Source organism: Coprococcus sp. AF16-5 (assembly GCF_003479365.1).
Classification (GTDB): domain Bacteria; phylum Bacillota; class Clostridia; order Lachnospirales; family Lachnospiraceae; genus Coprococcus; species Coprococcus aceti.
In genome coordinates this window covers 115,343-173,013 of record NZ_QUGZ01000005.1, presented here as the reverse complement: position 1 = coordinate 173,013, position 57,671 = coordinate 115,343, and the positions used below count along the sequence as shown (strand labels likewise).

33 protein-coding genes, 7 tRNA genes and 1 other RNA gene (2 of these 41 running past the window's edge) are annotated in these 57,671 nt (G+C 45.5%); 30 read left to right on the top strand and 11 right to left on the bottom strand.

Features of this window, described 5'->3' with window-relative positions:
- The 10 genes from DWW70_RS12635 to DWW70_RS12590 form a co-directional block, all read left to right on the top strand.
- Window positions 1-796, top strand: the 3' portion of a protein-coding gene (locus DWW70_RS12635; RefSeq protein WP_118649968.1) for a glycoside hydrolase family 1 protein. 653 nt of this gene lie to the left of the window's left edge; only the last 796 of its 1,449 coding nucleotides appear in the window; its start codon lies off the left edge, out of view; its stop codon occupies window positions 794-796.
- Between the two features lie 207 nt (window positions 797-1,003).
- A complete protein-coding gene (locus DWW70_RS12630) occupies window positions 1,004-2,467 on the top strand; it encodes an LPXTG cell wall anchor domain-containing protein (protein ID WP_118649967.1) in 1,464 nt (487 codons plus the stop codon).
- Window positions 2,468-2,597: 130 nt separating this feature from the next.
- Entirely contained in the window at window positions 2,598-5,174 is a 2,577-nt protein-coding gene (gene clpB / locus DWW70_RS12625) for an ATP-dependent chaperone ClpB (RefSeq protein ID WP_055147037.1), read from the top strand.
- A 146-nt stretch (window positions 5,175-5,320) separates the two neighbouring features.
- Window positions 5,321-6,262, top strand: a complete 942-nt coding sequence (locus DWW70_RS12620) for a hypothetical protein (protein WP_055147034.1) — start codon at window positions 5,321-5,323, stop codon at window positions 6,260-6,262.
- Window positions 6,263-6,287: 25 nt separating this feature from the next.
- Window positions 6,288-7,250: a glycosyltransferase family 2 protein gene (locus DWW70_RS12615; RefSeq protein ID WP_055147031.1), complete on the top strand. Its 963-nt coding sequence runs from the start codon at window positions 6,288-6,290 to the stop codon at window positions 7,248-7,250.
- Window positions 7,251-7,296: 46 nt separating this feature from the next.
- Complete coding sequence (gene glyA, locus DWW70_RS12610; protein WP_015533968.1) at window positions 7,297-8,532, top strand: serine hydroxymethyltransferase; 1,236 nt, start codon at window positions 7,297-7,299, stop codon at window positions 8,530-8,532.
- 97 nt (window positions 8,533-8,629) lie between these two features.
- Window positions 8,630-9,604: an LCP family protein gene (locus tag DWW70_RS12605; RefSeq protein WP_158576563.1), complete on the top strand. Its 975-nt coding sequence runs from the start codon at window positions 8,630-8,632 to the stop codon at window positions 9,602-9,604.
- A gap of 7 nt (window positions 9,605-9,611) precedes the next feature.
- On the top strand, window positions 9,612-10,574 hold the full coding sequence (gene srtB, locus DWW70_RS12600) for a class B sortase (RefSeq protein ID WP_118649966.1): 963 nt from the start codon (window positions 9,612-9,614) through the stop codon (window positions 10,572-10,574).
- 104 nt (window positions 10,575-10,678) lie between these two features.
- Window positions 10,679-11,302, top strand: a complete 624-nt coding sequence (locus DWW70_RS12595) for a hypothetical protein (RefSeq protein ID WP_015533966.1) — start codon at window positions 10,679-10,681, stop codon at window positions 11,300-11,302.
- Window positions 11,303-11,503: 201 nt separating this feature from the next.
- Complete coding sequence (locus DWW70_RS12590) at window positions 11,504-30,361, top strand: fibronectin type III domain-containing protein (protein WP_118649964.1); 18,858 nt, start codon at window positions 11,504-11,506, stop codon at window positions 30,359-30,361.
- Between the two features lie 76 nt (window positions 30,362-30,437).
- On the opposite strand, the gene DWW70_RS12585 is transcribed toward DWW70_RS12590, so the two are convergent.
- A complete protein-coding gene (locus DWW70_RS12585; RefSeq protein ID WP_118649963.1) occupies window positions 30,438-31,151 on the bottom strand; it encodes a hypothetical protein in 714 nt (237 codons plus the stop codon).
- Window positions 31,152-31,413: 262 nt separating this feature from the next.
- Here DWW70_RS12585 and ftsH point away from each other — a divergent pair, with 262 nt between their 5' ends.
- Complete coding sequence (gene ftsH / locus DWW70_RS12580) at window positions 31,414-33,219, top strand: ATP-dependent zinc metalloprotease FtsH (protein WP_117549473.1); 1,806 nt, start codon at window positions 31,414-31,416, stop codon at window positions 33,217-33,219.
- 87 nt (window positions 33,220-33,306) lie between these two features.
- Here ftsH and yfbR read toward each other — a convergent pair whose 3' ends face one another.
- The gene (yfbR, locus tag DWW70_RS12575; RefSeq protein ID WP_118649962.1) at window positions 33,307-33,909 is read right to left on the bottom strand and encodes a 5'-deoxynucleotidase; all 603 of its coding nucleotides are present in this window, start codon (window positions 33,907-33,909) and stop codon (window positions 33,307-33,309) included.
- 13 nt (window positions 33,910-33,922) lie between these two features.
- Complete coding sequence (gene uvrC, locus DWW70_RS12570; RefSeq protein ID WP_117549471.1) at window positions 33,923-35,746, bottom strand: excinuclease ABC subunit UvrC; 1,824 nt, start codon at window positions 35,744-35,746, stop codon at window positions 33,923-33,925.
- Between the two features lie 160 nt (window positions 35,747-35,906).
- Here uvrC and DWW70_RS12565 point away from each other — a divergent pair, with 160 nt between their 5' ends.
- Genes DWW70_RS12565 through DWW70_RS12545 form a run of 5 tightly spaced genes read left to right on the top strand, consistent with a single transcriptional unit; the run spans window position 35,907 to window position 41,763 of the window.
- Entirely contained in the window at window positions 35,907-36,911 is a 1,005-nt protein-coding gene (locus DWW70_RS12565; RefSeq protein ID WP_022216126.1) for a deoxyguanosinetriphosphate triphosphohydrolase, read from the top strand.
- Between the two features lie 28 nt (window positions 36,912-36,939).
- Entirely contained in the window at window positions 36,940-38,754 is a 1,815-nt protein-coding gene (gene dnaG / locus DWW70_RS12560) for a DNA primase (protein ID WP_117549348.1), read from the top strand.
- 32 nt (window positions 38,755-38,786) lie between these two features.
- Window positions 38,787-39,974 carry an RNA polymerase sigma factor RpoD gene (rpoD, locus tag DWW70_RS12555; RefSeq protein ID WP_022216124.1) on the top strand — a complete coding sequence of 396 codons (1,188 nt, stop codon included), beginning with the start codon at window positions 38,787-38,789 and terminating at the stop codon, window positions 39,972-39,974.
- 47 nt (window positions 39,975-40,021) lie between these two features.
- A complete protein-coding gene (locus tag DWW70_RS12550) occupies window positions 40,022-40,747 on the top strand; it encodes a tRNA (adenine(22)-N(1))-methyltransferase (protein ID WP_117549346.1) in 726 nt (241 codons plus the stop codon).
- Between the two features lie 8 nt (window positions 40,748-40,755).
- Window positions 40,756-41,763: a uridine kinase family protein gene (locus DWW70_RS12545; protein WP_055273287.1), complete on the top strand. Its 1,008-nt coding sequence runs from the start codon at window positions 40,756-40,758 to the stop codon at window positions 41,761-41,763.
- Between the two features lie 130 nt (window positions 41,764-41,893).
- On the opposite strand, the gene rnpB is transcribed toward DWW70_RS12545, so the two are convergent.
- An RNA gene (gene rnpB / locus DWW70_RS12540) (RNase P RNA component class A) lies at window positions 41,894-42,253 on the bottom strand.
- Window positions 42,254-42,451: 198 nt separating this feature from the next.
- Here rnpB and DWW70_RS12535 point away from each other — a divergent pair.
- The 9 genes from DWW70_RS12535 to DWW70_RS12495 all read left to right on the top strand — a co-directional run bounded on the left by DWW70_RS12535 (window position 42,452) and on the right by DWW70_RS12495 (window position 52,799).
- Window positions 42,452-43,165: a hypothetical protein gene (locus DWW70_RS12535; RefSeq protein ID WP_055223258.1), complete on the top strand. Its 714-nt coding sequence runs from the start codon at window positions 42,452-42,454 to the stop codon at window positions 43,163-43,165.
- Window positions 43,166-43,189: 24 nt separating this feature from the next.
- On the top strand, window positions 43,190-43,732 hold the full coding sequence (locus tag DWW70_RS12530) for a nitroreductase family protein (protein ID WP_118018198.1): 543 nt from the start codon (window positions 43,190-43,192) through the stop codon (window positions 43,730-43,732).
- A 93-nt stretch (window positions 43,733-43,825) separates the two neighbouring features.
- A complete protein-coding gene (locus tag DWW70_RS12525; RefSeq protein ID WP_118018196.1) occupies window positions 43,826-46,216 on the top strand; it encodes a PEP-utilizing enzyme in 2,391 nt (796 codons plus the stop codon).
- Between the two features lie 5 nt (window positions 46,217-46,221).
- Complete coding sequence (locus DWW70_RS12520; protein WP_015533956.1) at window positions 46,222-46,905, top strand: gamma-glutamyl-gamma-aminobutyrate hydrolase family protein; 684 nt, start codon at window positions 46,222-46,224, stop codon at window positions 46,903-46,905.
- Between the two features lie 80 nt (window positions 46,906-46,985).
- A complete protein-coding gene (locus DWW70_RS12515) occupies window positions 46,986-47,945 on the top strand; it encodes a hypothetical protein (RefSeq protein ID WP_117549341.1) in 960 nt (319 codons plus the stop codon).
- A 237-nt stretch (window positions 47,946-48,182) separates the two neighbouring features.
- Entirely contained in the window at window positions 48,183-48,860 is a 678-nt protein-coding gene (locus tag DWW70_RS12510) for a PspA/IM30 family protein (protein ID WP_015533954.1), read from the top strand.
- Between the two features lie 39 nt (window positions 48,861-48,899).
- On the top strand, window positions 48,900-49,880 hold the full coding sequence (locus DWW70_RS12505) for an SPFH domain-containing protein (protein ID WP_015533953.1): 981 nt from the start codon (window positions 48,900-48,902) through the stop codon (window positions 49,878-49,880).
- A 131-nt stretch (window positions 49,881-50,011) separates the two neighbouring features.
- Window positions 50,012-52,360, top strand: a complete 2,349-nt coding sequence (pcrA, locus tag DWW70_RS12500; protein WP_118649961.1) for a DNA helicase PcrA — start codon at window positions 50,012-50,014, stop codon at window positions 52,358-52,360.
- A gap of 169 nt (window positions 52,361-52,529) precedes the next feature.
- Window positions 52,530-52,799: a hypothetical protein gene (locus tag DWW70_RS12495; RefSeq protein WP_015533951.1), complete on the top strand. Its 270-nt coding sequence runs from the start codon at window positions 52,530-52,532 to the stop codon at window positions 52,797-52,799.
- A 135-nt stretch (window positions 52,800-52,934) separates the two neighbouring features.
- Here the strand turns inward: DWW70_RS12495 and DWW70_RS12490 are convergent.
- The 7 genes from DWW70_RS12490 to DWW70_RS12460 all read right to left on the bottom strand — a co-directional run bounded on the left by DWW70_RS12490 (window position 52,935) and on the right by DWW70_RS12460 (window position 53,705).
- Window positions 52,935-53,014, bottom strand: a tRNA-Leu gene (locus tag DWW70_RS12490).
- 49 nt (window positions 53,015-53,063) lie between these two features.
- Window positions 53,064-53,136 (bottom strand) — tRNA-Lys (locus DWW70_RS12485).
- A gap of 20 nt (window positions 53,137-53,156) precedes the next feature.
- A tRNA-Gln gene (locus DWW70_RS12480) sits at window positions 53,157-53,228 on the bottom strand.
- Between the two features lie 33 nt (window positions 53,229-53,261).
- Window positions 53,262-53,335: transfer RNA gene (locus tag DWW70_RS12475), tRNA-His, on the bottom strand.
- A gap of 79 nt (window positions 53,336-53,414) precedes the next feature.
- Window positions 53,415-53,488: transfer RNA gene (locus DWW70_RS12470), tRNA-Arg, on the bottom strand.
- A 41-nt stretch (window positions 53,489-53,529) separates the two neighbouring features.
- Window positions 53,530-53,600 (bottom strand) — tRNA-Gly (locus DWW70_RS12465).
- A 30-nt stretch (window positions 53,601-53,630) separates the two neighbouring features.
- A tRNA-Pro gene (locus tag DWW70_RS12460) sits at window positions 53,631-53,705 on the bottom strand.
- A gap of 216 nt (window positions 53,706-53,921) precedes the next feature.
- Here DWW70_RS12460 and DWW70_RS12455 point away from each other — a divergent pair.
- The 5 genes from DWW70_RS12455 to DWW70_RS12435 all read left to right on the top strand — a co-directional run.
- Window positions 53,922-54,866, top strand: a complete 945-nt coding sequence (locus DWW70_RS12455) for an AEC family transporter (RefSeq protein ID WP_117549337.1) — start codon at window positions 53,922-53,924, stop codon at window positions 54,864-54,866.
- A gap of 24 nt (window positions 54,867-54,890) precedes the next feature.
- Window positions 54,891-55,349: an Lrp/AsnC family transcriptional regulator gene (locus DWW70_RS12450; protein WP_022215931.1), complete on the top strand. Its 459-nt coding sequence runs from the start codon at window positions 54,891-54,893 to the stop codon at window positions 55,347-55,349.
- Complete coding sequence (locus DWW70_RS12445; RefSeq protein WP_055146992.1) at window positions 55,346-55,855, top strand: shikimate kinase; 510 nt, start codon at window positions 55,346-55,348, stop codon at window positions 55,853-55,855. The genes DWW70_RS12450 and DWW70_RS12445 overlap by 4 nt, the downstream gene beginning before the upstream one ends.
- An 85-nt stretch (window positions 55,856-55,940) precedes the next feature.
- Complete coding sequence (locus DWW70_RS12440) at window positions 55,941-56,903, top strand: calcium/sodium antiporter (RefSeq protein WP_015533950.1); 963 nt, start codon at window positions 55,941-55,943, stop codon at window positions 56,901-56,903.
- Window positions 56,904-57,221: 318 nt separating this feature from the next.
- Window positions 57,222-57,671: the start of a sodium:solute symporter family protein gene (locus DWW70_RS12435; RefSeq protein WP_117549333.1), read on the top strand. It continues 1,092 nt past the right edge of the window; only the first 450 of its 1,542 coding nucleotides appear in the window; the start codon lies at window positions 57,222-57,224; its stop codon lies beyond the right edge, outside the window.

The window sequence follows — 57,671 nt, the reverse complement described above, 5'->3', positions numbered from 1 at the left end:
GGATGCTAAGGTCGGTTCATCCTTCGCATACACACCGTCATACGCATTTGACAGAAAGCCTGAAAATGCGATGGCGAAGATGGATTATGATGATCTGAACAACTTCTACTGGATGGATATGTATGCCTATGGCCGTTATCCAAGGGCTGCCGCTGCTTACCTCAAGAGCAAGGATCTAACTCCGGTTATGGAGGACGGTGACGAGGATATCCTCAGGAAGGCTGCAGGTCTCATAGATTTCATGGGTGTAAACTATTATCAGTCATGCGTTGTCGAGCATAACCCGATAGACGGAGTGGAAACGACTCACGAGATGAACACGACCGGCAAGAAGGGCACGGCAAAGGTTCAGGGTGTTCCGGGACTCTACAAGAATCCTGCAAATGAATTCCTCCCTACAACGGACTGGGATTGGACCATCGATCCGATGGGACTTCGTATGTGCTGCAGACAGATCACTTCAAGGTACGACCTTCCGATCGTAATATCTGAGAATGGTCTCGGTGCATTTGACAAGTTCGAGGATGGGGAGATCCATGATCCGTACAGGATAGATTACCTGAAACATCACATAGAGGAACTCAAGAAAGCGTGTGATGACGGCTGCCGTGTCCTGGCATACTGCACATGGTCTTACACAGATCTTCTCAGCTGGCTCAACGGATATCAGAAGAGATACGGATTTGTGTATGTGGACAGAGAAGAGGACGAGAACAGTGGAACTCTGAACAGATACAAGAAGGATTCTTATTATTGGTACAAACATGTTATAGAGACCAATGGTGAGGAGCTGTGATAATAGAATAATATCAGAACAGGGAGAACCGGCACATAAGTGCTGGTTCTTTTTCGTACTAAAGTTATGCATTTAGTCATTTAATTTTTAAAACTAGCCGTTTGGCTAGTTTACTAAAAGCCCCAGTGTATTATAATTATTTGTTATGTTGATGGCAATATCTGGCAGTAACTGCCAGGGATTAAAGACAGGAGGAAAGGGATAATTATGAAATCAAAGAAATTGGTAACTGGGTTGATTATGGCATGTATATTTGCTGTAGTGATTATTGCGGGAAAGAACTCTGTGAAGGTGCAGGCCGCGGATGGGGATGTGGCAATTGTGACGGATGGCAATGGCGATGAGATCGGATCATATGCTACACTGGCTGATGCATTTGTAGCCGCACAGAATGGCTATACAATATGTATAATTAGTGATATATATGATCCTTCGGCTTCTATAGGATACAATGATGGTGAACATAATAAACATATCATTATAGATCTCAACGGTAAAAGTGTCACTTTGCAGATGATGAATTTTGATTATTCGTTATACGTGAAAAACGGAACATTAAATTGCGGTATCACAAATGGAAGTGTTGGATTTACTAATGCTATGCTGACTTTGTCAAATGTCAAATTCATTACGGATAGTATCAACTGGATGACAAAAGATGGAATCTGTCTGAATAATGGCTCAAATGTGACGCTCAACGGTTCACAGTGTTGGTTTGAAAAACTTGAGATGGATACAGACTGTGTATTTACGGTACAGAACAGTGACGGACTTAGCAACTTTGGGCATATTGCAGATGGATTTGACGGTGTGAAGGAGTTTGTACCAGAGGGACTTTCTGTAGAAGGAACGACAATCATTGATGATGAGACAGGAGCCAAGGCTAAGGATTTTATTCTCCGTTACCGCAGCTTGTCGGATGGTGCAGATGTCGCTGTCAGCATTGCTCCAAAATCGTATGTGTACGATGGAAAAGAAAAGAAACCTGCGGTTACGGTTTCTTATGGCGGAAAGACTCTGACAGAGGGAAAAAGTTACTCATGTGTATATGCGGATAATATTGATGCGGGAACAGCTACAGTTACTATCAAGGGTGAGAATACCATGCACGGACAGATCGTGGAAGAGTTCACAATAGATAAGGCAAAGCAGAAGGCACCTACAGGTTTGGTCGCAACGGCAGAGACTGTGGATGGGAAAAATGATGGTCAGATATCTAATCTGAAGACGTCAATGGAATATAGTGTCGACAAGAAAAAATGGTTGGATTGTGAAAGCACGGTACTTAAGAAACTTGCAGATGGAAATTATTATGCGAGATATAAGGAGACCAAAAATTATTATGCATCTCCTGCTGCAAAGGTAGTGGTAAAGAAGGGGAATGTACCAGCAACAAATGAACCGACTACAAATGAACCGACTACAAATGAACCTTCAACTGAAAAACCAACGTCAAGTGAGCAGACGACAGAGAAGGTAACAACAGAGAGACAGACAACCGATGAGAAAACTAACGTGACCTCAACAGAGAATACAACTGTAGCAGACTCAAAAAAGGGGTCAGGTGTACCAAATACCGGAGATGACGGAAATGTGGCATTGATGCTCATAGTCATGATGGCATGTTTATTAGGGACTGCCGGGGTGGTAGTTTACCGTAGAGAGAAATAATTTAAAATAATAAAAAAATGTTAGCACTCAGTGTTGACGAGTGCTAACAAGTGTGTTATATTATCATCAGACAGGGAAGTGATATTAAGGTATCAGTTCCCTGAAAGTTTAGTTTAGGAGGTAAACAGCTATGGAGATGGATAAATACACACGTAAATCGTTGGAAGTTGTAGAGAAAGCAAAAGAAAAAGCTCTGGAGTACGACAATCAGGAACTTACGCAGATGCACCTTTTGGCTGGCTTGCTTGAGATAGATGACAGTTTGATAGCCAAGATATTTGAGAAGATGGGCGTGAATGTTACTGGTGCCGTGAATGCGGTGGAGGATAAGCTGGCAAGGTTGCCGAAGGTCAGCGGTGGCAATATGTATGCCGGAAATAACTTCTCAAAGGCTCTCATCCAGGCAGAGAAGGAAGCGAAGCAGATGGGCGACACATATGTGTCTGTTGAGCATTTGTTCCTCGGCATGGTGGATAAGGCTGATTCGGATATCAAGGAGCTTCTTAAAGGCTGGGGAGTTAGCAGGAATGCATTCCTCAAGGAGCTGGCAGAAATCAGAGGTAACCACAAGGTGGACAGCGATGATCCGGAGAGCTCATATGAGGCTATGGAGAAGTTCGGATATGATCTGGTCGAGAGGGCAAGACAGCAGAAACTTGACCCGGTAATAGGACGTGACGCTGAGATACGAAATGTGATCAGGATCCTGTCAAGGAAGACAAAGAACAATCCGGTGCTTATCGGTGAGCCTGGTGTAGGTAAGACTGCGGTTGTAGAGGGACTTGCACAGAGGATACTCAGAGGTGATGTGCCAGAGGGACTTAAGAACAAGAAGATATTTGCACTTGATATGGGAGCTCTTGTGGCCGGTGCCAAGTACAGAGGTGAATTTGAAGAGAGACTTAAGAATGTCCTTGATGAGGTTAAGAAGTCTGAGGGTGAAGTGATTATGTTCATCGATGAGCTTCACACTATCGTCGGAGCAGGCAAGACTGATGGTGCAATGGATGCGGGAAACATGCTTAAGCCTATGCTCGCCAGAGGTGAGCTGCACTGTATAGGTGCTACAACACTGAACGAGTACAGACAGTATATAGAGAAGGATGCGGCTCTTGAGAGACGTTTCCAGCCGGTTATGGTGGATGAGCCAACCGTTGAAGATACAATATCTATCCTTCGAGGAATCAAGGAGAGGTACGAGGTGTTCCATGGAGTTAAGATATCAGATGGTGCCCTTGTAAGTGCAGCGGTTCTTTCCAACAGATATATAACAGACAGATTCCTGCCGGATAAGGCAATAGATCTTGTTGACGAGGCGTGTGCCATGATCAAGACAGAGCTTGATTCAATGCCTGTTGAAGTGGATGAGATCACACGTAAGATAATGCAGCTGGAGATTGAGGAGACAGCCCTTAAGAAGGAGGAGGATAATCTGTCAAAGCAGAGACTGGCAGACCTTCAGGCTGAACTGGCAGAACTCAAGGATCAGGCAAATTCCCTGAAAGCAAAGTGGGAGAATGAAAAGGCTGCAGTTGAGAAGATAAGAACACTCAAGGAAGAGATGGAGCAGGTCAAGGCCGATATACAGGCTGCTCAGAGAAACTATGACCTGAACAAGGCAGCAGAGCTTCAGTATGGTAAGCTTCCTGCTATCCAGAAGGAACTTGCAGAGGCTGAGTCTACAGCTTCAGATAAGGAGAGGGAGCTCGTACATGAGGTGGTTTCAGAGGACGAGATATCCAAGATCGTATCCAAGTGGACGGGAATACCTGTTGCAAAACTTACGGAGAGTGAAAAGAGTAAAACTCTTAATCTTGCCAGTGAACTTAAGAAGAGAGTTGTAGGTCAGGATGAGGCTGTTGAGTATGTCAGCGATGCGATCATCAGATCAAAAGCAGGAATAAAGGATCCTAGCAAGCCAATCGGTTCATTTATATTCCTTGGACCAACCGGTGTAGGTAAGACAGAGCTTGCAAAGAGTCTTGCTGCGGCGCTGTTTGACAATGAGCAGAACATGGTCCGTATCGATATGAGTGAATACATGGAAAAGCACAGTGTGTCAAGACTTATAGGAGCGCCTCCGGGATATGTAGGTTATGATGAAGGCGGTCAGCTGACAGAGGCTGTTCGTAGAAAGCCATATTCGGTTGTCCTCTTTGATGAGATAGAGAAGGCACATCCGGATGTGTTCAATGTGCTCCTTCAGGTGCTTGATGATGGACGTATCACGGATTCTCAGGGCAGAACTGTGGACTTCAAGAATACGATCATTATCATGACATCAAATATCGGTGGTGCAGATATTGCAGCTGCCGGCGGAGAGATCACAGATGAACTGAAGAATGACGTAATGGCTCAGCTTAAGAGCAGATTCAGACCTGAGTTCCTGAACCGTATTGATGAGATCATTACATTCAGGGCACTGTCCAAGGACAACATCAGTGGTATCGTTGATCTTCTCATGGCAGATCTCAACAGCAGACTGGCAGACAGGGAGATCACTATCAAACTTACGGAGAGTGCAAAGCAGCACATCATCGATCAGGGATATGATCAGGTGTATGGTGCAAGACCGCTCAAGAGATATCTGCAGAAGAATGTGGAGACGCTTGTTGCCAGGATGATACTTGCGGGCAGCGTGAGCACACAGTCAGCCATAGTCATCGATTATGATGGAACGGCTCTTGTGGCAGGAAATGAGAGATAAAATAATACAGGTCATACAGAGAAGGGCACAGGGGTAATACTCCTGTGCCCTTCTCTGTATTCACAAAAAATGAAATTAATGGTATAATTGGCGCTGATGAAAAATGTTCGGTATATTATTTGAAATTTACATGAGGAGGGCAGGGAGTGAGTACAGAGAATGTCAGCTTAAAAAAGATAGATCTTGGCGATTATGTTTTTCTGGCGAGACCATGCGTGGCTGTTTCGGAGGAGGCTGTGAAGCATTTGGCAGAAAGGGCCGTGCAGGGAAAACTGGAATTTATCGGAGTGTTTGATGACAGAATGGATGACAGTGTCCAGCGGGAAGTGGTTATGAGCTTGGCATCGTCTCCTGAGATATCGATAGCGATACGGCATGTGTGCGCGGGGCTTTACAGCAGAAGCTTTCTGGACACATACTGCGACGGAGTGGAGGCACATCAGCAGGGGCTGTTTCCTGATCTGTATATATTGTGGATGGCATTTGTACATGCTGATAGGGCGATGTTTGCAGCCTGTGACATGTGTGACAGAGTTGAGATAGACACAGTGTGGATAGACGATGTGGATGCGGCGTACACGGTCAATATAACCTACGACCGCATAAAGGATCATCTCATGCAGGACTGGTCTGTGTGGGAGAAGTGGAAGGGATATTACACTCTTCAGAGATGGAGATGTTACTACGAGATGCTTCACTGGATGACAGAGGATGCGGGCTGGCAGTTTGCTGAGCGTATGGCTGTTGATTTCCACAGGAGCATGGAACTTGATGAGCTTGACCAGGAGCTGTTCAGCCAGGAGGAGAAGACAGGGCTTTATGTTCTTGCTAAGGATCCGGGATTTCTCAAGAGATATTATCTCGGCAAGGTAGTCTACAGCAAAAAGATATTTGACCTTAACAATGAACTGGGGCGACGCGCTGAAGAGCTGGATGCGAGTCACAGAGAAAATGATGAACTCAGAAGAGAGATGGAAGCTCAGCGGATCAATTATGAGACATCAACCACTTTCCGTGTGGGCAAGGCTGTGATGTTTGTTCCGGTGACACTGAAGAAGGCTGTAAAGAAGCTTTTGCATAGAAACTAACAGATGAGATGGAGGGGGTGTATCAGTGATTGATGTATCGATTGTGTTGACAGTATACAATGCGGAGAGTTACATAGAGGGATGTCTGGACATGATAACCGGACAGACCCTTAGAAATATACAGATAATATGCGTTGACGATGGATCCACCGATAATTCGTCGCAGATCATAGAACAGTATGCGCAGAAGGATGACAGGATCGTACTTATAAGAGAGAAGAATGCCGGAGCGGGTGCGGCAAGAAACCGTGGAATGCAGGAGGCAACAGGAAAATATATACTGTTTCTCGACTGCGACGATTTCTACGAGCCTGAGATGGTAGAGAAGGCTTTCCGCAGAGCCGAGGAGGAGCAGGCGGAGATAGTCATCTACAAATCAGACCAGTACAACATGGATACTGAGGAGTATGTATATGAGAAGTGGGCCATGATAGAGTGGGCACTTCCACCGTATGAGCCGTTTAACCGCAGACAGATATCCACAAATATATTCAGAGCATTTGTGGGATGGGCGTGGGATAAGCTGTATCTCAGGGAATTTGTGATGAAGAATGATCTGAAATTTCAGGAGCAGAGAACCACAAATGATGCGCTGTTCGTGTTCAGCGCGCTGGTGCTGGCTGAGCGCATATGTACAGTAAGTGAGATACTCATCCACAGAAGAGTGGATACCCGGGATTCGCTGTCCAAGACCAGAGAGAAGTCGTGGGATAACTTCTATCACATGCTGCTGGCACTCAGACAGATGCTGAAGGATCACGGTCTGTACACAGAGATAGAGAAGGACTATATAAATTACGCTCTTCACTTCAGCCTGTGGAACTACAACACGCTGGCGGAGCCGACAAAGACAAAGCTCAGAGAGAAGCTTCTCGGCGAATGGTATGACGAGCTTGGAATATCCGCAAGACCTGAGGAATATTTTTATAATGAGTACGAGTATGGCCAGTACAAGGACATGTTAAATTTTACTGTTGAAAAACAGTGATATATATGAGTATAATAGGAACAAATTTTTGATGGAGGTAAATTCGATGTTCAGTTTTGACGAGATAACAAAGGTAGATCCAGAAGTAGCGGCAGCAATGACAGACGAGTTCAACAGACAGAATAACAATCTGGAGCTCATAGCTTCCGAGAATATCGTATCAAAGGCGGTTATGGCAGCCATGGGCAGCCATCTCACCAACAAGTATGCAGAGGGATATCCTGGTAAGAGATATTACGGTGGATGTCAGTATGTGGATGTTGTTGAGGACCTTGCGAGAGAGAGAGCCAAGGAGCTGTTTGGCTGTGAGTATGTGAATGTACAGCCACACTCAGGAGCACAGGCAAACATGGCAGTATTCTTCGCAATACTTAATCCTGGCGATACATTTATGGGAATGAATCTTGATCACGGCGGACATCTCACCCACGGTTCACCGGTCAACATGTCTGGAAAGTATTTCCACTGCGTGCCATACGGTGTAAACGATGACGGATTTATAGATTATGACAGAGTTCTCGAGATCGCAAAGGAGTGCAAGCCAAAGCTTATCGTAGCAGGAGCTTCAGCATATGCCAGAGCTATTGATTTCAAGAGATTCAGAGAGATCGCTGATGAGGTTGGAGCATATCTCATGGTAGATATGGCACACATCGCCGGACTTGTGGCAGCAGGACTTCACATGAGCCCAATCCCATATGCCCATGTGACAACAACCACAACGCACAAGACTCTCCGCGGACCTCGTGGTGGTATGATCATGTGCAGCAACGAGATAAATGAGAAGTTTAATTTCAACAAGGCCGTATTCCCTGGAATCCAGGGCGGTCCTCTCATGCATGTGATAGCCGGTAAGGCAGTATGCTTCAAGGAGGCTCTTACACCTGAGTTCAAGGCATATCAGGAGCAGGTTGTCAAGAATGCGGCAGCACTTGCAAAGGCACTCATGGCAAGAGGCTTTGATATTGTATCAGGCGGAACAGACAATCATCTGATGCTCATGGATCTCAAAAGACTTGGACTTACAGGTAAGGAAGTTGAGAAGCTTCTTGACGAGGTTCATATCACAGCAAACAAGAACACTGTTCCAAACGACCCTAAGTCACCATTTGTAACAAGTGGAATAAGACTTGGTACACCAGCCGTTACCACAAGAGGTGCAAATGAGGCTGACATGGAGATCATAGCAGACGCCATAAAGGCAGCAGTCCTTGACAATGATAAGGCAAAGGCTGAGCAGCTTGTAAAGAGTATTGTAGAGAAGTATCCACTGTATGCATAATCGATAAGAAATATTGATGCATTGCAGTACGTCAGGCATATAAGATAAGAACAAGAGCGGCACGGAAGTTTCCGTGCCGCTTTTTGAGAACATGAACATGAAAAGTAACAGTAAAGTTAAGAAAAAATTACTCATAGCAGCCGTGGCTGTTCTGGCTATAGTTGTGGCGGTGATCCTGGTATGTGCGGCATATCTTCATGCGGGCAGAAGCTCCCTCAGAGGACAAAGATCCAGGGATGCTGAAATGCTGTATGAAGGTCACAGCTACATGTATGATGAAGACAACATTAATATACTGTGTATCGGTGTGGATGCCAGAGGAGAGGCTGACACCGTGGGACAGGGGGATGCCCTGATACTTGTCACACTCAATGTCAGGGACAAGACGATAAGATGCCTGAATATCAACAGGGATACTCTGGCACCTGTCAAGGTATTTGGTGTTGCGGGCAAATATATCACGACCCAGAATCTTCAGGCAGCACTGGCATTTTCATATGGCAGTGATGTGGCTGACGGTGCGGAACTCACGGAATATACGGTATCAGAACTGCTTGACGGACTTCCGATACATGCATATGTGACGCTTGACTTTGATGGGATCAGCAAGATGAACGAGCTTGTCGGAGGAGTGACGGTGAAAGCCATGGAGGATCTGGACAGAGCAGATATACGCCAGGGCGAGACAGTGACACTGTCGGGGGAGCAGGCGGTATATTATGTGACGGAGCGCAACAGTGCCTCGGAGGATATAGGAACAAATGCCGCCCGTATGGACAGGCAGAAGCAGTACATGTGTGCATGGTGCGGCCTGCTAAAGGAAAAGCTTAAGAGAAATCCCCTGAAGATATGGGATATGTATGAACAGATGTCGGGATATATATCAACAGACATATCCAGAACCGGGATGCTGTATCTGGCGTGGAAATTTGCCGGGGCGGAGTTTACTGATGACGGAATGTATGAGTTCCCGGGTTCATATGAGAGAGAGAATTATTATGATGAATATATTGTTGACGATGCGGCGTTAAAGGAGCAGCTTGTCGAAATGTTCTACAGAGAAGTGGAGTAATGCCTGTATGCAGAACGATGATAGACAGGAAGAATTAGAAAGAAAAATTGCAGAGGCGGTGGCGCTCGCGCAATCCGTTGTCGAGGACAATGAGCGGGAAAGTCACGCAGAAAATGGAAATACCGACAGCCCTGAGATAGAGGCAGTGATGACCGAACCGGGAGGAGAGCGTAAGAAGCTCTTATGGAAGGTGGTCTTGGGGGTATCATCGGTGGTTTTGCTGGTGTGCATCTGCCTGATCGTGAGATATGCGTTTGCACATAACCGGAGCAACCGTGCAAACCGGGCACTCAGGGAGTATGTGGATTATGGAACAGATGGAGCTACGGAGAGCGATGCCTCGTCCAAGCAGGATGCAGGAATTGATGATGTGATATTCCCGCATGTGAAGGTGGACTTTGATGAACTTCAGAAAAAGAATCAGGATATATGTGCGTGGATATACATACCTGGAACAGATGTCGATTATGCGGTATTGCAGGGCAGTGACAACAGCTATTATCTGAGCCATGATGCATATGGGGAGTACAGCCCTGATGGAGCAATCTTCATAGACTCTGCAAATTCCAGAGAATTTTCGGATTTTGATACGGTCATGTATGGACACAACATGTCCAGTGGAACTATGTTCAAGACTCTGCACAATTATGAGGATGAGGAATTCCTCAGAAACAACAGGAATGTGTATGTATACACACCAAACAGTACGCTGTGTTATACGGTGTTTGCTGCATACAGGACAAATGACAGACATATATTCACATACAATGATTTCTCTGACAAAAAAGGCAGACGGTCGTACATAGATGGAATATTTGACGAGAATTTTGATACTGGGGTTGTGCAAAATGACCAAAAAATAGATGTTGACAGCAGACTGCTGACTCTTTCTACATGTTGTGGAATGGATGGAAAAAGATGGATCGTGCAGTCGGTACTCACAGGGGAAATAGAAGCGGATGCCAGATAAAAAAGGGAGTTTTGCACAATTGACGCTCTCTTTTTATGATGGTATACTTTGGAACAAAATATGATGTCAGGAGAAGGACATCAGGGAGACAAGGAGTGAAAGATATGACAACAAGATTGGGGAAGGCAGCTTCATTTAAGAGAAAAGCGGCAGCCTGGCTTGCAGCGGTAGCGATAACATTAGGCTGCGGAACAACAGCATTTGCGAATAACAGCCCGGAGAATGATTATGAGACAGATTCGACACACATTCTCATATCCGAGGCGGATACAACTATAGCGGATATTGACAATCTCATGCTTGGAGATGCACCATCGGAGGTGCTTGGAGATAAATCACTGGATGGATATTCAACTCTTGCAGTGTTCTCAGTTACAGCGGTGAATGATTATGATTATTCTGAGATAGAGACGACAAAGATAAGAGGAGCAGCCATCACCAGTGATATGACAGTTCAGGTGAGATTTCTTCCGGATGACGGAGACTGGACCAAGATTCCATTCAGCGTAGAGAGCGGAGTTCTTCTGGCAGAATTCCCATCGGATGGACAGCTTGCAGTGTTTGTCAAGGATGACATAGATATACCGGATGATGATGATCCTCAGACTGCGGGTGTATCACAGGCAGGAAAGGCACCACAGACAGGAGACAGACTTCCAATATACATATTTACCGGAATCGTAGCGGCGGCACTTGTGGTTGTATCAGTGAGAAAGATAAGAAAATAATATATAGTGTATATAAAAAAAGAACTTTTGCATATATATGTGCAAAAGTTCTTTTTTATGTTTAGAAAGTCAAGTGATTATTTCATAAAGCACATTGAATAACATATTGATTTTTGGTAAAATTGTATATAAATGGGGTTTCCAGACACTTATACTGGTTATTCCGCAAATGTACATATCAAGAAAGGCAGGGAGTAATTTATGAGAAGAAGTTATGGCAGACGAATGATCGCATTTCTCATGGCATTCATTATGGCATTGTCCGTATTGTTCCAGAGTGATATTGCGATCGGAGGGATTGCGCAGGTGCTGGCGGCACAGTCACAGAATGTGGCGACGGCCAGTGATGCGGAGAAGCAGAGTGATGTGGGGGATTCTGTTGCCACGCTGGCGGCGGATGATGCCATAGATCTGAATGCGGACGGATATTATTGTTATACAACGGTGACATCCGGTAAGACGTATTCGGGAAAACCATGGACGCTCACTTCGTCAGAGCTGGTGGTAAAGAAGATTGGAGATACGACCAACGACACGAAGCTGTCGTCAGATTATTATACTGTAGAATACAGTAACAATGTTAATGTTGGTACGGCAACAGTTACAGTCAGAGGTAATGCAGACATGAACTGTAGCGGTACTCTTACATGTACCTTTACTATAAAGGCAAAGAGTATAACTTCGACTGCACTTTTCTATATAGATGGAAAAGAGAAAGCGAACCAGCATAAAAATTGCAAAAATAAAATTTACACATATCAGGCTGGTGGTGTATGGCCGCAGATATATGTAAAGACAGCGAATACATCATCAGGATATTTCCTTACAGAAGGAACTGACTATGTTGTCGATTATTATAACAACGACGAGGAGTCAGAGGTAGTGGAGGATCCTCTTGGGGACGGCCCTAGAGTTGTAGTGTCCGCTGCAAAGAACAGCAATTATAAGATCGGTAGCGACGGAGAGTATTACATATACTACGGAATCAGCGCTGCAAACCTCAGTGATCAGGAGATATCACTGGAGGGTGATACATTTGTATATACAGGAAAACCTATAAAGCCGGCTGTTAAGATACTGGACAAGACCAACAACAAGTATCTGCACAGCATAGACGAGTGGGGTACAAATGACTATGAGTACAAGGTTGAGTATACCAACAATACAGATGTTGGAACGGCGACTGTCACAATAACAGGAGCACCTACCAGATTCAAGGGAACTGTAACCAAGACTTTCCAGATCGTGGATCAGGGAACTGAGGTATACAGCATAGCAGACGCTGACGTTACGGTGGATGACGACCTTGTATATGACGGAACTGCCAAGACTCCAAGTCCGGTGGTTAAGTATAAGGGCACGACACTTGTCGAGGGCAAGGATTATAAGGTGTCATACTACACCAACAATACAAATGCATCCACATCCACATCTAAGCCATCACTGACTATATCAGGACTTGGTTCATATGTGGGTTCAAAGACGGTGAACTTCACCATCAAGCCTAGGAGCACGGAAAATCTCTCCGTAACATTTGATGATGCAGTGTTCAACACCGCAAACAACATAACGATACAGGTTTCTCCACAGAATATTTCTGTCAAGGATAAGGAACTTGGAACTACACTTAAGTTATCCCAGGATTTCTCATATGACTTCAGTGAGTATTGGAATGCCAAGGATTACAATGTAGGAACACATAAGTTTAATATAGTAGGTATTGGAAATTACACTGGAACTGTTCCATGTGGGTTCCAGATTGTTGCAGCGGATATATCCAAAGCTGTAATAACTGCCGATGACGCCGAGTACACAGGTTCTGAGGTGACCACAACCCTGTCAAAGGTCACATTCAGCAATACGGATCTTGTGGAGGGCGTTGACTACGAGATATCAGGTTATGAGAACAACGTGGAGATCGGAAATTCAGCCAGAGTCATGATCAAGGGTCTCGGCAATTTCCAGGGAACATGTGTAGGTACATTTGCGATAAAGACATCTAAGATCAGCATGAATGATGTGGAATTTTCCACGATATCATCGATGAAATATACCGGAGCACAGTTGAAGCCGGATGTGACATTGACATACGACGGCAAGACACTTGTGGAGGGAACCGATTACTCTGTTGCTTACGGCGAGAATATCGTGCCGGGAACCAACAATGGTAAGGTTACATTTACAGGTATGGGAGACTATGCGGGTACTGTGTACAAATCATTTAACATACTTGCAAAGTCATTCTCAGATGCCGATGTAAAGCTGACTGTGAATAAGTCCAGTTATGAATATACCGGAGAGAACATAAAGCCGGATATAACAATTACATACAACGGAATGACATTGGTTGAGGGAGTTAACTACACCTTCCCGTTCAGCTACAAGGAGACTGGAACATGGACAGTCATTGCCATGTCAGCATCGGTATATTATTCCGGTTCAAAGTCATTCCAGATCACTATAGTTGCTCCGTCAGGTGATATGGGCAAACTCACATATGAGGATATACCTGACCAGTATTATAACGGCGGCGAGGTGAAGCCGGAGCTTACCATTAAGAATGGCAGTTATGTTCTGAAGGAGGGAACAGACTTCACAGTCACCGACAGAAAGAACAATGACAAGGTAGGAACTTCTACTATTACTATAGAAGGAATGGGCTCATACAGCGGAACTAAGGTTCTTGAGTTCAACATTTTACCTAAGCCTCTTGAGGACTGCGATGTCAAAGATATATCCGACAGCCAGTACACAGGAGAGGCATTAGAGCCGGCAGTCACCATCAAGAATGGCAGTGTTGAGCTGGAGCAGGATGTAGACTATACGGTAGAGTACAGCAATAACACGGATGTGACAGATGAGGCCAAGGTCGTAATAAAGGCTGCAAATGATAATTATACAGGCGAGATCGTCAAGTATTTCAAGATAACACCTGTTTCAATCATTTCATCTTCAAGCGGAATGGGAATAACCCAGGCCGACCAGTCACAGATGTACACAGGTATGGCCATCGAACCGGTGATAAATGTAACCAGATACGTTAATGGTGAAATTATCAAGCTGGAGAGAGACAAGGACTATACTGTTGAGTATGCGAATAATATAGAGGTAACAGGTTCAGGAGAGAAGGCTTCGATCACTGTAACCGGTATAGGAAATTACACAGGACAGAAGGTTATACGTTTCGAGATAGAGAAGAGAGCTGTGTATAACTGTCAGATGGATGCTATAGCGGATCAGTTGTGGACAGGCTCAGCTATAACACCTGAGATCAATATATACAACGGTGAGATCAAGCTTGTTGAGAATGAGGATTACACAGTAGAGTATGCAGACAACACGGATGCCGGAAAAGCGTCAGTGACCATAACAGGCTGTGGTGATCATTACACAGGTCAGATCATCAAATACTTCAATATTACTAAGGAATTTATAGACATAAGCACAAGTGACAAGATCACTTTGACGGGACTTGAGGATCAGTCATACAACTTTGGCATGGCGGTCAGACCAATCTTTACTCTGAGCTATGACGGCGAGGAGATGACAGCCGGATCAAACGGTGATTATACATATACCTTCAAGGACAACTATGAGGTCGGTACCGCAACACTTGTCATAACAGGTGTGGGCAAGTACAAGGGAACAAAGGAATACACGTTCAAGATCGCCAAGTATGACATATCAGGTGATACACTGATTATATCAGGCGACACATTTGAATATAGCGGTACTGCTATCAAGCCATCACTTGTGGCTGTGAAGGTTGGAACCGTCAACAGAATAACATCATTTGATGATTTCAATGTCACATACGGTGAGAATACAAATGTTGGAAATGGAAGTGTGACCATCACTCCAAAGGCGGACAGCAGCTATACAGGAGAGCTCACACAGAAATTTGTAATATACAAGAAGAGTATTACAGGTGCAACAGTTTCAGCTTCAAGTGTGACATACACAGGTAAGGCACAGACTCCTGCGGTGACAGTTACATGCAAGGACGGAATGGCAGTGCCTTCAGGAAGTTATAGCGTTGAGTATGCCAACAATATCAATGTTGGTACAGCTAAGATCACGGTAACAGCTCTGGAGGATGGCAATTTCGATGGAACCGCTACAGGAAGCTTCGAGATAAAGGCTATAGATATTGCCGGAGCCGATGTGGCTGATATAGCTGACCAGACATACACAGGCTCAGCGATAACACCGGATATAACAGTCAGCTACGATGGCACCGAGCTTGTTGAGGGTGAGGACTATGTTGTATCTTCATATGATAATAATGAGAATGTCAGCACGGCTTCAGCTAAGGCGTCGATAACCATAACTGGTAAGGGCGTATACAGCGGAACAAAGAAGATCGAGTTCAATATTGTTCCTGCATCAGTCAGCAAGGCAGTTGTAACAGGCGTTGAGGACAGTGTGGTATACACTGGCGCAGATATAACATTTGTAGGACTGGCAGTTACAGTGTCGGGCAGAAAGCTCACTGCTGCTGACTACACAGTGAAATATACAAATAACAGAAATGCTTCCACAACTGACAGCAAGGCAGAGATACTTATCACAGGTAAGGGCAATTACACCGGTGAGAAGATAGTTCAGTTCGTGATCGAGCAGAAGGATATAGCAGATTGCACAGTTCAGCCGATCAGCGCACAGATCTATACAGGAAAGGCTGTTGAGCCTGAAGTGACTGTCACTGACGGTGCAAACACTCTTGTAAAGGGAACGGATTATACCGTTGCATACAGCAACAATATCAATGTCACAACAACCGAGTCAAAGGCTGTTGCTGATATAAGTGGAACAGGCAACTATAAGGGATCTGTGAAGGCAACATTTGATATTGCCAAGAAGATCGTCAAGATAACAGATGCGGATGTTGCTGATATAGCAGATCAGACATACCACATGGGAGATAAGATAGAGCCGGCTGCAACAGTCACAGTGGATGGCGTGAAGCTTGACGCTGACTGCTATACGGTAACTTATACAAACAATGTGAATGTCGGAACTGCGACAATGACAGTTACAGGTATCACTGTACAGGGATATTCAGGAACTGTCGAGAAGACATTCAAGATACTTCCATTGTCTATTGCAAAGGCAGTGGCATCTAAGACTTATTCAGCGGTGTACACACCGGCTGGAACGACATTTACAGTGGAGAGCTTTGACATCACAGTTGATGGCAAGAAGTACACTGTGACGGACATGTCAGATTTCACTGTAACACAGAAGAACCTGATAAATGTTGGAACAGGAACAATAACAGTTACTGCAAAGGCTGACTGTAACTTTACAGGAAGCTTTGATATCGCAGTGACAATAACTGCAGCGAAGATAGAGGAGAGCTGGGCAAGCCTTGAGCAGACAGAGTTCAGCTATACCGGATCTGAGATAACTCCTGAGCCGGTTGTCAGAAGTGGAAATGTCATTCTCAAGAAGGATGTCGACTATACACTCAGCTACGACAGCAATGTGGAGTGTTCCGATAAGGCAAGCGTGATGGTGACAGGTACAGGTAACTATACAGGAGAGGTAAAGCTTCTCTTTACTATCGGTGCGAAGTCGCTCACGGGAGCAAAGGTAAGTGCTCAGGCACAGAGCTATACAGGTAAGCCGCTCACCACGAAGATCTCAGTCGAACTTGGAGACGAGAAACTTGTAGAGGGCCAGGATTATACAGTAGAGTATGTAGAAGGCGAAGTTACAAATGCAGGAACCGGTAAATTCAAGATCAAAGGTAAGGGCAACTATACCGGAGAGCTTGACGGCACATTTGTCATAAATGCGAGAAGTATAAATGCTGAGGGCATTATGGTTGCAGGTGTGGCAGATAAGACATACACCGGATTTGAGATAACACAGGATATAACAGTTAAGGATGGAGATGCGGTTCTCACAGAGGGAACAGATTACACTGTCGACTATGAGAATAACGTCAATGCATCGACCACAGATTCAAAGGCTGCAGTTATAGTCAGAGGTAAGGGTAACTATGACAGCAGTATAACAAGACGTGTAGAATTTACAATTGGACAGAAGGATATAACAGATGCAGAGATGGACGGCGTGGAGAGTTCAGTCGTATACACAGGAAAGGCTATTACATTTGATCAGGCTGTGCTCACTGTGGACGGTGTTAAGCTTGTAAATGGTGTGGACTACGAGACTGAATATGTCAACAATCTGAATGTATCTACTGCCAGCAGCAAGGCGAATATCATCTTCAGTGCAAAGGGTAATTATACAGGAAAAGCAAGCTGGACATTCACTATCACAGCAAAGAGCATAGAGGATTGTACAGTCAGCGATATTCCGGGACAGACCCACACAGGAAAGGCACTTACACCTGACATAACAGTCAAGGATGGCAGCAGAACTCTTGTGAAGGGCACGGATTATGATGTCGTATACAGCGACAATATTGAGGTGTCAACAGCAGACAAGCCGGCAAAGGCGGTTGTCACAGGAAAGGGCAACTACACCGGATCTGTACAGAAGACATTTATGATAGCAGAGAGAGTTATAGATATAACACCTGCGGTCATCTCTATAACAGACAAGGGACCATTTGTATATAACTATGGCAAGCAGATCACACCGGCTATATCAGTTACACTGGATGGAGAGGTGCTTCCAGAGGATGCGTATACAGTAAGCTATCAGAGCAATGTGAATGCCGGAAAGGCATACATAATCGTGACAGGAGCCGGAGAGTATCATGGAGTCATAGATACATCATTTACTATCGAACAGCTCGATGTGACAGGAGGAGTCCTTGAGCTTGAGAAGGATGCTTACGGATATACCGGAAGCGAGATCAAGCCTCTAGTGACAGGAATCACTCTGGCTGGCGGCAGCATAGAGCCTGGCACAGATTTTGACGTGACATACAGCAACAATATAAATGTAGGCAGTGGAGAGATAGCTCTCACAGCCAGAAGCAGTTCAAACTATAAGGGAACAGTTACAGGCAAGTTTGCGATCACTGCGGCAGACATCACAGATGCCCAGCTCACGGTTGCCGATCAGACATACACAGGTGCTGCACTCAAGCCGGCAGTGACAGTATATCTGGGACAGACAAAGCTTATAGAGGGAACAGATTACACAGTGGGATATGCTGACAATACCGATGCCGGAACAGCAACGGTTACTGTAAAGGGTATGGGCAACTATGCCGGAACAGTTAAGACGACCTTCAAGATCGCAGCAAGATCCATAAGTGCAGCAAAGATAACTGTTGCAGATCAGGTGTATACTGGAGCTCCGCTTACACCGGAGATAACAGTTACATTAGGTGGAAAGCAGATCGCAGACACCGAGTATGATGTTGACTATAGTGGAAATACCGATAAGGGTACAGCCACAGTGACGATAACAGGTAAGCACAATTACACAGGAACAGCATCAGAGACATTCACCATATCCGCAATGGATATAAGCAAGTGCGTGGTCTCACCTATAGCGTCTGTTGTATACGACGGAACAGCCCACAGTCCAAAGGTTACAGTCAAGAACGGAGAGATAGTTCTGACAGAGGACAGTGATTATGACGTCACATACAGCGACAATGTAAGTGTTACAACAGACTCAAGAAAGGCAAAGGCAACTATCACAGGCCGTGGAAATTATACAGGTCAGTGTGTGGCTGAGTTTGAGATAACAAAGGCAGACTTTGCAGATGCAGTCATAACAGGAATACCTGAGAGTGTAGAGTATACCGGTGAGAGCATAGTCCTCACAGGATATGAGCTCACACTTGGAGATACAAAACTTGTAGAGAATCAGGATTACGTTGTTGAGTACACTGATAATAAGGAGATCGGAACAGCGACTGTCAGATTCATCGGAGCAGGCAATTACAGCGGTGAGAAGACTGCAGCCTTCAAGATAACAAAGGCAGATATAGCAAACTGCGAAATCAGCCCGATCCAGGGACAGACATGGACAGGTAAGGCCATAGAGCCGGTGCTCACCATAAAGAATGGCAGCGTCACCCTGAAGGCCGGAACAGACTATGAAGTTACATACAGCAACAATATAGACGAGACGGATGAGGCGAAGGCAGAGATCACCGGTATTGGCAACTATACAGGAACTGCTGTAGTCTACTTCTCGATAACAAGAAGCGTTGTGGATATAAACGGCGCTACAGTGTCGGCTATACCGGCGCAGACATATGCATTTGGCAAGGCTGTAACTCCTTCAGTCACTGTTATGTATAACGGAATTACACTGAAAGAGAATACAGATTACACCTTAACATATGAGAACAATATAAATGCTGGAACAGCATATGTGATCATAACCGGAACAAAGTATTACTCCAAGACAAAGAGAGTAAGCTTCGCCATCAACCCTGCGGACATATCAGCAGGCCGTGTGGTTATAGATCAGGAAAGCTTTGTGTACACAGGAAAGAGCCAGAAGCCTGAGGTTACAGGCATAGAGTTTGGAGATGTGATGATAACTGATATGGACAGCTTTGACATAAGCTTTGGCAGCAATGTCAATGTAGGAACAGCGTCCATCAGCGTATCAGCAAAGAGCAACACCAACTACAAGGGCAGCGTGACAGGTGAGTTTGCCATAACAGAGGCAGATCTGTCAGGCGCAGCAGTTGAGGTAGACGATGCGGTATATCAGGGAACACCTCTTACCCCGGCTGTCAGGGTAACACTTGGTACAGTGGTTCTGACAGAGGGCAGGGATTACACTCTGAGCTACAGCAGTAACACAAACGTAGGCAAGGGTACTGTAAAGATTACAGGAAGTGGCAATTATAAGGGCACCGTCAGTGCAGAGTTTGCTATAACAGAGAGAACGATCACTGATGCCGATGTGGAAGTCGCAGATCAGATCTACACAGGTAAGGAGCTCACTCCTGATGTGGAAGTAACACTTGGAGACAAGCTTCTGACAAATGGTGTGGATTACACAGTTACCTATGAGAAGAATGTCAATGTCGGCACGGCAAACGTTATAGTAAAGGGAACCGGCAATTATAAAGACACTATCACAAAGACCTTTAGAATAGCTGCAGCAGACATTTCAAGTGCAGTTGCGTATAAGATCAGTGATCAGACATATACCGGAAGTCCTATCACCCCGGCAGTGACAGTAAGCATGGCTGATGGAACAACACTGAAAGCCGGTGTTGACTATGAGGCTGAATACACAGGAAACACAGATGTTACGACAAAGGATGCACCTGCACAGGTGGTTATCACAGGAAAGGGCAACTATGTAGGAACCCTCAGAACAACATTTGCGATAGTACCTAAGTCACTTACAGGAGTCGCCATCAGCGGATACAGTGAGTCTGTGGCTTACACAGGTGCTGATGTGACATTTGCAGATATTATAGTTGCCGATGGAAGCGAGATCCTCACAGAGGGAATTGATTACAGGATCACATACACAGGCAACAAGGCAGTCACAACAGAGGATGGTACATACTTTACAGTAACAGGTACAGGCAATTACACCGGAAGCAAGGATGTACACTTTGTGATTACGGCAAAGGATCTCAGGGAATGTGATGTCGAGGAGATTGAAAGCCAGATATACACAGGAAAGGCCATAGAGCCGGAAGTAACGATAAGAAATGGTAATGTTCTTCTTGTGAGCGACGTTGACTATGATGTCACATATGAGTCGAATATAAATGAGACTACAGAGACAACAAAGGCTAAGGCTATAATCACAGGAAAGGGCAACTACACAGGAAAGGTAACGAAGGAATTCGTTATAGGAAGAGTATTTACAGATATATCAAAGGCTGAGATAGAGGCTATTCCGGATCAGACATATACATTTGGACAGGCCATAACCCCTGAAGTCAAGGTAAGCTTTGGAGGAAAGGCACTCACACTTAACACCGACTATACAGTGACTTATACCGATAATATTGATGCGGGAACTGCAACTGTAAAGATCATAGGTACAGGTGATTACAACAAGTCAGTTACAAAGACATTTGTCATAAAGCCGGCAGATATATCAAAGGCGTCAGTAGTTCTCAGGGGAACATCATTCACCTACACAGGTGAGGCGATTACACCTGCAGTGACAAGACTTGGCGTTCCTAATGGTGGTGTGACTGAGAGTATCACAGATCTCTCTTCATTCGCTGTGGAATACAGTGACAATACAGATGCCGGAACGGCAAAGGTTACTGTAAGTGCAGGAAAGGATACGAACTACACCGGAACTGCATCAACCACATTTACTATCACAAGAAAGAGTATAAGCGGTGCGGTCGTGAGCGTGGCAGATGCTGAGTACACCGGATCAGAGGTTATACCGGATGTAAAGGTAACTCTGGGAGATAAGGTGCTGACAGCAGGCGTGGATTACACGGTATCGGCTGAAAACAATGTAGAGGCAGGAGAGGACGCTCTGTTAAAGATCACCGGATGCGGTAATTATGAGGGCGTACTGAGCCAGACATTTGAGATCAGTGCAAAGAGCATAGACGGCGGAAAGTGCAGCATACCGGCTCAGGTATATATAGGATCTGCGCTGACACCAGATGTAGTTCTTGAGGTTGGAGGCAAGACTCTGACCAAGGGTGAGGACTACACAGTTACATACGCAGACAACATAGATGTCACAACGGCTGAGAAGAAGGCATCAGCGATCATCAAGGCCATGGGCAACTACACAGGAAAGCTCACAGTTTACTTTGACATCACGGCAAAGACTCTTACAGCAGCCGATGTTGACAGCATTGATGCTCAGGAATACACCGGCGAGGCGATAGAGCCAGTGGTGGTCGTAAGAAACGGAGACACAGTTCTTGTTGCGGGAAGAGATTACGATGTAACATACAGCAACAATACAGACAAGACTACAGAGGCGAGAGCAGTAGTCAAAGGTAAGGGTAACTATCAGGGAACCGTTACAAAGCTGTTTGAGATATGCGGAGCAAGCATAGCACCGGCGGTTGTGACAGGAATACCTGAGAGCGCAGAATATACAGGTGACAGCATAACCTTTAAGGACATAACAGTTGTGATGAATGGAAAGACACTTGTATATGGAACAGATTACACAGTAAGTTATGAGAACAATGTCAATGCAACCACTGAGGACAGCATGGCATACGTTATCATAAAGGGTAACGACAACTACGGTGGACAGATAAGAACAGCCTTCAGCATAACCCCAAGAAGTCTTGAGAAGTGCAAGGTCGATGCCATCGGAGGACAGACATATACAGGCAGGGAGATCACCCCTGAGGTTACAGTAAGAGATGGATCAAAGGTACTCGAAAATGGAAGAGACTACACGGTATCTTACAGTGACAATATCGAGGTGGGCAAGAATGCCAAGGCAGTTATAGAAGGTAAGGGCAACTACACCGGACAGCTTACAGCAGAGTTCACCATCGCAAAGGAAGTGCTCGACATTTCAAATGCGGTGATAAGTGATATCGCAGATCAGTATTACAACTTCGGTGAGGAGCTCACACCTGCACTCAGTGTAAATCTTGGAGGAAGAAAGCTTACAGAGAATGTTGATTACAGCGTAACCTACACTGATAACATTGAGGCCGGTACGGCTACAGCTACAGTGAAGGGAATCGACCAGAATAAGGGCGAGGTAAGTAAGACATTCAAGATCCTTCCTATAGATATAACAACTGCAGAGATCGCACTTGTGAAGGATTCATATGGTTTCACAGGAGATGCGGTAACAGCAGATGTAGAATCGATAACAGTCACAAGAAATGGAGTTAAGAAGGTACTCACAGATCTCGCAGGATTTGAGATCACATGTACAGACAATGTAAATGTCGGTACGGCTACAGTTAAGATCGCCGCAGGCGAAGGCCAGAGCTATACAGGAAGCACAAGCACATCCTTCAGGATCGTTGCAGCTTCAATAGAGCAGGCAGAGGTCAGCGTTGACAGTGCAGTATATACGGGAAGCGCAATCACTCCTGTATGCAGAGTAGTTCTCGGAGGAAAGACTCTTGCAGAGGGCGTTGACTACAAGGTAACAGTTTCAGGCAATGTGAATGTTACTGACAATGCACTGGTTACTATAGAGGGAACCGGAAATTACACCGGAAAGCTCTCACAGAAGTTCAGCATAACTCCTAAGAGGATATCACAGGCTGAGGTAAAGGCCGATGATGCTGAATACACAGGAAGCGCAGTTACGACAACAGTCAGTGTAGTCCTTGATGGAAAGACTCTTGTTCAGGGAACTGACTATAAGCTCAGCTACAGCGACAATGTGAATGTCACATCTGACACAGCAAAGGCTGTTGTGACAGTGACAGGAACAGGCAACTACACAGGAACAGTCCAGGGAGAGTTCTCTATAACTCCTATGGATATATCAAAGCTTGACATACCGGAGATACCAGATCAGACATACGGCGGTCAGGCAGTAAAACCTGAACTGAGAATTGTAAATGGCAACAATGTTCTCTCAGAGGGCACTGATTACACAGTGGCATACGAGAACAACGATTCGGTTACAGACAAGGCCAGCGCTATTATCTCAGGTAGAGGAAGCTACAAGGGATCAGTGACCAGAACATTTGCTATAAAGGCATACAGCATAGACAATGCAGAGATAAGTGGAATCCAGGATGCGGTAGTATTTACAGGAGATGCCATTGAATTTGCAGATATAGCAGTTGTAGTAAACGGCAGGACACTTGTGAACGGTACGGACTACACAGTAAGCTACGAGAACAACCTGAACGTTACAGATGAGAAGAATCCTGCATATGTGATCATAAAGGGCACAGGAAACTACGGCGGACAGGTTAGAACAGCATTTGCCATAACAGCTAAGAATATCGGCAGATGCAGCATTGATCCGATTGGCGGACAGATATACACAGGTAAGGCGGTTGAGCCTGAGATCACAGTCAGAGATGGCGCAAGGATACTGGAGACCGGAAAGGATTATGACATTACTTACAGCAACAACACAGATGTGACAGACAGTGCTGAGGTCACCATAACAGGTAAGGGCAACTACAGAGGCAGCAACAGTGCGGTATTCACCATCACACAGGAGGTTGTGGATATATCAAAGGCTGTAATGAGCAAGGTCGATGACCAGTATTACAACTTTGGAAATGCCATAAGACCAGAGGTTACACTTACATATGGCGGCAAGACATTGACACAGGATGTGGACTACGAGCTTGTATACATCGACAATATCAATGAAGGTACGGCGACGATACAGGCAAATGGTATCAACAAGAACACAGGCTCGGTGAGCACAACATTTGCCATAAAGCCAGTAGATATAACAACTGCTGAGGTTGTACTTGAGAATGACTCATTTGAGTACACGGGATCAGAGATCAGACCTGCAGTTAAGATGATAACAGTAAGCAGGGATGGCAAGGCGACGGCAGTGACATCTATGACAGCATTTGATGTGACATACACGGACAATACAAATGTCGGAACTGCTGGTGCGGTTATAAAGGCAGCACAGGGAAGCGGATTTACAGGATCTGTGACAAAGAAGTTTGAGATCACAGAGGTGGATATCGCACAGGCTGTAGTTGATGTGGAAGACCATGTGTACACAGGAAGTGCAGTAAAGCCTGCATATACAGTGACACTTGATGGCAAGAAACTCACTGCGGGAACAGATTTCAATGTGGTGTTCAGCAACAATGTAAATGTTGGAACAGCAGCCATCCTCACAGTGACCGGTACAGGAAACTACAAGGGAACAGTTGTCGCATACTTTGCGATAACTGCAAAGGATCTGAGCAAGGCAGATGTGAATGTCCAGTCATCAGTTTACACTGGAAAGCCACTTACACCGGCTGTGACAGTAACTCTCGATGATGAGATATTAAATGCAGACATTGATTATGTTGTTTCTTACAGCAACAATGTGAACGCTACGACAGCAAAGTCAAAGGCGACTGTGACCGTCAAGGGAACAGGAAACTATAAGGGCACTGTGACTGCTACATTCGACATTGAGCCAAAGGCGATCGATGAGGCGAAGATCAATGATATACTGGATCAGATGTACAGCGGCAGTGAGATCAGACCGGATGCAAAGGTGACACTCGATGGAGTACAGCTTGTTGCAGGAACGGACTACACTGTGACATATGAGAACAACATAGAGGTTTCAGATTCAGCCAAGCTTATCGTAACCGGTAAGGGCAATTACAAGGGAACTGTAGAGAAGAACTTCAGTATAAAGAGTCTCACTCTTGAGGACGCAGAGGTATCAGGTATACCAGCCGGCACAGAATACACAGGAAAGGCCATAACATTTGGCGAGATCGTTGTGACACTGGTCGGAAAGAAACTGTCCGAGGATGAGGATTACACAGTAGAGTATAAGAACAATGTAAACGTGACAGACAGTGCGGAGGTTGTGATAACAGGTATCGGCAATTACAGCGGAGAGCTGAGCAGAACATTCAAGATCACAGCTAAGGACATAAGCAAGTGTAGAGTCGATGCGATTGGCGGACAGGTACACACAGGAAAGGCTGTAACACCTGAGGTCACAGTGAGAGACGGAACACAGGTTCTCGTGTCTGGAACAGATTACAAGACAGAGTACAGCAACAACATAAATGAGACAACGGCCAGCTCGAAGGCTGAGATCAAGATCACAGGATCTGGTAACTACACAGGAAGCATAACAGTGAACTTCACGATATCTAAGAATCTTGTGGATATATCCAAGGCTGTGATAAGCAAGATCAGTGATCAGCTTTACAACTTCGGCCAGCCGCTCACACCGGATGTGACAGTTACATTTGGTGGAAAGACACTTGTATACGGCGAGGATTACGCACTCGTATATGTGGACAACATCGATGAGGGTGTGGCAACCGTAACAGTTAGAGGTATCAAGTCAAATACCGGATCTTTATCGGCTAAGTTTAACATCAATCCGGTCGATATAAGTGATGGACAGATAGCTCTTGATGCATCCGAGTATATGTATACAGGAACAGCAGTAAAACCGGTGATCAATTCATTTACAGTGAAGAGAGCTGGAAAGACAGTGACAGTTACTGATTTTGACAACCTTGAGATCAGCTACTCGTCAAATACAAATGTTGGAACAGGTAAGGTTACTATAAAGGCACTTGAGGGTGAAGGCTTCACAGGAAGTGTCAGCAAGACATTTGCAATAGTAGGTGCTTCAGTCGACAATGCTTCAGTAAAGGTTGGAAACGGAGTTTATACGGGTGAAGCTGTAACTCCGGATCACACAGTTACACTCGGAGGCAGGACACTTGTTGAGGGACGTGACTACAGAGCAGACTACAGCAACAATGTGAACGTGACAGACAGTGCAGTGCTCACCATCACAGGTATGGGTAACTACAGTGGAATCACCACAGCAAGATTTAAGATAAGTGCCAGAAATCTTGCAGATGCAGACATTACGGTGGCATCGGCAAGATACACAGGAGATCCACTCACACCTGCAGTTACAGTTTCACTTGGCGGAACAGCTCTTGTGGAGGACAGAGACTTTACAGTTTCATACAGTGACAATGTGAATGTCACAACAGACACAGATAAGGCAGGCGTTACCATCACAGGTATAGGCAACTACACTGGAACGGCGGTTGAGAAATTCGATATCGCAGCCAGAGACATATCTCTTGCAGAGATAAAGGACATCGACAGACAGAATTATACCGGTAATGCGGTTACACCAAAGCTCACGGTTGTTGACGGACAGAGAGAGCTTGTGGCAGGCAGGGATTACACCGTAAGCTACAAGAACAATGTCGAGGTGACAACGGCAGCAGTTGCGGTGATAACAGGAAAGGGCAATTATTCAGGAGCTGCCAGCAAGCTGTTTGCTATTGGCGGTGCTGATATTGCAGATGCAGATATAACAGGTATAAAAGACAGCGTAACCTACACAGGAAAGGCAATAACATTTGCCGGACTTAAGGTAACATACGGCGACGATGTACTTGTGGCAGGAAGAGACTACACTGTATCATACAGTGGAAATAAGAACGTGACGGACAAGGCAAGTGTTACCATCACAGGTATTGGCAACTACACAGGAAGTGTTAACAGATACTTTGCTATAACAAGAAGAAATCTTGCAGACTGTCATGTGAGCGAGATCGAGGGTCAGATTTACACAGGCAAGAAGATAGAGCCGGAGCTCACAATTACATATGGAGATCTGGTGCTTGTAGAGGGTGTTGACTACGAGATCGAGTACAGCAATAATATTGAGCCTACAGCAGGCGGACAGCCGGCAAAGGCAATAGTAACAGGTAAGAGAAGCTACACAGGAACTGTGGAGAGAGAATTTACCATTACAAAGGATCCTGTAAATATAAGCGGAGCCAAGATCAGTGCAATACCTGATCAGGAGTTTGCAAAGAAGAATATCACACCTGCGGTAAATGTTACATACGGTGGCAAGACGCTTGTACAGGGAACTGATTACAAGGTTTCATACATCAATAACTATAATGTTGGAACTGCCACAGTGACGATCACAGGATATGGAGACTACGTAAGTTCTAAGACGGCAACTTTCGAGATCGTCAAGAGAGACGTAACAGGTTATGTAGCAGAGCTTTCAAAGAGCAGCATGACATACACCGGAAAGGCACTCACTCCATCAGTTACAGCTATTAACAGCAGTGACGGAGCATTTGTGCTTGACGATGAAGATATCGCGGGCTTCATAGTGAGATATGCTTCAAATGTAAACGTTGGAACAGCAACGGTTACAGCTACAGCAGGAAGCCGGTCTAACTACACAGGAAGTGTGACAGCAACATTTGCCATAACAGCGGCATCAATCGATAATGCAGTAGTTGTGGCAGAGGATACGGAATACACAGGAAAGCCGGTAACTCCAGCCGTTACAGTGACAGTCAACGGTGTTGTTTTATCAGCAGCGGATTACACAGTGGCTTACAGTAACAACACTGAGGTCGGAACCGCAGAGGTAAGCATAACAGGAAAGGGCAACTACACCGGAGAGACAACAGGTACATTTGAGATAACAGCAAGAAGTATCAAGAACTGTACAGTTGAGTGCAGCACATCGATCGAGTACACAGGAAACCAGCTCATACCTGTTGTAAAGGTAAAGAATGGTGATGTGGAGCTGACAGAGGGAGTTGACTACATACTCAGCTTCGATATGAACACAGATGTGACAGGACGCGCAAAGGTGGTTGTGACCGGTAAGGGCAACTACAAGGATTCAGTGACAAGATACTTTGCAATTACAAAGAAGAGTATCGCTGGAGCTGAGATCAAGGGTATTACAGGAAAGGTATTCACAGGTAATGCAATAACACAGGATATTGAAGTTGAACTGGATGGACACAAGCTCAGCCAGGGAACGGACTATACTGTGAAGTACGAGAACAATGTTCATGTAGGAACAGCAGTCATAACAATAACAGGTGCAGGCAACTACACAGATTCTGTAAAGAAGAGCTTTGTGATAAGCAAGGCAGATATAAGCAACACGGCTGTTATAAACGGAATTGAGTCCGAGGTTATATACAAGGGCACAGCATTTAAGTTTGATAATGTCACGATAACATGGGGAACAAATGTGCTGAAGGAAGGCAGAGATTACACGATCACATACCAGAACAACAGCGGAATCACCATGACGAGAACAAGTAAGGCTTCAGTCACTGTGAAGTTCATGGGCGACTACAAGGGAAGCGTTACAAAGCAGTTCAGGATCAAGGCATTTGACATATCAAAGGCAACCGTATCAGCGATAGCAGACAAGACCTACACAGGATCAGCGATCAAGCCGGCGGTTACAGTTAAGATCGGCAGTACAGTGATAAATCCAAAGGAGTACACGGTTGAGTACAGCAACAACGTGAAGCCGGGTGTTGCAAGTGTTACGATCACAGGACTTAACAACTTCTACGGAACAAAGAAGGTTACATTCAACATCATTCCTGCAAAGGTGAAGAACCTTGCGGCAAGCGGTGAGACAACAACATCACTGAAGCTATCATGGAGCAGCAGTGCATATGCCCAGGGATATGAGGTGTACAGATATGATACAGGTAAGAAGACATATGTGAAGGTTGCAACAGTGACGGGCACAAGCAGCAATATCACAGGTCTGGCCGCGGGAACTGATTACAAGTTAGCGGTATCAGCATATGTGAAGTCGTCAGGCAAGACACTGTATAGCGAGAAGACAGTCATAAATGCAGCAACAAAGCCAGCTAAGGTTTCAGGTATTTCATTCAGCAGCAGGGCAGAGAAGTCGATAGCGCTCAAGTGGAATACAGTTAAGGGAGCTACAGGCTACAAGGTATACAGACTTGTATCAAAGGACAATTACAAATATCTTGGTTCGACATCAAAGACAGCTTATAATGTAAACGGTCTGACTGGAAGTACAGCTTACACATTCAAGGTAGTTGCATACAAGAAGGTCGGCAGCAAGGAGCTCGTTGGTGAGGATGCTACGGCAAGGATCATGACAACGCCATCGGCAGTCAAGAATCTTAAGATCAGTGCCAGAAGCAATGCATCGATAACGATGAAATGGAGCAAGGTAAACAACGCTGATGGATACATAGTTTACAGATACCGCGGCAACAGAGCAGTCAAGATCAAGACCATCACAAGCAAGTCAAAGGTCGTATTTGTAAGCTCAAAGCTCAGTGCCGGAACAACGTATAAGTACAGAGTTGTGGCATACAAGAAGGATGGAAAGGCGATCGTAGAGAATGCCGGAACATATGTATCAGGATTTACACTTCCTGCAACACCTGTTGTATCAGCGAAGGCCGGAGTCAAGCAGGCGAAAATTGCATGGAAGAGAGCCAAGGGAGCAACAGGTTACATCGTATACATGTCAACATCAAAGCGTGGCACGTATAAGGCTGTTGCCACCATAAGAAAGTCCAGTACGACTTCGTACACCAAGAAGGGCCTGAAGAAAGGCAAGACATATTACTTCAAGGTGCGTGCATTTAACAAGTCAGGTAAGACAACATATAAGAGTTCATACTCAACAGTAAAGAAGATCGTTGTCAAATAGTGACTGACAGTTAGATAAGGGAAAGCCGGAAATAAAACTATAAAAAGCATCCAACCGGGTGAGCCTGGAAACAGGCTTATCTGGTGGATGCTTTTTTGTTATCTATGAGGCGGAGGAATCTGTCAGCCTGAGAGATGATAAAGTCCTTAAGTGCTTTATATGGAAATACATTCGTTGTATTATTGCCTACATCGGTGTCTATGGAGGTGAATGAGTCGAGATCACTCTGCAGTCTGCTCTGTGAGAAACATAGACATTTTTTTATGGTCATATCAGGTGATGAAACCTTCGGTATGATCGGTGAGAAATCCCTGATAAACAATGGATTTGTCACATTGTAATCACCGTAGAAAAACTGTTCTGAGAAGAAATCCCGGAATGGGATGCACCTTCCCTCCGGCTGCATGCTGAGCTCGTGCATTCGGACATGGTCTATGTCGCGTGTCACACAGGTGGGAGTGTTATCGCCTGCCTCAAACTGAAAATATTGCGGCCAGAATTCCTCCACATAGGCGGCGTCCATCATGAGATGGGCAAGTATGCCAAGGTCGGCAGGTGTCATAGCTTCCACTGGATATTCTGACAATATGTGATCGATGTCCGGATATTTTGTTATGAGATCGTTCTGCCATTCCGGCCTGAAATGTGTCAGGGCTTTGTCCGTAACCGCATCTGGAAGAACGCAGCCCAGCAGGAAATCATTCAGCAGCTCCGGCTGGGATTCCTTTGAAATATGAAGTTTATCTGCGATGTATCTGCCCTCGCACAGGTGTATTATGTATCCCGGCATTGCAGCCCTCCCATATAGAATATATTTGTCAATTTGTAAAAAAGTGTACCCCCGGAGCCCCCGTAATGTCAATAAAGACAATTTCATACAAACAGTTTACTTGACTTATAATTTGTTAGGCGGTAAAGTCATAGATGGATAAATGGGATATCCATATCAGAGTAAAAGGAGAAACGTGTTGAATAACGATTACAACAAAGAACAAAACGACAAGAATGACGACAACAAGAATAATGGCAACAAAGGCAAAAACAGGAATGTCATGGTTCTGCTTGTCATCTCGGTGATATTGACACTGCTGTGCTGGAGAGCATACGACAAGATCACAAATGGAACGAAAAAAGAGATCCCGTACAGCGGATTTGTGGAGATGCTGGATTCGGGAGAGGTGGACAATGCAGAGATATATGCCAAGAAGATCAAATTTACCTCAAAGGAGTCTGATGGAACTCTGGACAAGAACACCTATGTGACTGTGAGGATAAGCGACGATAAGCTTGCAGACAGACTTAAGACGGCCCATGAGAAGTATGCCACAACATATGAGGGAAAAGACGAGAGCGGTTCAGCCATGGTCGGAACGATACTTTCATATGTGGTAATGATAGCTGCATTCTATCTGTTTCTTTCGCTCGTGACAAGGCGGAGCGGAATGATGGGCTTTGGCAAATCTAACGCAAAGGTATATATGGAGAAGAAGACCGGAGTCACATTTGCAGATGTTGCAGGTGAGGACGAGGCAAAGGAATCCCTGACTGAGATGGTCGACTTCCTTCACAACCCTAAGAAGTATATGGCTATAGGTGCAAAGCTTCCAAAGGGAGCACTGCTGGTCGGCCCTCCGGGAACCGGAAAGACACTTCTGGCAAAGGCCGTTGCCGGAGAGGCAAACGTGCCATTTTTCTCCATGTCGGGATCAAGCTTCGTGGAGATGTACGTGGGAGTCGGAGCATCGAGAGTCAGAGACCTGTTCAAACAGGCATCTGAGATGGCTCCTTGTATAATATTCATAGACGAGATAGATGCCATAGGCCAGAGCAGAGACAGCGTGAGGGGCGGTGATTCGGAGAGAGAACAGACACTGAACCAGCTTCTTGCCGAGATGGATGGATTTGACACATCCAAGGGAATAGTGATACTGGCTGCAACCAACAGGCCGGAGACACTTGACAAGGCACTCCTGAGACCGGGAAGATTTGACAGAAGAGTAATAGTTGAGAAGCCGGATCTTCAGGGTAGAATAGACACGCTGAAGGTACACTCCAGAAATGTCAAGATGGATGAGACTGTGGATCTCCGTGAGCTTGCGCTTGCCACAGCAGGTGCGGTTGGAGCAGATCTCGCCAACATAATAAACGAGGCGGCGCTCACTGCGGTCAGATCCGGAAGGAGCATGGTTTCACAGGCTGATCTGATTGGTGCGGTGGAGCTTGTATTTGCAGGAAAAGAGAAGAAGGGCAAGCTGCTCGGCGACCAGGAGAAGAAGGTCGTTGCATATCATGAAGTTGGACATGCTCTTCTGGTTGCTCTCCAGAAGCACACTGAGCCTGTTCAGAGAATTACAATAGTTCCTAGAACGATGGGTTCTCTGGGATATGTATGGCAGGTGCCTGAGGAAGAGAAGTATATGGAGACCAAGGCTGAGCTTGAGGCGAACATTGTGACGACCCTCGGCGGAAGAGCTGCAGAGGAATTGAAATTCGAGTCAGTGACCACCGGCGCGGCAAATGATATAGAGCAGGCGACCAAGACAGTGAGAGCGATGATAACCATGTACGGAATGTCAGACAAGTTCGGACTCATGCAGCTTGAGACTGTTCAGGGAAAATATCTCGACAGAAATGCAGTGCTCCAGTGTTCAGACAAGACTGCTGCAAAGGTCGATGAGGAGATTAGAAATCAGCTCAAGAAGGCATATGATGAGGCCAAGAAGCTTCTCTCAGAGCACATGAATGCGTTGGATGCCATCGCACAGTATCTGATAGAGAAGGAGTCGATAACAGGCCAGGAGTTCATGGAGATATTCAACAGAGTTGAAAATGCTGAACAAAATGTTGAACAGGAATAAAAACAAAACAGCAATTTAATCAATAAAAAATAGAAGCCGGGGCTGGCAAAAAGCTCCGGCTTCTATTTTTTCTATATCTGCTTTAGATTATATCTGCTGAAGATCGTCCAGGGTCTTGCCGTATGCCGGTAAAAACTCGCACACGAAGTCGTTTACCTCAGGATAAGTCTCAGCCATCTGTGACACGGAATTCATGATCGTACCCATGGCACTGGAGAACTCGGTATTTCCCGATCCTGTCTCCTCTATGCATTTGATCAGGGCGGACAGCTTGTCAGCCGCTTTGACGAGCTTCCAAAGATATACATCATTCTCGTCGTCGGCATCCTTAAAGAATATCGGTTCATAGGCTGGTCTGAGATCGTCCGGCAGCTTGTCAAGCAGTGTGTGGCATGCGATATCTTCCACATCCTTGAAGGCTGTCTTGATATCATCGTTGTAGTATTTCACTGGGGTCGGCATGTCGCCGGTGATGATCTCCGATGCATCGTGATAGAGACCTATGAGTGCAGCTCTCTCGGCGTTCAGAGTCTTGCCGTAGCGTACATTGCCGATGGTTGCCAGTGCGTGGGCTATCATGCTCACCTCCAGGCAGTGCTCACACAGATTCTCCTCGCGGTTGTTCCTCATGAGTGCCCATCTGTCAATATATTTCATTCGTGATATAAGTGCAAAAAAGTTGTATTCCATCATAAAATCCTCGTTACTTCTGTTTATCGTTGTGGAAAAAGTTATATACCGCAGTGGCTGCAGTCTTGTTCATTCCCTGCGGGATCTCGAGATCAGCAATGCTGGCGGCACGGATCTTGTCTATGTCCTTGAAGTATGCCAGAAGAGCCTTTCTCCTTGCCGGACCGATGCCCTCAATATCGTCCAGAACTGAGTGGATCTGGGATTTGCTTCTGAGACTTCTGTGGTACTCGATTGCAAATCTGTGGGCCTCATCCTGAAGTCTTGTTATCATGTTGAAGGCCTGTGTATTTGCAGGAAAATCTATCTCCTTGTTGTTGTAATAGAGTCCTCTGGTTCTGTGGTGGTCATCCTTTACCATTCCGCATACCGGGATGTTGAGACCAAGCTCGTCAAGAACCTCCAGAGCTATGTTGACCTGACCCCGGCCGCCATCCATCATGAGTACATCAGGGTAGATATTAAACCGCTCGTCTGTGAACCTTCTTGTGAGTACCTCCCTCATGCTTGCGTAGTCATCCGGCCCGTCTATGGTCCTGAGCTTGAACTTTCTGTAGTCATTCTTCTTGGCGCGTCCGTTTTCAAATACCACCATGGATGCCACGGAGTGATAGCCGCTTATATGCGATATATCAAATGCTTCAAGGCGTCTTGCGGATGAAACTCCGATAAGCTGTGCCAGCTCATTTGCCGCACCCTCAGTGCGCTCCTTTTCACGCTTGAGCTTGTCGGCATCCTGGTTCATGACCAGAAAAGCATTGTCCTTTGCCAGCTTGAGAAGCTTCTGCTTGTCTCCCTTCTGGGGAACAATGATGTGTACCTGACTTCCCCGGCGGGCGCTCAGATATTCCTCGATGACCTTGTAGTCCTCGATCTGCTGCTCGATAATGATCTCCTTTGGCAGATATGGAGTGGAAGCGTAGTATTGCTTGAGAAAAGACTCCATGATCGTGCTGTAAGCCTCAGCATTTACGCCGCTCATGTGGTAGTGTTCCCTGCCAATCATCTTGCCGGATCTTATGAAGAATATGGATATGACACACTCATTTCCAAGATCGGTGGCCATGGCGATCACATCCCTGTCGTCTGCGCTTGTGTCACCGACTCTCTGGGTGGACTCAATGTGATGGATGCTCTTTATCAGATCCCTGATCTCGGCGGCCTGTTCAAATTCCATATCCTCGGACAGCTCCTTCATCTGCTTTTCGAGATCCCTGATCACATGACCGTGGTTGCCGTTCAGAAAGCTTATGGCATCCTGGACATTTTTGTTGTAATCCTCCTTGGAGATATATCCCTGACAGGGCGCCATGCACTGCTTTATCTGGTGATACAGGCAGGGTCTTTCAAGGCCCATATCCCTTGGCAGAACCTTGTTGCAGCTCCTGATGTGATACAGCTTTTTCATCAGCTCTATGATATCCTTCACCGCTTTGGAATTGGTGTATGGGCCGAAATATTTGGAGTGATCCCGTTTCATCTGATGGCTGTACAGTATGCGCGGGTAATCCTCCTCCACAGTAATGCGGATATAGGGATAACCCTTGTCATCCGTGAGCATGGTGTTGTAGTGCGGTCTGTGCTCCTTTATAAGGTTGCACTCTAGAACGAGAGCCTCGATCTCTGAACCGCAGACAATATATTCAAACCATGCAATATGGGATACCATCTTCTGAATCTTCGGGGATTTCTTGTAGCCGGTCTGGAAATACTGATGTACTCTGTTGTACAGATCTATGGCTTTTCCTACATATATAATATGATCCCCCGAATCGTGCATGAGATATACTCCTGGGACATGGGGGAGCTTCTTAAGTTCTTCTTCAAAATCAAACATGTCATTCACCTCAAAAATCTTAGATAAGTATATCACTATACTTACTATCATGTCATTCTTTCATCAGAAAATTTGAAAAATAAAAAAGGATTTTGAGAAAAAACGGAGAATAATAAAAATGTGTGGTAAGAAATATTGATCATGTGATAGGAGAGATTCTATGACGATACGGGAACAGCAGGAAAAAAGGGAGCACGAAGTGCTCAGCAGATATGCGGCGTTCAGTGATCAGTCCACAGGACGTGACAGACCGGAGGAGCAGTGCGACCTCAGAACGGTCTACCAGAGAGACAGGGACAGGATACTCCACTGCAAGGCGTTCAGGAGACTTAAGCATAAGACTCAGGTATTTCTGTCGCCGGGTGATGATCACTACAGGACCAGACTGACCCATACTCTGGAGGTGTCGCAGATAGCAAGGACGATAGCCAGATCACTCAGGCTTAACGAGGATCTGACGGAGGCGATAGCGCTGGGACATGACCTGGGACATACGCCATTTGGACATGTCGGTGAGCGGACACTTGCGGCCTGCGCGGGCAATAATTTCAGCCACAATGTTCAGAGCGTAAGGGTTGTGGAACGTCTTGAGAACCGTGGTGAGGGACTTAATCTCACCTGGGAGGTCCGGGACGGAATGCTAAACCATAAGACATCATGCACTCCGCATACGCTGGAGGGACAGTGTGTGAGACTGGCGGACAAGATAGCGTACGTCAATCATGATATAGATGATGCGATAAGGGGTAACATATTGAAGGAGGAGGATCTTCCGACCAATATCACCGACATTCTCGGGAAGAATACCCGCACCAGACTGAACTGTCTCATACATGATGTGATAAATACGAGTCAGGACAAGGATTATGTCGGTATGTCGGCGGAGATCGGGGATGCTCTGGGGAAGCTGAGAACATACATGTTCAGATATCTCTACACTAACCCGATAGCCAAGAGCGAGGAGCTCAAGGCCGACAAGATGCTGAGGATATTGTATGAATACTTCATTGAGGACGCCAGCAGGCTGACAAATGAATGTGTTGAGATGATATATATGGGAGAGGATCCCAAGACAGTCGTGTGCGACTACATAGCTGGTATGACAGACAATTATGCGATAGAGACATTTAAGAGTATATATATACCGAAGTCCTGGAAGGTCTGAGCATACCTGACAAACAGGAGGAATCGAATTGTATTATTCGGATGACGTGATAAATGAAGTCTTGTCAAGAAATGATATAGTGGATGTTATCGGAAGCTACGCAAGCCTTAAGAAGAAGGGCGCGAATTACGAGGCATGCTGTCCGTTCCATCATGAGAAGACTCCGTCATTTAAGGTCAACAGGGAAAAACAGATGTATCACTGCTTCGGCTGCGGAGTCGGTGGCAACGTGTTTACATTTGTCATGGAATATGAGAACCTCAATTTCCCGGAGGCTGTGGAGAGACTTGCGGAGAGGGCTGGAGTACAGCTCCCTGAGAAGTCCATGAACGCCCAGGAGAGGTCGAGGGAGCAGTATAAGATAACGCTCAGGGAGATGAACAAGACTGCGGCTGCATATTTTCATTATATATTGAAGCACAGCCAGCATGGTGAGAAGGCTTATGAGTATTTTCACGAGACAAGAGGTCTCTCTGATGAGACGATAAATAAATTTGCGCTTGGATATTCAGATATATACAGGGATGATCTGTACAGGTATCTGAAGAGCAAGGGATATACAGATGATCAGATGAAGGGCTCGGGACTTGTTGAGATCAGCGAGAAGGAAGGCGGTGTGGACAAGTTCTGGAACAGAGCCATGATCCCGATACTGGATATAAACGGCAAGGTCATCGCATTTGGCGGACGAGTCATGGGCGATGGAAAACCGAAATATATAAATACCAGTGATACTGCGGTGTTCGACAAGAGCCATACGCTGTTTGCCATGAACATAGCAAGGCGGAGCAGGAGAAAAGGATTTATATGCTGTGAGGGATATATGGATGTCATCTCCATGCATCAGGCAGGATTTGACAATGCCGTGGCATCCCTTGGAACGGCATTTACATTTGGACATGCTGGGATAATAAAGAGATATGCCGATGAGGTTTATCTGGCGTACGACAGTGACGGCGCAGGCGTGGAGGCGACGAAGAAGGTCATAGCAATTCTCCGGGAGGTCGGAGTCAGCGCAAGGGTCATCAATATGAGACCGTACAAGGATCCCGATGAGTTCATACAGAACCTTGGAAGCGAGGCATTTGAGGAGAGGATAAAGAAAGCTGAGAGCGGAATGATGTTCCTTGCAAGGATATATTCTGAGGAATATGACCAGAGCGATCCGGGTGAGCTGACCAAGTTCCAGAACCAGATAGCTAGGGAACTGGCATATATTGAGGACGACCTGGAGAGAAATAATTATGTCGATGCCATAGCGAGGAAATATGTGATCGACAAGGATGCCCTAGCCGCGAAGGTACATGCCTACGGTGTTGCGGGCACGGCAAAGCCGGAGATAGTGGAGCGGGAGACCCGCAGACTCCAGGAACAGCAGGGCTATGAAGAGTTCCCGGGAGACCAGAGCGCGGGAGCTCCGGGAAGACCTGAGACAAAGGATAATAAGACCGCCAAGCTGCTGCTCACATGGCTTGTGAACCGGCCGGAGCTGTTTGCCAGACTTGACGGCGTGGTGAGTGAGGCGGACTTTGAGCCGGGAATATACCGGACCGTAGCGGACAAGCTGTACTCACAGTACAGGGAGAAGCACAAGGTTGAGCCCGCTGTGGTGGTGAACACATTCCAGGATGTGGAGGAACAGAGACTGGTGGCAGGCATGCTCCAGACAGATCTGGCGATAGACATGACCGAGGAGGAGGTTGGCAATGCCATAACCGAGGTCGTGAAAAAGATAAAGCTTGCCAGCATAAAAAAGCAGCTTGAGAGCGAGAATGACATGATGAAGGTTCAGCAGCTCATCAAGGACAGGAAAAAGATAGAAAAGTTTAAAGTTATTTTATAAGAAATAAACAATACATTATGTGGAGGAAAGATATGAGTACAATGGATGCGATCAATTCAAATGAAGACAAGTATATGATCAAGGTGAGTGAGGACGATGCGATCAACGCAAAGTTCAACACAAAGCTTCAGGAATTGCTTGACATAGCTCACAGCAAGAAGAACGTTATAGAGGACACAGAGCTCATCAAGCATTTTAACGATCTCAAGGAGGTTGCCCTTGATCTGGATACCATGCAGAAGATCTTCAATTTCCTTGAAAAGAACGGTGTGGACATACTTCAGATAACAGATGACGATGAGGAGGAGCCAACACTTGACGAGGACGTGATCGCTGAGGGCGAGGATGTTGAGAAGATAGATTTCACAGATACAGGTGATATATCAAGCACAACACAGGATCCTGTCAAGATGTACCTGAAGGATATAGGAAAGGTGCCTCTGCTCAGCGCGGAGGAGGAGATAGAGCTTGCCAAGAGAATGGAGGCAGGCGATGAGATGGCAAAGAAGAAGCTTGCTGAGTCCAACCTCAGACTTGTTGTAAGTATAGCCAAGAGATATGTTGGACGTGGAATGTTATTCCTCGATCTAATACAGGAGGGTAACCTCGGTCTGCTCAAGGCCGTGGAGAAGTTTGATTACAGAAAGGGTTACAAGTTCTCAACATATGCGACATGGTGGATCAGACAGGCCATCACAAGGGCCATCGCAGATCAGGCGAGAACCATAAGAATCCCGGTTCATATGGTTGAGACCATCAACAAGGTTACCAGAGTGAGCAGAGATCTGCTTCAGAAGCTCGGCAGAGAGCCGCTTCCAGAGGAAGTCGGAGAGGTTATGGGACTTCCAAAGGAGAGAGTTCAGGAGATCATGAAGATCGCACAGGAGCCTGTATCACTGGAGACTCCTATCGGTGAGGAGGAGGACAGCCATCTTGGAGATTTCATACAGGATGAGAGTATCCCTACACCTGTTGAGGCGACAAACCAGACACTGCTGCACGAGCAGCTCGACGAGGTAGTCAGCACACTTACAGAGAGAGAGCAGAGAGTTATAAAGCTCAGATTTGGATGGGATGACGGAAGACCAAGAACCCTTGAGGAAGTCGGCAAGGAGTTCAATGTCACAAGAGAGCGTATCAGACAGATCGAGGCAAAGGCGCTCAGAAAGCTGAGACATCCTAACAGAAGCAGAAAGCTCAAGGATTTCCTGTATAACTAGCAGAGAGGACCGCGCGATCTGGCATGGATGGTGCGAGGATAATAATTATGAAAGATATAGAATTGTCACTTCGTATGAAGACTGTTGCCGACATGGTAAAGCCCGGCGGCAGAGTGTGTGATATTGGATGCGACCATGCATTTGTGTCCATATACCTTGTGGCAAATGGCATATCGGACCGGGTCATAGCATCAGATGTTAGAACCGGTCCGTGTGCTATAGCCAGGGATAATATAGCCAGGTGGAATATGACAGACCGTATTGATCTGAGACTCGGAAACGGACTTGCAACCATATCTCCGGGTGAGGTGGATTCCATCATAATAGCCGGCATGGGAGGAATCCTCATAACGGATATACTTGAAGCCGGCATGGATGTGGTACAGTCAGCCGGTCAGCTTGTGCTGCAGCCCCAGTCGGAGACAGAGCATTTGAGAAGGTACATCGCAGAGAATGGCTGGAAGATCACAGAAGAAAAAATGCTGATAGATGCTGGCAAATACTACGTTGTACTGAACGTGGATGTGACAGCACAGGATTTTGGTAATAAGTCAGCCATGGATGAAGTATATTATAAATACGGATATTACCTCATACATAATCATGACAAGATCCTCGGAGAGTATCTGAGGGATAAGCTTGATTCGACCGGAAAAGTCCTTGAAGGACTGAAGAAGGCGGATACGGTCAATGCCAGACGGCGTGCCGGTGAGCTCACGCATGAAAAGGAATGCATGGAAGAGGCATTGAGACTTATATCGGATATGGAGTAGATATTTATATGGGTGATGAGCAGAGAAGTATAACATCATTAAAGACAACTGCAAAGGAGTGGGCGAGGAAAGTCGGTATCGATTCGGTCGACAGGCTGAACGAGATGATCGATTCAGGAAAGGGACTGGAGCTCATACTGGTATGCGAGGCTATGCAGAGTAACTGCATGTATGAGATAGCCAGAAAAGTCTCCGAACAGAAGCGCAGGATAATACTGATATCCGGGCCGAGCTCGGCGGGCAAGACAACACTTTCCCACAGACTCAGTATCCAGCTTCGTGCCATGGGACTCAGACCACATGCGATAGCTGCGGATAACTATTTTGTGAACCGTGAAGACAATCCGAAGGATGAGAATGGCAACTATGATTTCGAGTGCCTGGAGGCCATGGATCTTGAAACACTTAATAGGGATATGACAAGGCTGTTGGACGGTGAAGAGATAGAGCTTCCGGTTTTCAACTTCAAGACCGGAGTGAGGGAATATCATGGGGACCTTCTCAAAATAGGTGAAAATGATGTTATCATCATGGAAGGAATCCATTCGCTTAACCCGAAGATGACATACGGCCTGGCGGATGAAGACAAGTACAAGATATACATAAGTCCTCTTAATCAGTTGTACGTTGAAGGTGAGGACGGCGAGCCGGCAAAGGTTTCAACCATAGACAGCAGACTGCTCAGGAGAATAGTCAGAGACAGCAGGACCAGAGGGAACGATGTGGAGAAGACACTTTCCATGTGGAGCTCAGTCAGAAGGGGAGAGGAGAAATATATCTTCCCATATGAGAGCGAGGCTGATGAGATGTTTAACTCGGGACTGTTGTACGAATATACCGCCATACGGCGTGAGGCGAGACCATTGCTGCTCGGGGTAGATGAGACTTCAGAGCATTACCAGGATGCGGCGAGACTTCTGCGTCTGATAGATATGTTCCACGATATAGACACGGAATACATACCTGCCAATTCCATACTCAGAGAATTTATAGGTGGCGGATGCTTCAGGATATGATGAAGGTTCACACAAGGATATAGAATAACCAATAAGAATAACCAGTAGCATAAAAAATACGGCACAGAGGCAAATCAAATGTCTCCGTGCCGTATTTTTTGTTCAAAATATAAGAAAAATACTATGAAAGGGAATGAGTTGGACTGTAAGCCGGGTTATGTCGAGAGTGATCATCTATCTAGGATTTATGTTACCATAAAACTCAAGCAACCTACCTGGAATGCAGCGGGCAACTGTATCATTCCACAAGCTCCTTTGCAGAAGCTATATTTGGTCTTGCTTCGGATGGGGTTTACAGAGCCTGTCATGTTACCATGGCAGCGGTGAGCTCTTACCTCGCCTTTCCACCCTTACCATACGAATATGGCGGTATATTTCTGTTGCACTGGCCTGGGAGTCGCCTCCACCGGACGTTATCCGGCATCCTGCCCTGTGAAGCCCGGACTTTCCTCACCTGCAAAAATGCAGCCGCGATCACTTATCCAACTCATATAATCTTATAACAAATCACCGGCAAAAAGTAAAGTGAAAATAATCAAAAAACAACGAATGTAGTTTTTAAAACTACTTAACACAGTTAAGAATGCTTGATGTGGATTGCGATTCATGATATAATCTATAGCAAAGACGAGCAGACTAATATATGACTTCAGGCATATGGCGCACACAGCGCTGGAAAGGACTAACAATGGAAGATGTATATTTAACTAATAGAGATTATGTGAAGATAAAGAATCTGAATCTGGTGAGCTACGGTGGCAATCAGAACTGGTCAAAGTCAAAGAAGATGCAGAAGGTCGGATGTGGTGTTATAGCCATGGCAGACCTCACGATGTATCTTGCTGAGCAGAATCCGAATATGATGACCGATGCCATCCGAAAGATCAACAAGCCAAAAGGCTTATACAACAAGCATGACTATCTTGAGTATGTGAGATTTTTCTATGTGCACTACGTGATACTTCTCATGCACAAGGGTATGCTGGGAATAGCACTCAAGCATACGATGAACAGATATTTCATGCTGAACGACATAGGGCTCAAGGCAAAGTGGAAGATGATGCAGTCCGATGAATCGATGCTGAGAGATATAAGACATCTCATAAGAAAGAATAAGCCGGTCATACTGGCCATAGGACCTAACAGATACAATCCATTTGGCAAGAAGGGTATCAGCCTTTATGTGGACAAGGACGGTGAGCTGAAGAGCTCCATCAGGGAGAATGTCCACTCACATTATGTGACTGTTACAGGAGTGTGCACCATAAAAGGAAGAGAATATCTTGTTGTATCTTCATGGGGAAAGAAGTATTATATAGACTATAAGGAATACAGGAATTACGTGAATAACGTCGGTGACAAGTTCACGAGCGGGATATTATATATCCAGGGATTATTATAAGATTTTACACCAGGAGGACATTGTATGAACGCAGTAGAATGTATCAAGACCAGAAGAAGTGTGAGAAAGTTTACAGATGAGATGGTGAGTGTTGACACAGTCAGAGGAATTGTTGAGCTGGCGTCATATGCGCCATCATGGAAGAATACACAGGTTATCAGATATACACTTGTGGAGGATCCGGAGATCATAGCTAAGATAGCTGCAGAGGGCGTTATGGATTTCCCTCTCAACCAGAAGACAGTCAGCAGAGCGAAGCAGCTCATGATAGTCACCAAGAAGGACGGAATATGTGGCTATGAGAAGTCAGGAGAGTTCAGCACAAGCAAGGGCAGCGAGTGGGAGATGTTCGATGCCGGTATAGCAACCCAGACATTCTGTCTTGCCGCTCATGATAAGGGCGTTGGAACAGTCATACTCGGAATATTTGACGATGCAAAGGTAGGAGAGATAGTTGGTATTCCTGATGGACAGACTGTTGCCGCAGTTGTGGCTATGGGTTATCCTGCATTTGCACCGGAGATGCCGCCTAGAAAGTCAGTGGACGACCTTCTCACAGTGAAGTAGATAACAGAACGGTACAATTACATATAAAAAGAAATTGATGTAAGCTGCACTTTAGTATACACTAAGTGCAGCTTTTTTTAATAAGGAGGCAACATGGCAGACAGGATTTCTTCAAAGGCTGATGTTCTTAAGAGCCTGTATGGAAAATTGAAGTATTCGAGAGTGGAAAAGCTGAAGATAGTAACCGGAGCTGAGCTTGATGCCGATCCGTATGGACTTGCGGCGGAGATAGCAGAAGAATTTGCCGGAGGGTATATCGTGGTCAGAAGCTCGTCCTCAAATGAAGACGGACTCAACACTTCGAATGCCGGTCACTATGAGAGTATTCTGGGAGTGGACCCTTCAGACGGAGAGGCGGTAGTAAGGGCAGTCAGGGAAGTGCTGGATTCATATAAATGTGATCTGGACGATGTGTCCGGCGAACAGGTTCTCATACAGAGACAGATCACGAATATCAGCTACAGCGGTGTTATATTTTCAAGGGAGATCAAGAAGAACAGGCCATATTATACGATAACCTACGATGATTCATCCACAGACGCGGTTACAAGCGGAAGGGGAGGAAAGACGGTATACATAATCAGGAATGTGGACTGTGATGAGCTGCCGGCGAACTGGGCTGCGCTCATCAGATCCATGCGTGAGCTGGAGGAGATGCACCCTGAATATCCACTGGATGTGGAGTTCGCAATAGATGAGGACAATACAGTCACGATATTTCAGATGAGACCTCTTGCAGCCAGCATCAATGGTGTTCACTCCGATGTCGATGACGAAGAGGTGTTCAGGACTGTTTTGGAGGCTGAGGATACATACAGGGAGATCAGCAGCCTGGTTGGGGACAGGAACACCATATTGTCGGATATGGCATTCTGGAATCCTGCGGAGATCATAGGTGAAAATCCCCATCCGCTTGACTATTCCCTGTACAGGGAGATCATCACGTCTGCGGCATGGAATCAGGGACTCAGCTACATTGGTTACAGAGAGGTGGATGGAGACCTCATGTATAAGCTTGGCAACAAGCCGTACATATCTCTTAAGAAGTCGTTCCTGGGGCTGATGCCGGATGAACTGGATGACAGGCTGGAGGCGAAGCTTCTGAAGTATTACGATAAGAAGCTTATAGATGATCCGACCGCCCATGACAAGATAGAATTTGAGATAGCATTTTCCGAATATGACTTCTCGACGGAGGACAAGCTGGGGACACTGACGGAAGCCGGGTTCACCAGGGAGGAGATTGCGGACCTCTCGGATTCGCTGTTCAATCTGACAAACAATGCGATATGCAATTTCAATAGAAACAGGATGAAGGATCTCAGGGCTCTTAACGGCCTTCGTGTCCACCGTGAGAATACGAGAAGCAACTGGCTTATGGCGCACAATGATGTGGTAACGCTGATACAGTATTTTGTACAGCTCATAGAGAGCATAAAGCATTACGGAACCCCGAAATTTGCGCGACAGGCGAGACTGGCATTCATATCGAAGGCGATTAGCAGATCCCTTGTGTACAGAGGATATTTTACGGACAAAGAGATAGACGATTTTATGATGTCGATATATACTGTTGCGTCGGAGTACGATTCTGACTTTCAGGATCTGGTGGACGGCAGGATAACAAGAGTTACATTTGATGAAAAATATGGACATCTGCGTTCAGGCACATACGACATAACCTGCGAGACATACGCCCAGCGCGAGTTCGACCTGTCCAAGGGAAGCGCTGCTGCGAGAAAGCAGAGGCAGACCATAGAGGAGCTTAAGCATAATCCTCTGGATTCGGTTAAGCTCATGGAGGCACTTGAGGATATAGGCTTTTATGTGGATCTCAGGGAATTTCTGGATTTCCTCAAGGATTCCATGGAGGAGAGGGAATTCTTCAAGTTCGAGTTCACCAAGACATTAAGCCTTGCCATAGACATACTTATAGATATAGGCGATAAACTTGGCATAAGCAAGGAAGACATGGCATATCTTGAGGTGCCGGATATTCAGCTTATGGTGAACAGACCTGCGGAATTCACAGGCGATATATGGAGAAAGAACATAGATCAGAACAAAAAGAAATTCCAGAGGGCGTCCATGCTTATACTGCCGGATGTCATATATGATCCGTTGCAGTTAAAATGCATAGAGATATGGGAGGCCAGACCTAACTTCATAACATCTGAATGCGTCACGGGTGACATTCTCCTGCTTGAAAATTATGAGAATGAGGATCACGAGGATGTGGCTGACGTTCAGGATAAGATAGTAGTTCTCCCGAAGGCGGATCCGGGATACGATTGGATATTTGCAAAGGGGATAAAAGGATTTATAACGAAATACGGCGGAGTTGCATCCCACATGGCGATAAGGTGTGCGGAGTTCAACATCCCGGCGGCAATAGGCTGCGGAGACTGCATATACAGTTTCGTGGAAAAACAGCAGACGGTGACGCTCGACTGTGCACACGGTAAGATAACAAAGGGGGTATAGGTTTTATGTTACATGCACTTATAACACAGCGGGAAGGACACAATATGTATGGAAAATATACGGACGTTCTCGAGGCTGCTTATGTGGAGTTCTATGAGAGCCTTGGAATAAGACTCAGACCGGTATCCAACTTTACAAAAAACTTTGATGAGATAGTGGATGAACAGTTTGATCTCCTGATAGTGACAGGGGGCGGAACGCTCCATCCGAGACATTATGTGGAGCCGCACAATGCAGAGCTGCAGCCGCACCGTGATGCGCTGGAGGAGCAGCTCATAATGTACTGCGTCCAGAATGAGATCCCAGTGATAGGCGTGTGCAGGGGAATGCAGCACATAAATGCGCTGTTTGGCGGTAAGATAAGTTATTCCGCGCGCTTTAAGGTGCCAAGACCCAGAGGCACAGACCACATGGCAAGGATAGTCAAGACGGACAGATATATCAAGGTAAACAACTTCCACAGCGACTGTGTCTATCTGGAAAATCTGTCGACGATGTTCTATCCGATAGTGGTCGATGAGGAGAATGAATCTGTCGAGGCATTTGTATCACCGACGATGAGCATACTTGCCTTCCAGTGGCATCCTGAGCGTATATTTGAGAGCGAGGAAGGACGGCTTTTTACAAGACATCTTATACAGGATTTCCTTGGGCTTCCGAGAGATGATGTGAAACCGGCGATAGATTAACGTTGAAATGCCATATGAAAGATGCTAAAATAAACTAGCGTATACTTATGAGATAGAAAAGTTGCGATGGAGGCACTATTATGGAGAACGGAAAAGCTAAACAGCTTTTAGATAGAATACAGGATATAGTTGGAGATGGACAGAACGTTCCATTTGCAGCAGGTAAGGTACTGGTCAACAAGGAAGAGGTTCTTGAGATCGTTGAGGAGCTCAAGACTACTATAGATCTGGAACTCAAGGCATATCATGAGATCACAGACAAGAGAAGCAAGATCATCAAGGAGGCAGAGCAGGAGGCCGATGAGATCATCGCGGAGGCCGAGGAGACTGCATCCAGGATCAGGCTTACAAAGCCAAGCCCGCTCTTTGTGGACCGCAAGGTCAAGAGCCTTGGCAAGCAGGACAGGCAGGCGCTCAGAACGGCCAACGAGATATATGCGGCATCTATCATTTATACAAATGAGATGCTGATGGAGATCAACGAGACCGTGAACCAGGCATATAATATGATAAGCATGGAGAGCGACAGAGTCCTTGATTCTCTGAGAAAGAAATCTGAGATCATTGAGAACAACAAGAAGGAGCTCATGGAAGGTCTAATGGATATGAAGAAGCAGGAGCGCTATGCCGATATACTGGAGATCAGCCAGCTTCTGGCGAATGAGCTGTATTACGAGAAGAACAAAGCCAAGGATGAGGAGCACAAGGATAAGAACGGTGAGCCGGAGATGGTTCAGTGGGAGTTCGATTTTGAAGATAAGAAGGAGCCTGAACCGATCCGAGTGAAGGCATCCAGGGAACCGGTCAAGAGTGTCCAGAGGGAGACTGACGATGCGGATTCTTCGATACATGTCATAAAAGACAGTGATCATGACGATAAGATGAGACGCTTTGGAGACAGAACACCGGTGAGACTTGAGGAGTCGATAACGGATGCGAGTGCCAAGGGAAGCGACTCAGACAAGAACGGCAGACCTGATTTCAGAATAGGCGGACGTATATCCGATGCCTATGATGACGTGGATGACGGAGTCGTATAAAAGTTTCGTGCAACATGCAGGGGACGCGCTAGTTTTGAATATTAAAGCCTGATAAGTTGGCGGCTGATACTTTACAGGGGGTAACGTGTCGAATAGCACATTATATGATGCAGCAACACAGCATGCATGGCATTGCGCCGGAGCATGGGAGATCATATAATGGTGGTGTCGTCGACAGGAGGCAACATTTAATATTATATACAAATAAATCAACCTAAAACGCGGAGGTAAAAAGTTATGGGAATTTTAAAGAGATTTAAGGACATTATGTCATCAAACATCAATGCACTTCTTGACAAGGCAGAGGATCCTGAGAAAATGATAGATCAGTACCTCAGAGACCTTCAGGAGGATCTCAGAAAGGTTAAGTCAGAGACTGCAACTGTTATGGCAGAGGAGCAGAGATGCAAGAGACAGCTTGATGAGTGTGACGCAGAGATCGCAAAGATGCAGACATATGCAGAGAAGGCACTTGTAGCAGGTAACGAGGGCGATGCAATGAAGTTCCTCGAGAAGAAGAACCAGCTCACGCAAAAGCAGGTAGCTCTTCAGCAGGCATATGATGCAGCAGCAGCTAACGCAGCCAAGATGAGACAGATGCATGACAAGCTCACAAAGGATGTCAGCGATCTCAATGCAAGAAAAGAGACTATCAAGGCAAAGGTTCAGGTTGCTAAGACTCAGGAGCGTATGAACAAGATGATGAGCGGTATCGGCGATTCATCAGCTTCACTTGATGCATTTTCAAGAATGGAAGCAAAGGCAGACGCTATGCTTGACAAGGCAAATGCAATGAGCGAGCTCAATTCATCAAGCGCAGATTCAATAGATGATCTTGCAAGCAAGTATGATGCAGCTCCAAATGCAGACGTTCAGGATGAGCTTGCAGCACTTAAGGCAAAGATGGGATTATAATATTCCAAACATATTGCAGAACAGAGAGGAGTGCACTACATGGGTTTATTTTCAAATCAGTTTGCTAATGTTGTAGAATGGGAAGAGTACAGAGATGACGTCATCTTCTGGAAGTGGACAAATAGAGAGATCAAGAAGGATTCAAAGCTTATAATCAAACCGGGACAGGATGCTATATTCCTTTATAACGGAGCGGTTGAAGGTATATTTACCGAGTCTGGAAACTACACTATTGATTCGCAGATCATACCATTCCTTTCAACACTCAAGGGATTTAAGTTCGGATTCAATTCAGGACTTCGCGCAGAGGTTCTGTTTGTGAATACAAAAGAGTTTACATGTAACTGGGGAACCAGTTCACCGATCAGACTTCAGGCACCGGGACTTCCGGGCGGACTTCCTGTGAGATCAAATGGTAAATTCTCATTCAAGATAGACGATTATAATGTTCTAATAGAGAAGGTTGCAGGTATAAAGCAACAGTTCACAGTCGATGACATAAGAGACAGGATAAGGGGAATCCTGGACGGACTGCTGATGAAGTGGATCACAAAGGTTGGCGGAGACGTATTCAATCTTATGGCCAATTCCGTTGATATAGCTAAGGGTATCAAGGAAGATCTGGACATGGAACTCTTGGGAATCGGACTTACGATAACTGATTTCAGAATAAGCGAGTTTACATATCCTGAGAATATACAGAAGCGTGCTGATCAGGCTGCTGAGTATTCTATGATAGGGGATATGAACAGATTCCAGCAGGTGAATATGGTTGATTCCATGGCAAGGGGGGGCCGTACAGGAACAGCCGGAAGCAATGCAACGGATATGGCAAATGCAATGGTAGGAATGCAGATGGGAATGGCTATGGCAGGTCAGATGGCCGGAGCTATGAACCAGATGAACAATGCAGCAACACAGGCAGCGGGAACCGGAACAGCTCCAAAGTTCTGTCCTAACTGTGGACAGCCAACTAACGGTGCGAAGTTCTGTGGCAACTGTGGAACGAAGCTGATCTAAAGACAAATACATTATAATTGAATAATGATATTTTCAAATAAACGCTGTTATGATATACTAGGCAGATGGAATAAAACATATGTTTGGTATATATAACGGCGTTTTTTACGTCACAGGATACAGGAGGAATTATGGCAGGACTTAACGATATGCAGGAACAGGCCTGTGAGCATGTGGATGGGCCACTGCTCATACTTGCGGGAGCAGGAAGCGGAAAGACCAGGGTTATCACACACAGGGTAGCCTATCTAATGGAGCACGAAGGAGTTAATCCTCTGAACATACTGGCGATCACATTCACCAACAAGGCGGCCCGTGAGATGCGGGAGAGAGTTGATCTGATAGTTGGGGACGGAGCTGACAGGGTATGGGTCAGCACATTTCATTCGCTGTGTGTGAGGATACTCAGAAGATATGCTGATAAGATCGGCTATGGCAAGAACTTTGATATATATGATTCGGATGACCAGAAGAGTACGGTGAAGAGTATACTCAAGGATTTTCAGATAGACCCGAAGAGGTATCCCGAGAAGATGTTCATGGCGGAGATATCCAAGGCCAAGGAGAAGTATCTGTCACCTGATGAATTTGCAAAAAAGAATGTTGCAGACTATGCAGGAACAAAGGCTGCAGAGGTGTACACTGAGTATCAGAGTCGTCTTAAGAAGAACAATGCGATGGACTTTGACGATCTTATTTACAAGACGGTGGAGCTGTTCGAGCACAATCCTGATGTCCTTGATACATATCAGAATAGATTCAGATATATCATGGTTGACGAGTATCAGGATACTAATCACATACAGTTCCTGCTGGTCAAGATGCTTGCGAGAAAATACAGGAACCTGTGTGTGGTGGGAGACGATGATCAGTCCATATACAAGTTCAGAGGAGCGAATATAACCAATATCCTGAACTTTGAGAAGGAATATGAGGATGCGAAGGTTATCAAGCTGGAACAGAACTATAGATCCTGTGGCAATATACTTGCCGCAGCGAATGCAGTCATACAGCACAATGCAGGCCGTAAGGATAAGGCTCTGTGGACGGATAAGGATGCCGGTGAGAAGATCTCGTTTGAGCAGTGCGATTCGGAATATGCAGAGGGAGATATGGTGGCGAGCCGTATCAAGACTCTTGTCAGACAGGGAGTGGACTACAGGGATATAGCTATCCTCTACAGGACGAATGCACAGTCCCGTGTGCTCGGAGAGAAGATGGTGTATGCGAACATACCATACAGAGTATATGGCGGCACAAACTTCTATGCCCGAAAGGAGATCAAGGATGTTCTGGCATATCTCAAGGTCATCAACAATTCCACTGACAACCTGTACTTCAGGAGAGTGGTAAATGTTCCGAAGAGAGGTATAGGCGAGGCGAGTCTCAGCAAGGTTGAGTCATTTGCGGATGCGTATGGATTGTCGATGATGGATGCTGCGGCGAGAGCTGACGAGATACCGGGAATAGCTGCCAAGACCTCGGCCAAGATCAGGCAGTTTGCGGAGCTTATCACATCATTCAGGGATATGCTGGCGGATGGTGAGAGCCTTGACTCGGTGTACGACAGGATCCTTGAGGATACGGGTTATGAGTCAGAGCTCATAGCAGAGCACACAGAGGAGGCCATGACTAGGCTTGAGAATATCGATGAACTCCGCAACAAGGTGGTGGAATTCACAGAGGATAATGAGGAGGCAGGGCTCAGCGAGTTCCTGGAGGAGATAGCGCTTGTGTCTGACCTCGATGCCATGTCGGAGGATGACAATCAGGTCAAGCTGATGACTCTCCACAGTGCCAAGGGTCTGGAGTTCCCATATGTATTTATATGCGGAATGGAGGACAGAGTATTTCCTAGTGGAATGGCACTCAACTCAGATGATCCCGATGCTCTTGAGGAGGAGAGACGTCTGTGTTACGTGGGTATAACCAGAGCCATGAAAAAGTTGTACCTGAGTGCGGCGAAGGAACGAATGATGCATGGTAACAGGGTGTACAGCGATGTGTCCAGATTCATAAGAGAGATCCCGCCTATGCTGTTTGAGCATGAAGCTGATATGAAGAATATGGCAAAGCGAAGAGAGTCGGAGTCTGTCGACAGATATAACAGAGGTGAAGGACGCAGAGATGCGTATGGAAGTTCATATGGTGATACATATGCCGGCTATGGCGGTGGAAGAACCGCTGGAGCAGCCTCAGGCAGAAGCTATGGACAGAAGAATCCATACAGCAGCTATGCAAAACAGCAGTCATACGGGCAGCCGTCTTCCCAGCCTTCGTTCGGCAAAGCCTTTGTGGTAAACAGTGTTGGCAAGCCGGATTATGCTGTTGGAGACAGAGTCAGACATATTAAGTTTGGTCCGGGTACTGTGGAGGCTTTGGAGAAGGGCGATAAGGATTACGAGGTTACAGTGAATTTCGACAGATGCGGTGTCAGGAAGATGTTTGCTTCGTTTGCAAAGCTCAAAAAATGCGAGTAGTCAATTAAACCGCATGTTAGATTTATTTATAAAATACATATAGAAATAATCAAAACCGTATGCTATAATTTTGGTATGTGTTGGGAGATAATAACTGTATGTTTCTTCTCTCAAATCAATATAATATAATGAAACCCGTTACAGGGTTAAGAAAGGGTGGAATGTAACGATGAAGAGTAGTGACGTAATCTTAGTTAAAGGCGATGCAACAGAAGAGAAGGCAAAGAGCACATTATTTGTGATCTTGGTTATCATTGGTGCCGTTGCTGCTATTGCAGGTATTGCATATGCAGTATATTCATATCTTACACCAGACTTCCTTGATGATTTTGATGATGACTTCGACGATGATTTCGACGATGACTTCTTCGATGATGAGGAAGATACAGATGAGGCAGAGCCAGCAGCAGAAGCAGCCGAGGCGGCAGACGCTGAGTAATTCGTACTGTATTATATAGAAGAATATGGTAGTATAAAGATACGCTCTATCCATTGAGGATAGAGCGTATTTTTTTGCCATCTACTAAAAAAAATGGAAGATAGGACGAAACGTCATGATAAAAGGTATAAAAAATGCGGATAACAGGAATCGAACCTGCACCCCGAAGGACTAGATCCTAAGTCTAGCGCGTCTGCCAGTTCCGCCATATCCGCTTAATTCTCCGTAAAATAAAAATAGCCCCTCATACCAGAAGGGAAATAGTGAGCCATCGGGGACTCGAACCCCGGACAACTTGATTAAAAGTCAAGTGCTCTACCGCCTGAGCTAATGGCCCATAAGTCTGGACTTTAATAACTGGGCTAGCTGGATTCGAACCAGCGAATGCAGGAGTCAAAGTCCTGTGCCTTACCGCTTGGCGATAACCCAATAGCATCGCTAATATGTGCGATAAAGAAAAAGGGTGGATAGAGGGACTCGAACCCTCGGCCTCCAGAGCCACAATCTGGCGCGCTAGCCAACTGCGCCATACCCACCATAGGCTTATAAAATAATTGTTATTTTATAAAAATATATCTTAGCCTGCTAACAGTAGTAGTAGCTAAGATACAAAAATGTGCCCGAAGGGATTCGAACCCCCGACCCACGGCTTAGAAGGCCGTTGCTCTATCCAGCTGAGCTACGGACACGTACCAATTCCCGCTATATGTATATGTTAGCGAAAATAAAGAGCGGGTGATGGGAATCGAACCCACGTATCTAGCTTGGAAGGCTAGTGTTCTACCATTGAACTACACCCGCATAATGCTTAACAGTGTTTTGGATTATAAGTCGGGGTGACAGGATTCGAACCTGCGACCTCTTGATCCCAAATCAAGCGCTCTAGCCAAGCTGAGCCACACCCCGTTAGTCCTTTGCGACCAACGCAAAACCTATTATACACAAGTCGGTGATGTTTGTCAACAACTTTTTTAATTTTTTTTGAAAATCAGTTGCTGATGTGTTATATTGAATCAGACGTTATCGCCTATTCATCAAACCGACTTTTGCATTATATGCATTATAGGAGCGAAAGTCAATAGGTATTTTGAAAAAAATTGAAAATTGTGAGGATGTGTAGTAATGGATAATTTTATATTCAGCATAAATGCAACGATACCGATATTTCTGGTGATACTTCTGGGATGGTTTCTGATGAAGATACATATTATAACAGAAGAGTTCGCCAACGTGGCGAATAAATATGTGTTCAAGGTAGCCCTTCCGGTTCTGCTGTTCAGGGATATTGCGACGACCTCCATATTGGACGACCTCAATGTAAAGTTTGTTCTGTTCTGCTTCTTTGGAACGATCATAATGTTTGGGCTGGTATGGGTGTTGGCACTGATATACTGTAAGGACAGAACCATGATTGGTGCATTTGTGCAGGGGGGAGCAAGAGGAAGTGCTGCGGTTCTCGGCGTTGCATTTGTGGAGAATATCTGTGGCAACTCGGGCATGGCGCCTCTCATGATAGTGTCAGCGGTGCCGATGTACAATATTATATCAGTAATAGCTCTGACATTTGGCGGGAACGACAGACAGAGGGGAACAGCGGGTATCAAGAAAGCGTTCGTCAATATATTGAAGAATCCGATCATCATAGGAATATTGCTTGGAATCCCGTTCTCTGTATTTGACATACCGATACCAGCCATACCGACAAGAACTATCAGTTATATAGCACAGACGGCGACTCCTATAGCGCTCATAGCCATAGGTGCTGGATTTGACTCACAGCAGGCATTGACCAGGCTCAAGCCGTCACTTGTGGCAACGGTCATAAAGCTTGTGATTCTTCCTGTCATATTCCTTCCGGCTGCCATTGGTATGGGCTTTGGGCCGAGTGAGATTGTTGCTATACTTATAATGGTTGGAGCACCGGCTACGGTGTCGGGATACATCATGGCGAAGAATATGGACAATGATTATGTGCTGTCATCGAATATTATCGTTTTATCCACATTATTATCGTCAGTGACGTTGACTCTGTGGGTGTTTGTGTTAAAATGTTTGGGAGTAATCTAATTTTATTATACAGAGGTTTAATTAATGGATAACATTGACTACAAGATACTGAGATGCCTGAAGGACAATGCGAGACTTACAGCATCGGCCATCAGTGAAGAGATCAATCTCTCTGTCTCGGCCGTGATAGAGAGAATAAGGAAGATGGAGAGCAGCGGGGTAATAAAGGGATATACCATTGAGGTTGACCAGAAAAAGCTGGGCAATGAGATGGTAGCCATCATGGAAGTGAGACTGAAGCATCCGAAATATTATGATGAATTTGCACAGCTTATACAGACAAATGACAGCATAGTCGCATGCTTCTATATGACAGGAGATTTTGACTTTATATTGAAGATAGTGACTGATTCCGCTGCAGGTCTGGACGAGGTGTATAGATTTGTGAAGGGATATGAGGGTGTGTCTGCAACTGAAACGCACTTTGTTCTCAAGACGCTCAAGGACGAAGTATCAGTTATACCGGAGGTAAAGGAAAAATGAACAACATAGTACTTACAGGCATGCCGGGAGCGGGCAAGAGCACTATAGGGGTTCTTCTGGCAAAGGTTCTCGGTTATAAGTTCATCGATGCAGATATTCTCATACAGAACAGTCAGGGAATGCTGCTCAGGGAGATAATAGCAAAGTATGGCGATGATGGGTTTTTAAAGATAGAGAATGATGTGAACAAGGGTATCACAGACCAACATGCAGTCATAGCCACAGGTGGAAGCGCTGTGTACTGTACTGAGGCCATGAAGAAATACATGGCGGAGGATACAGTTATATATATCAATCTTCCGTATGAGGAGATAGCGAACAGACTTGGCAATATCAAGAGAAGAGGCGTGGTGCTGAAGGATGGACAGACTCTGAAAGATTTGTATAATGAGAGGACAAAGCTTTATGAGAAGTACTGCCATATCAATATCAAAGCGGAAGGTCTTGGAATTGAGGAATTGCTGGACAGCGTTGCGGGCATGATAATTGTCAGAAGAGATCTGTAATACGTCATATGCCACATGATAGGGATAGAAAAGCTGCTTATATAGCTGAGGTGAAAATGTAGCATATATACAATGGAGGGAATGTATGGAGATATTAAAAATGTTAGGTCAGATACTGCTTCTTGTGCTTGGATTTGTGTTTATGATAAAGGGAGCGGATGTATTTGTAGATGGTGCGTCTAAAATAGCTGTCAAATGCAACATACCAGAGATGGTAGTTGGCTTAACAATAGTTGCCATGGGCACTAGTGCTCCAGAAGCAGCTGTCAGCATAAAGGCGGCACTTTCGCCTGCGGGAGCCGGGATCACTGTTGGAAATGTGCTTGGAAGCAACATTATTAACATACTTGTCATCCTTGGAGTGACAGCACTCATAGCAGCACTTCCTATAAAGAAAAATACACTTAGGATAGATATACCATTTGTTATCGTGGCATCGATCATGATACTCTGCATGGGATATTTTGATGGTGTGCTCAGCAGACTTGAGGGTGTGATATTCTATGTAGTGTTTATTGGATTTTTGGTATATCTGATCATCAGCGCGAAGAATGGCAACAGCGAGAGTGATTCTATAGAACTCACGGAGAAGGATAAGACTCCGAGACTTATACTGTTTATAATCATAGGATTAGCGCTGGTCGTGGTCGGAAGTAATTTCACTGTAAATGCGGCATCATATATAGCTGGAAAGCTCGGTATGACAGAGAGACTCATAGGTCTTACAATAGTGGCATTTGGCACATCTCTTCCTGAGCTTGTGACATCATGCACAGCGGCAAAAAAGGGGCAGACAGATATTGCCATAGGCAACATAGTTGGAAGCAATATATTCAATATACTTTTCGTTGCCGGAACTACAATGCTCATAACCCCAGTGCAGTTTGAGCAGAACTTCCTGTTGGATGGCATCATGGCAATAGTGGCTGCTGTTCTCCTCTGGGTGTGCAGCGTCAGAAAGAAGAAGCTCACCAGGCCGGGCGGAATAGTGATGCTGGCTGTGTATGCGGTATATTTTGCTTATATTATGTACAAGAATTATATGTAGCAGATATCAAATGAATGGGGTATAGTCATTTATGTGATGATTATGAACCGGAAGAGTTGGTGCGTATAACAAGTCACGATGACAAGGATTATTACAGTATGGATGATTTTTATGATTTAGAAGAACTTGATTAGATCGCAATAAAAAATACAGCGTGTAGCGAGTGACGCACGCTGTATTTTTTTGTGGATATTTCTTGACTATGGTATGGGTATAACTTATAATCAGACGTAGCAATTTAAACCGCAAAACTTTAAAGTTGACACGCTTTGACGTGATAAAGTAAAGTGCGGATAAAAAATGTATTGGGAGGATACTATGGTACTCAAAGTTATTATGCTTGTTGTTTTCTTTGCGATCATGCTTGGAGTTGGATTTTACTCGAGAAAACACACAAAGGATGTGAATGGATTTGTTCTTGGGGGCAGAAGCGTTGGCCCGTGGCTCACGGCATTTGCCTATGGAACATCTTACTTCTCAGCGGTTATATTCATTGGATATGCCGGACAGTTTGGATGGAAGTACGGAATTGCTTCCACATGGATAGGAATTGGAAATGCGCTGCTTGGCTCACTGGTGGCATGGGTAGTTCTCGGAAGAAGAACAAGACTGCTCACACAGGAGCTTGACACGAGAACTATGCCGGAGTTCTTCGAGAAGAGATACTCCAGCAAGTCATTGAAGCTTTTCTCGTCGATCATCATCTTCATCTTCCTCATTCCATATACAGCGTCACTGTACAACGGACTTTCAAGACTGTTCGGAATG

Excerpts from the sequence above, each read along its gene's own strand:
- DWW70_RS12510 (WP_015533954.1), top strand. The coding sequence starts at position 48,183 with ATGGGAATTTTAAAGAGATTTAAGGACATTATGTCATCAAACATCAAT.
- DWW70_RS12520 (WP_015533956.1), top strand. The coding sequence starts at position 46,222 with ATGTTACATGCACTTATAACACAGCGGGAAGGACACAATATGTATGGA.
- DWW70_RS12590 (WP_118649964.1), top strand. The coding sequence starts at position 11,504 with ATGAGAAGAAGTTATGGCAGACGAATGATCGCATTTCTCATGGCATTC.
- DWW70_RS12595 (WP_015533966.1), top strand. The coding sequence starts at position 10,679 with ATGACAACAAGATTGGGGAAGGCAGCTTCATTTAAGAGAAAAGCGGCA.
- DWW70_RS12535 (WP_055223258.1), top strand. The coding sequence starts at position 42,452 with ATGGAAGATGTATATTTAACTAATAGAGATTATGTGAAGATAAAGAAT.
- DWW70_RS12445 (WP_055146992.1), top strand. The coding sequence starts at position 55,346 with ATGAACAACATAGTACTTACAGGCATGCCGGGAGCGGGCAAGAGCACT.
- DWW70_RS12525 (WP_118018196.1), top strand. The coding sequence starts at position 43,826 with ATGGCAGACAGGATTTCTTCAAAGGCTGATGTTCTTAAGAGCCTGTAT.
- yfbR (WP_118649962.1), bottom strand. The coding sequence starts at position 33,909 with ATGGAATACAACTTTTTTGCACTTATATCACGAATGAAATATATTGAC.
- srtB (WP_118649966.1), top strand. The coding sequence starts at position 9,612 with ATGCAGAACGATGATAGACAGGAAGAATTAGAAAGAAAAATTGCAGAG.
- uvrC (WP_117549471.1), bottom strand. The coding sequence starts at position 35,746 with ATGTTTGATTTTGAAGAAGAACTTAAGAAGCTCCCCCATGTCCCAGGA.
- DWW70_RS12565 (WP_022216126.1), top strand. The coding sequence starts at position 35,907 with ATGACGATACGGGAACAGCAGGAAAAAAGGGAGCACGAAGTGCTCAGC.
- rpoD (WP_022216124.1), top strand. The coding sequence starts at position 38,787 with ATGAGTACAATGGATGCGATCAATTCAAATGAAGACAAGTATATGATC.
- DWW70_RS12440 (WP_015533950.1), top strand. The coding sequence starts at position 55,941 with ATGGAGATATTAAAAATGTTAGGTCAGATACTGCTTCTTGTGCTTGGA.
- DWW70_RS12530 (WP_118018198.1), top strand. The coding sequence starts at position 43,190 with ATGAACGCAGTAGAATGTATCAAGACCAGAAGAAGTGTGAGAAAGTTT.
- DWW70_RS12450 (WP_022215931.1), top strand. The coding sequence starts at position 54,891 with ATGGATAACATTGACTACAAGATACTGAGATGCCTGAAGGACAATGCG.
- DWW70_RS12495 (WP_015533951.1), top strand. The coding sequence starts at position 52,530 with ATGAAGAGTAGTGACGTAATCTTAGTTAAAGGCGATGCAACAGAAGAG.
- pcrA (WP_118649961.1), top strand. The coding sequence starts at position 50,012 with ATGGCAGGACTTAACGATATGCAGGAACAGGCCTGTGAGCATGTGGAT.
- DWW70_RS12550 (WP_117549346.1), top strand. The coding sequence starts at position 40,022 with ATGAAAGATATAGAATTGTCACTTCGTATGAAGACTGTTGCCGACATG.
- ftsH (WP_117549473.1), top strand. The coding sequence starts at position 31,414 with ATGGTTCTGCTTGTCATCTCGGTGATATTGACACTGCTGTGCTGGAGA.
- DWW70_RS12505 (WP_015533953.1), top strand. The coding sequence starts at position 48,900 with ATGGGTTTATTTTCAAATCAGTTTGCTAATGTTGTAGAATGGGAAGAG.
- clpB (WP_055147037.1), top strand. The coding sequence starts at position 2,598 with ATGGAGATGGATAAATACACACGTAAATCGTTGGAAGTTGTAGAGAAA.
- DWW70_RS12585 (WP_118649963.1), bottom strand. The coding sequence starts at position 31,151 with ATGCCGGGATACATAATACACCTGTGCGAGGGCAGATACATCGCAGAT.
- DWW70_RS12545 (WP_055273287.1), top strand. The coding sequence starts at position 40,756 with ATGGGTGATGAGCAGAGAAGTATAACATCATTAAAGACAACTGCAAAG.
- DWW70_RS12515 (WP_117549341.1), top strand. The coding sequence starts at position 46,986 with ATGGAGAACGGAAAAGCTAAACAGCTTTTAGATAGAATACAGGATATA.
- DWW70_RS12455 (WP_117549337.1), top strand. The coding sequence starts at position 53,922 with ATGGATAATTTTATATTCAGCATAAATGCAACGATACCGATATTTCTG.
- glyA (WP_015533968.1), top strand. The coding sequence starts at position 7,297 with ATGTTCAGTTTTGACGAGATAACAAAGGTAGATCCAGAAGTAGCGGCA.
- DWW70_RS12630 (WP_118649967.1), top strand. The coding sequence starts at position 1,004 with ATGAAATCAAAGAAATTGGTAACTGGGTTGATTATGGCATGTATATTT.
- DWW70_RS12605 (WP_158576563.1), top strand. The coding sequence starts at position 8,630 with ATGAAAAGTAACAGTAAAGTTAAGAAAAAATTACTCATAGCAGCCGTG.